Here is a 57671-nt window from a genome sequence, read left to right as displayed (position 1 = left end):
GCTCGGTCGCGATCTCCTCGAACTCCACGACGTTGCTGATGTCGTTCGTCTTGCTCATGGCGATGTTGGTGACGCGCTCCAGGATGGCCTCGACGACGACCGGCACCTGGTGCTCGGCGGCGAGCTTCTTGGCCTGCTCGAAGGCCGCGCCCAGCTCGCTGGGGTCGGTGACCCGGATCGCCTTGCAGCCGAGGCCCTCGACAACCTTGACGTGGTCGACACCGTAGACGCCCAGCTCGGGGGAGTTGATGTTCTCGAACTCCAGGTTGACCTGGAAGTTGATGTCCAGGCCGATCTGCGCCTGCCGGATCAGGCCCAGGTAGGCGTTGTTCACCAGGACATGGACGTACGGGATCTTGTGCTGGGCGCCGACGGCCAGTTCCTCGATCATGAACTGGAAGTCGTAGTCGCCGGAGAGCGCGACGACCTGCGCCTCCGGGTCCGCCTTGGCGACGCCGAGCGCGGCCGGGATGGTCCAGCCGAGCGGGCCCGCCTGGCCGCAGTTGATCCAGTGACGCGGCCGGTAGACGTGCAGCATCTGGGCGCCGGCGATCTGCGAGAGCCCGATGGTGGTGACGTACCGGGTCTCCGGGCCGAAGGCCTTGTTCATCTCCTCGTAGACGCGCTGCGGCTTGATCGGGATGTTGTCGAAGTGCGTACGGCGCTGGAGCGTCGCCTTCTTCTCCTGAGCGGACGCGGCCCAGTCGCTGCGGTCGGGCAGCTTGCCCGCGGCCTTCAGCTCACGGGCGACCTCGACGAACAGTTCCAGCGCGGCCTTGGCGTCGGAGGCGATGCCGTAGTCCGGGGCGAAGATCTTGCCGATCTGGGTGGGCTCGATGTCCACGTGCACGAACTTGCGTCCGGCGGTGTAGACGTCCAGCTTGCCGGTGTGGCGGTTGGCCCAGCGGTTGCCGATGCCGAGGACGAAGTCGGACTCCAGGAAGGTCGCGTTGCCGTAGCGGTGCGAGGTCTGCAGGCCGACCATGCCGGCGTTCAGCTCGTGGTCGTCGGGCAGGATGCCCCAGCCCATCAGGGTCGGGACGACCGGAGTGCCCGTCAGCTCGGCGAACTCGACGAGGAGTTCGCAGGCGTCGGCGTTGATGATGCCGCCGCCGGCCACGATCAGCGGGCGCTCGGACTCGTTGAGGAGCGCGATCGCCTTCTCGACCTGGGCACGGGTCGCGGCGGGCTTGTAGGCCTGGAGCGGCTCGTACGTCTCCGGGTCGAACTCGATCTCGGCGAGCTGGACGTCGATGGGCAGGTCGATGAGGACCGGGCCCGGACGGCCGGAGCGCATCAGGTGGAAGGCCTGCTGGAAGACGCCGGGGACCTGGGCGGGCTCCAGCACGGTGACGGCCATTTTGGTGACCGGCTTGGCGATCGAGGCGATGTCGACGGCCTGGAAGTCCTCTTTGTGGATCACGGAGGTCGGGGCCTGGCCGGTGATGCACAGGATCGGGATCGAGTCACCTGTCGCGGAGTAGAGCCCGGTGATCATGTCGGTGCCGGCCGGTCCCGAGGTACCGATGCAGACGCCGATGTTGCCCGGGTGGGTCCGGGTGTAGCCCTCCGCCATGTGCGAGGCGCCCTCGACGTGCCGGGCGAGGGTGTGGTTGATCCCGCCGGACGCCTTGAGAGCCGCGTAGAAGGGGTTGATCGCCGCGCCCGGGACGCCGAACGCGTTGCTGACGCCCTCGCGCTTGAGGATCTCGACTGCCGCGCGGGCAGCGGTCATACGAGCCATGGAGTACTCCTGCTTCGGCTGTCGGATTCGGGCTCCCGTCGCGCCCCGCGGAGAGCTGGTGATTCCGTTGCGGTCCGCACCGGCTTCCCTGGACCCGAGGGGCCGTGAGATTCCGTATTGCGGAAACTAACTTCTACTATCTGGAAGCAATGTAGGCGCCGGGCCGAAAGCAGTCAAGAGCGGTCAACGCAGTCGATCCGGCGGTGACAGTCGAACCGTTTCCCTGCCGGAGGCCCCCTCACTGGAGGACGATGGACGCGCTGTCCCGACGTGACGTCCTGGAGTGGGCCATGGCCGAGAGCGTGCCGGTGCGGTGTCCGGCCTGCCGCCGCGAGCATCTCTACGCGGCGCCGTCGTATCCCTGCGTGTGCGGAACGCCCGTGACGCCCCCGCTGGACCGCCTCGCGGACCCGCAGCCCGTCACGCATCGCGTCTGGGACGACGACTGGGTCTCGGTGCGCTGCGAGGCCTGCGGGCGCGACAACCAGTGGCCGCGCCCCGAGCTGGGGTGCTCGTGCGGCACGACGCTGCGGATTCCGGTACGCGAGGTGCGTGGGGTACGAGGAGCATGGCGGCCGCGGCGCGTGGAGCTCGCGCCGGGAACGGCCGCCGACGCGCATCCCGACGGAGGCGGGGAGTCCCCCGCACGGACGGCTTCGGACGCCGAGAGGCGTGAGGCCGAGAGGCGTGAGGCCGCGAGGCGTGAGGCCGAGAGCTCGCCCGATGACGGGAGCGGGCCACCGCACCCCACCGAGCGCCGGCGTGCCCCCTCGGACGCACCCCGCCGGGCGTTCCAGCCCGTCACCATCCGTACCGCCCGGGACGCCGTCACGGCGGCGGCGCTGTATCTGCGCTGGCTCGGCTACCGGGACATCCGGCGGGCGGACCAGCGGCCGCCGGCCGGGATCGGGCTCGCCGCGCGCGGCATCCTGGCCCAGGTGGACCCCACCGTGCGCCCGGCCTCACTGCGCGACGTGGAGTGCCTGTGGCTGACGGCCATGACGGAGTCGGCAGGGTGTGTGTACTTCTCCCTCGCGGGCTACGCCGACGACGCCCGGGCCCGGGCCGACACCCTCGGCGTCCCCCTCTTCGTCCTCGACCTCACGGGCACACCCCAGCCGGTGAACAGTCCGGCCGACGAACTCGTCGCCGCCGCGGACTGACCACCGGCACACCTCCCCCGCCGTCGCTCAGTCGGCGTACGTCTCCCGCAGCTCGATCTTCCGTACCTTCCCCGACACCGTCATCGGGAAGGCGTCCAGGATCCGCAGCCGACTGGGGATCTTGTAGTGCGCGAGCTGTCCCTCGCAGAAGGCCCGCAGCTCCTCCAGCGTGAGCGGGTCGGCCGGGTCCCGCGGGATCACGCAGGCGAGCACCTCCTCGCCGTACCGCTCGTGCGGGATCCCGACCACCTGGACGTCGGCGATCTTCGGGTGGGCGTACAGGAACTCCTCGATCTCACGCGGGTAGATGTTCTCGCCGCCCCGGATGATCATGTCCTTGATGCGGCCCACGATCTCGACGTAGCCGTCCTCGCGCATCACGGCCAGATCCCCGGTGTGCATCCAGCGGCCGGGGTCGATCGCCTCGGCGGTCTTCTCGGGCTCGTTCCAGTAGCCGAGCATCACGCTGTAGCCGCGGGTGCACAGCTCACCGGCGGTGCCGCGCGGCCGGGTCACGCCGTCCACCGGGTCGACGACCTTCACCTCGATGTGCGGGAGCACCCGGCCGACGGTGCCCGTGCGGTGTTCGAGGTCGTCGTCCATCCGGGTCTGCAGGGACACCGGCGAGGTCTCGGTCATGCCGTAGCAGATGGACACCTCCCCCATGTTCATCTCGGCGACGACCCGCTTCATCACCTCGACCGGGCAGGGCGAGCCCGCCATGATGCCGGTGCGCAGCGAGGACAGGTCGTACGTCGCGAAGTCGGCGAGGTTCAGCTCCGCGATGAACATGGTCGGGACGCCGTACAGCGAGGTGCAGCGCTCGTCCTGGACCGCGCGCAGGGTCGCCGCGGGTTCGAAGGACGGCGCGGGGATGACCATGCAGGCGCCGTGCGAGGTCGCGGCGAGGTTGCCCATGACCATGCCGAAGCAGTGGTAGTACGGGACCGGGATGCAGACCCGGTCCTGCTCGGTGTAGCCGACCGAACGGCCCACCCAGTAGCCGTTGTTGAGGATGTTGTGGTGGGAGAGCGTGGCCCCCTTCGGGAAGCCCGTGGTGCCGGAGGTGTACTGGATGTTGACCGGGTCGTCGCAGCTCAACTGAGCGGCGGCCGCAGCCAGTTGCCCGGCGCCGACCGACGCCGCGGCGGCCGTCAGGGCGTCCCAGGACGGATCGCCGATGTACACCGTCTCCCGCAGATCCGGGCACTTCGCCCGGACCTGGTCGACCAGAGCCCGGTAGTCACTGCCCTTGTGCTCCTGCGAGGCGATCAGGACCGAGATGCCGGCCTGCCTCAGCACGTACTCCACCTCATGGGCGCGATAGGCGGGGTTGATGTTCACCAAGATCGCGCCGATCCGGGCGGTCGCGTACTGGACAAGCACCCACTCGGGGCAGTTGATCGCCCAGATGCCGACGCGGTCCCCCTTCAGCACACCCTTGGCGAGCAGCCCGCGCGCCACCTCGTCCACCGCGGCGCCGAACTCGGCGTACGTCCACCGGCGTCCGGAGGGCACGTCCACCAGCGCGTCCCGCTCGGGGTACGCGGCGATCGCCCGGTCCAGGTCGGCCCCGATCGTGTCGCCGAGCAGCGACGTGGTGCTCGTCCCATGGGTGTACGACAGGTTCGTCACCGGAAGTCCTCCTCGCGGTACTCCGCGTCCGAGCCGGCGGCCGTGGCCTCGCGCAGTTCGATCCGGCGGATCTTGCCGGACACGGTCTTGGGGAGGGCGCCGAACTCCAGGCGGCGGACGCGCTTGTAGGGCGCGAGGACCGTGCGGGAGTGCTCGAAGAGCACCTTGGCGGTGTCGGGGCCGGGCTCGTATCCCGCGGCGAGAACGATGTACGCCTTCGGCACGGCGAGCCGCAGCTCGTCGGGGGCCGGGACCACGGCCGCCTCAGCGACCGCCTCGTGCTCCAGCAGCGCGCTCTCCAGCTCGAAGGGCGAGATCTTGTAGTCGCTGGCCTTGAACACGTCGTCGGCGCGGCCCACGTAGGTGATGTAGCCGTCGGCGTCGCGCGAGCCGATGTCGCCGGTGCGGTAGTAGCCGCCGGCCATCGCCTCCGCCGTGCGGTCGGCGTCGCCGTGGTAGCCGGTCATCAGGCCCACCGGCTTCTCCGACAGATCGAGGGCGATCTCGCCCTCCGTCGCCCCGGGCGCCCCGGACACCGGGTCCAGCAGTTCCACGCGGAAGCCGGGGCTGGGCCGTCCCATGGAGCCCGTCTTGAGGGTTTGTCCGGGACTGTTGGAGACCTGGACGGCCGTCTCGGTCTGCCCGAAGCCGTCCCGGATGGTGACGCCCCAGGCGCGCCGCACCTGTTCGATCACCTCGGGGTTGAGCGGCTCCCCGGCGGCGACGGCCTCGCGCGGCGGCGTCCGCAGCTGCGTCAGATCGGCCTGGATGAGCATGCGCCACACGGTGGGCGGGGCGCAGAAGGTGGTGACTCCCGCCCGGTCCATCTCCGCCAGCAGCCGGCCCGCGTCGAAGCGCGTGTAGTTGTGCAGGAAGACGGTCGCCTCCGCGTTCCAGGGCGCGAAGAGGTTGGACCAGGCGTGCTTGGCCCAGCCGGGCGAGGAGATGTTCAGATGCACGTCACCGGGCTTGAGGCCGACCCAGTACATGGTCGCCAGGTGGCCGATCGGGTACGAGACGTGCGTGTGCTCGACGAGTTTGGGGTGGGCGGTCGTGCCCGAGGTGAAGTACAGCATCAGGGGGTCGTCCGACTGGGTGGGCCCGTCGGGCGCGAAGGTCGCGTCGGCGGCGTACGTCTCCTTGTACGAGAGCCGGCCGGGCCGCAGTTCGCCGACCACGATCCGGGTGTAGTCGCCCGGCACCTCGTCGAACTTCTCGTCGTCCTCGGAGCGGACGACGACGTGCCGGACGCGGCCGCGCTCGACGCGGTCGCGCAGGTCGGCGGCGCCGAGCAGCGGGGTGGCCGGGATGACGACGGCGCGCAGCTTCATCGCGGCGAGGGCCGTCTCCCACAGTTCGACCTGGTTGCCGAGCATGACGAGGATGCGGTCCTCGGGGCGCACGCCCTGCGCGCGCAGCCAGTTGGCGACCTGGTTCGAGCGCCTGGACATCTCGGCGAAGGAGACCTCGGTGCGTTCGCCGTCCTCCTCGACGATGTGCAGGGCGGTGCGGTCGTTGCCCCGTGCGATGACGTCGAACCAGTCGAGCGCCCAGTTGAAGTACTGGGGGCGGGGCCAGCTGAACCCCGTGTAGGCCGTCGCGTAGTCCTCGCGGTGCGCCAGCAGGAAGTCCCGCGCGGCGCGGAACTCGTCCGTCGCGCCCGTCGTCGCCGTCATGTGTCCTCCTCGTTGCCGGACCGCTGCATAACATCGTGTAGTCCGTGATGCAGGTCTCACCACCCCCGAACGGGGGTGCGCCGCGACGAAGGGGCGATCAGGTGGCAGCAGACGCAGCCGATGCGGTGGAGATGCGTGGCGCGCTGGTACGGCTGCGACGCACGACGGGGCTGCCGGTCGCCTTCGGCGGCCTGGTGGAATCCGGGCGCCAGCAGGTACGCATCAGTGAGCTCAGCGGTACGGCGACGGCCGCCCTCAGCGCCCTCGCGGTGTCCTCCGGCAACGGCCTCGGCGGCAAGGCGGTGGCCCTGGCCCGCCCGTGCGCCGTGACCGACTACTCGGCTTCGCGTCAGATCAGCCACGAGTACGACGTGGCGGTCGCGACGGAGGGGCTGTGCTCCGTCCTCGCCGTGCCGGTGGTCGTACGACGTCGGGTGCGCGGTGTGTTGTACGGCGCCCTGCGGACGGCCCGGCCCCTGGGTGACCGCACGCTCGGCGCGGCCGTCGCGGCGGCCCGGGACGTGGAGCAGGCGCTGGTCGTACGGGACGAGGCACGGGACCTGATGGCCGTCACCGCCCGGCAGCCCGACCCGGCGGCGGGGGGCGCCGCGTGGGAGGAGGTGCGGGCGGCGCACGGAGCCCTGCGGGCGCTGGCGCCGCGGATCCTCGACCCGGCGTTGCGGGCCGAGCTCCTCTCGGTGTGCGGACGGTTGGCGGAAGCGGGCCCCGGGCCCGGGGCGCCGCACGTTCGTCTCGCGCCGCGCGAGGTGGACGTGCTCGCCTGTGTCGCTGCGGGGGCGACCAACGCGGGTGCCGCGGAGCGGCTGGGGCTCCGGGCGGAGACGGTGAAGGGGTACCTGCGGTCGGCCATGCGGAAGCTGGGCGCGCATACCCGGTGGGAGGCGGTGGTCGCCGCGCGCCGGGCCGGATTGTTGCCGTAGGGACGGTCGGCCCTGGCCGACAGCGCGTCTGGCCGACGCGTCACCGCCGTAGGGACCGCCGGCTCGGGCTGACGGCGCGGAGGGCCGGTTGTCACCGCCGTAGGGACGGCCGGCTCGGGCTGACGGCACGTGTTGTGACCGCCGTAGGGACGGCCGGCCTGGGCCGTCCCGCGCGCCGGGCCGGTGTCACCGCCGTAGGGACGGCCGGCTGGGCCGTCGGCGCGCAGGGCCGGTTGTCACCGCCGGAGGGACCGCCGGCTCGGGCCGTCGGCGCGCCGCGCCCCTGCCGTGTGACCCGGCCGCTGCGCCACCACTCTGGCGTTTTTCCATTCAATCTGGCGCGCGTTGAAATACCTTATGCGCACACCCTGTTATTTCCCTCACCACGCCGACAGTCCGAAATTCAAGAGACATTGCCTAACATGGCCCGGACACGACACACGAGGGGAGCGGTGACCGTGCGAGGGGACTTCAAGGAGCCTGCGAGACCCCGCCCCGACCTGGTCATCGGCCGGGAGGAGCTCTTCGCCGGAGCGCGCGAGCAGCTCTCCGGCGGGGGCAGCGTGCTGGTGCACGGCCCGGCGGGAATTGGAAAGTCCACCGTCCTGCGGGCGCTGGCCGCCGAATGCGCCGAAACGGCACAGACCGTGCTGCGCTGCTCCGCCACCGAGTCCGAATCCCATCTCCCCTTCCTCGCGCTGGCCGACCTCCTCGGCCTGGTCGTCGACGAGGTCTCCGACCGGCTGCCCGCCCCCCAGCGCACCGCTCTGGAGTCGGCGCTCACCGGCCGCGGCGAATCCACCCTCCAGCGCGACGGTCTGGCGCTGCGGCTCGCCGTGCTGTCGGTGTTCCGGGCGCTGGCCGCCCAGGGCCCGGTGCTGATCGTCGCCGACGACCTCCAGTGGCTGGACCCGGCCAGCGCCGAACTGCTCGGCTTCGCCGCCCGCCGGCTCGGCGGCGTGCCCGTACGGATGCTGTGCGCCGTACGGACCGACACGGAGCCGCAGGGCCACCAGCACGACCGCTATCTGCGTACGTCCCCACCGGAGACGCTGGCCGTGCGGATCAACCCGCTCTCCCGCGCCCATGTCGCCGAACTCCTCGGCCAACGCGGCTACACCAACCTGCCGCGCTCCACCGTGCGGGACATCCATCGCACCAGCGGCGGCAACCCGCTGTTCGCGCTGGAGTTGGGCCGTGCCCTCGCCGAGTCGGCGACCCCGCCGAGTCCGGGCGAGCCGCTGCCCGTGCCGACCTCGCTGCGCGCGCTCGTCCTGAACCGGCTGGAGATGCTGTCCGCCGAGGCCCGCCGCACCCTGCTCGTGGCGAGCGCGGGGGCCCGCCCCACGCTGGCGCTGCTGCGCGCCGCGGGGCGTGAGAACGCCGAGGCGGAGACGGCCTCGGCCGCCTCGCTCGGGCTGCTCGCGACGGAGCGCGAGACCCCCGGCATCCGGTTCGCGCACCCCCTGGTCTCGGCCGCCCTCTACGCGGAGGCGAGCGCCCAGGAGCGGCGCGCCGCGCACGCCGCGCTGTCCACGGCGGCCTCCGACCCCATCGAGCGGGCCCGGCACCTCGCCCTGTCCAGCACCGGTACCGACCCGCGGGTCGCCGCCCGGCTCGGCGAGGCCGCGGCCGCCGCCCGGGACCGCGGCGCGCCCTCGGTCGCCGCAGGGCTCGGGCTGCTCGCGGCCCGGCACACCCCGGCCGACGCGGTGCCCGGCGCGGACGAGCGGCGGTTGCAGGCCGCCGAGGACGCGCTGACGGCCGGCGAGACGGACCTCGCCCGGGACATCGCGCGGCAGGTGCTGGCCCAGGCCACCGCGCCGGTCGACCGGGTACGGGCCTGGATCGTCGTCATCGACGCCGCCGGGCAGGCCATGGCCGAGATCGACGCGGTCTTCCCACACGCGCTCGCGGACGCGGGCGACGACCCCGGCCTGCTCGCTCTCGTCCGCTACCAACTCGCCTGGCGGGCCCTGCTCATGGACGGCGAGATGACCAAGGCCCGCGAGGAGGCCGCCGCTGCCGCGGGGCTCGCGGCCCGTGCCGGGGACCGGCCCACCGAACTCCTCGCGCTGGGCTTCCAGGCGCAGATGGAGACCCTGATGGGGCACCCGGACGCCCCGGCGACCATCCAGCGGGCGATGCGCGAACCGCAGGACCCCCGGGTGGCGTGCGACCACAACGGCGCCGGCGCGGCACGCTTCCGGTGGCTGATCATGGGCGACCGGCTCGCCGAGGCCCGTACGACCATCACCGCGCTGCTGCACGAGGTACAGCGGCGCGGGATGGTCGAGAGCGAGGTGCACTTCCTGCGCGGGCTCGCCGAGACCGAGTTGCGCTCCGGGCACTGCGGCCGAGCTCTCGACCTGGCCCGGGAGAGCCTGCGGCTCGCCCGCGACACCGGGATCGGCGAGGCGGCCACCGCCATGTTCACCTCGCTCGCCGAGGCGGCGGGCGGCGATGTGGACCGCGCGCTCGCCCTCGCCCGGGAGGCCGTGGACCGCGCCGAGGAGGACGGCGACCTGATCTACCTCTCGCGCGCCCTGGGCGCCCTCGGGCACGCCCAGCTGGTCGCCGGGGACGCGGCGGCCGCGGTGCGGTCCCTGCGGCGCGTACGGGAGTTGGAGGGCGGACTCGGCGTCGTCGACCCGGCCCGCGGGCGCTGGCACGGCGACCTCGCCGAGGCGCTGGTACGGATCGGGGAGCCCGTCGAGGCGCAGGACGTCATCGACGTCACCCGGCAGCAGGCGCTGCGGCTCGAACGCGAGAGCGTCCTCGCCGTACTCGACCGCGCCGAGGCCCTGGTACGCGCCGCCCGCGGCGAACAGGGCCCCGCCGAGCGCCAGTTGACCTCCGCGCAGGACCGTCTCGGCAAGCTGGGCTACGGCCTGGAGGAGGCCCGTGCCGCGTACGCCCTGGCCGGGCTGCGCACCCTCCCCCACGCTCTCGGCTCCGCTCGAGCAGGGGGGACCCCCATGCCCGGCCCCGCCTCGTTCGACGAGGCGGCGCGTCTCTTCCGCCGCTGCCGTGCCCTGCCCTGGCTGCGCCAGGTCGAGTCCGCCTCCGCGGGCCATCAGACGTCTCCTCCCCTCGCCTCCGCCGCCCTCGACACCCTCGCCGCCACCGAACGCCAGGTCGCCGCCCTCGTCATGGAGGGCGCCACCAACCGCGAGATCGCCGCGCGCCTGTTCATCAGCGTCAAGACCGTGGAGGCGACGCTCACTCGGGTGTACCGGAAGCTGGGCATTCGCTCGCGGGTGGACATAGTCAGGCTGGCGGCGGGGCGCAGGACGGGCTGATCCGTCGTGAAGCCCCGGGGGCAGCGCCCAACAAGTCCGCGGCCCCCAGGACGGACGGGACCAACCGGACGCCACCGTACGCCAAACCTCGCCCCGCGCGGCCGAGGGTTTTCCCTCCCTCAACTCCCTTAGGGGGTTCCCTCATTGGGAGGAGTGGCCCTCCGCTCCTAGCTTGGGAGCCGTGCCGCTCGCTCGGGCACACGGCGCCCCACCACAGGCACCGTGGCAGAACCCCCCACACCCGCGCGTCCCCCCACCGGCAAACTCTGAGGAGACCCATGTTCGGGCTCAACCGCGCCAAGAAGACCGCCGCAGTGTGTGCGGCGACCGCTGCCGCCGCCGCGACCGCGCTGCTCGGCGCCCCCTCCGCCGTAGCCGCGCCCCAGCCCATCGTGGGCGGCACGACGACCACGACGACCGCGTACCCGTTCATGATGCAGATCACGGACGCCTCCCAGAACCAGTTCTGCGGGGGCACCCTGGTCGCCGCCAACAAGGTCGTCACGGCCGCCCACTGTATGGTCGGCGAGACCACCAGCAGCGTCCGCGTCGTCGGCGGCAGAACGTACCTGAACGGCACGAACGGCACCGTCAGCAAGGTCAGCAAGATCTGGATCAACCCCGGCTACACGGACGCCACCAACGGCGACGACGTGGCCGTACTGACCCTGTCGACGTCGATGTCGTACACCACGGCGAAGTACGTGTCCTCCTCGGACACCGGCGTGTACGCGACCGGCACCACCGCCCGCATCCTCGGCTGGGGCACCACCTCGGAGAGCGGCAGCTCGTCCAACCAGCTGCGCACCGCGACCGTCCCGATCGTCTCCAACTCCAGCTGCGCGAGCTCGTACGGCACCGACTTCGTGGCCTCCGACATGGTCTGCGCCGGATACACCTCCGGCGGCGTCGACACCTGCCAGGGCGACAGCGGCGGCCCGCTGCTCATCGGCGGCGTCCTGGCAGGCCTCACCTCCTGGGGCGAGGGCTGCGCGGAGGCCGGCTACCCGGGCGTCTACACCCGCCTGACGACCTTCTCCAGCCTGGTGACCGCGCAGGTCAACTCGTAGTCGTCGATGAACTCCTGAGTACCCCTCAGGTGAAATGCCAGGGGGCGTTGCGGGCCACCCCCCCCCCCGCCCCCACCCCCCCCCCCCACACCAACACCAACACCCACCACCCCCCACCACGAGCGGCCCGCAACGCCCCCTATCCACTCCCCAAGCTCCCCCGCTCCCCCTCCACTTGTCGGCGGTCAGCTTCCCCGCGGTGCCCCAACTGGCCGCCGGCACCTCATGGATCCACCCGCGCACCGCCTCGGCACGAATCCGGTACGCGTCGACGCGAACGCCGTGACGCGCTTGACGAGGTCCCAGGCCTGGCGGTCTACCGGGAGACGGCTCCGAAGCGGATGTCGTACGAGGACGAGGACGGGCCCGCCATCACCTGGAGCATCCGCTCCGCCTCTTCGGTGACCTCGTCCCGCTGGGTCTTCGTGAGCCCGCCGAACGGCTCGATGGTGAGGATCTCGCCCTCCTGCCGCCACACGCCCGCCAGGAAACCGTCGACGAGGAGGGTGCAGTACGCCTGGTTGCCCTGCCAGGTGCGCCCCTTCAGGCCTGCGGGCACCACACGGGAGCGGTCGGCGTGCGACAGGAGGAGGTTGTCGAATTCCGGCAGGAAGCGCGGCGGGGCCGGGGTGTCGGCGTCCGGGCGGGGCGCGTCGGGGAGGTCGAAGAGCTCGACTCCGCGCTCGTCACGGAAGGTGACCAGCTGGGGGCGGAGCCGCTCGAAGACCTCGCGCAGCCGGGTCAGGCCCGCCCAGGTCTGCATGTCCTTGACGGAGGCGGGCCCGAAGGCGGCGAGGTAGCGCAGGACGGTCCCGTCCGGGGCGGGCGCCGGCTCGGCGGGGCGGCCCAGCCAGTGCTCGGCGGTGGTCAGCGCGACCTGGCCGCTGCGCCCCCACAGCCCGCGCGGGGTGACCTGGACGAGCGGGAGCCGGCAGCGGGCGGCGACCGAGAGGGCGAACGGGTCGGCGTCCGGCCACTTTGCGAGCAGCGCCTCGCGCAGCTGCTTCATGGTGCGCGGCTCGGCCTCCACCAGCTCCCGGCTGACCGCGGCGAGCCGCTCCAGATCGACGCCGGCCAGCCCCTTTCGGAAAGCTCCCAGCTCCCGGTCGCGGGCGGCCTGGACGAGCGGGCGCAGGGTGAGGGCGTCGGCGGCGGTGTGCGTGTGGATGGTGGAACGCATGGTGACGATGCGTACGACGTCGCGTGCCTCCATGGCCGCCGAGAGCGCCTCGGGCCGGAAACCTTCCAGGCGGGCGGCGAGGGCGTAGTAGGGCGGCTTCACGTTCTGTGCCTGAAGACCGAGGAGATGCTCGACGGCGGCCTGCGCGGACAGCGTGGAGCGGCGCAGCAGAAGCTGACGGTCGAGGGTGGCGCGGTTGAGGGCGCGGGTGTCGAGGACGGGGGCGGTGGTTCCAGCCGTAGCCGTGGCCGTCCGGACGGTTTTGGCCCTCGTGGTCGTCGCGGCCGTCGCGGCCGTCTTGACGGTTTTGGCCCTCGCGGCCGTCGGGGCCGTCGCGGTCCTCGCGGGCGCGTCGGCGGTCCCTGTCGTACCGGCGGTCCCCGTGGGGCCGGCCGTCCCAGCCGTGCCGGCTGCCCCTGTCGTGTCGGCGGCGGTCCCGGTCTTCTTCGTCATGCTGCGCACGTTAGCGACCGTTGCGGACAGGGACTGTCCGCTACTCTCACCGAATCCCGGCGCGAACGGGCACGCCCATGTCGTTTGCCCCGTATATCCTGCTCCGTGATCACGCAGACGTACGTTCGACACGGGAGGCAGCCGCGATGTCCGAACGACGCGCCCGCTCAGCCTCGAAGAACAACAGGAACACCAGGATCACAAAGAACACGGGGAACGCGGGAAACACGGGGAGCACAGGGAACACGGGAAACTCAGCGGAGGCGGAGAACGGGAAGGACGCGAGGAAGCCCGTCTGGCGGCGTGCCCTGAACCCGCCGGCCGCTCCGCCCGCGCAGCCTCCCTCCCCCCGCCCCGACGCTCCGGCACCGGAATCCGCCGACGTCGGCAGCGTCGTACAGGCGGCCCTGTACCGCGACGGCGTACGCGTCTCGACCCCGACATCCCTCGCCGACACCTTCCGGCAGCTGCGCGAGCAGCCGGACGGCATGGCCTGGATCGGCCTGGCTCGTCCCACCGAGCGTGAACTCCTCTCCCTGGCAGCCGAGTTCGACCTGCACCCGCTCGCCGTCGAGGACGCGATGGAGGCGCACCAGCGCCCGAAACTGGAGCGGTACGGCGAGACGCTCTTCGTCGTCCTGAGCGCCGCGCGCTATCTGGACGCGGCCGAGGAGGTCGACTTCGGGGAGCTGCACGTGTTCGTGGGCCCCGACTTCGTGATCACGGTCCGCCATGGCGCGGCGCCGGACCTCTCGGCGGTGCGCCGCCGCATGGAGGAGACTCCCGAACTGCTGAAGCTCGGCCCGGAGGCCGTGCTCTACGCGATCCTCGACTCGGTCGTCGACGGCTACGTCCCGGTCGTCACGGGCGTCCAGAACGACATCGACGAGATCGAGACCGAGGTCTTCCGGGGCGACCCCGAGGTGTCCCGCCGTATCTACGAACTCTCCCGCGAAATGGTCGAGTTCCAGCGCGCCACCCGCCCTCTGGTCGGCATGCTGCACGCCCTGATGGCCGGTTTCGCCAAGTACGGCACCGACGAGGAACTCCAGCGCTACCTCCGTGACGTCGCCGACCACGTCACCCACACCAGCGAACGCGTCGACGGCTTCCGCCAGGCCCTGACGGACATCCTCACCGTCAACGCGACCCTGGTGACCCAGCAACAGAACGCCGAAATGCGCGCGTTGGCCGAGGCCGGCTTCGAACAGAACGAGGAGATCAAGAAGATCTCGTCGTGGGCGGCGATCCTGTTCGCTCCGACGCTGGTCGGGACGATCTACGGCATGAACTTTGAGCGCATGCCCGAGTTGAGCTGGGAATTCGGGTACCCCTTCGCGATCGGCTTGATGGGCGTGGTCTGCGTCAGCCTGTACGTGATTTTCAAGCGGCGGGACTGGCTCTAGGGTCGGGTGGCCGCTCCTCGAACTGCTCGCGCTGTTTGCTCTCGCACCCCCGAAAGTGGAGCCGTGACAGGCTCTGGGGCGCCGCCGGCGCACCGAGGACCTCGTCGGGTCCGAAGTCGCCCTGGTCGACGGGGAGTTGACCCACAAGCACACTGCAGCGCATATCGAGCGTCGCCCCAGCCGCACCATTGCCCCGGCTGAGTCCTGTCGCGTGTCCGATGCCGTGATGCGAGGGGCCCGCCGCGACACCTGCGGACGGTGGCGGCAGCGGGCGGACGTCACCAACTGGGCCAAACGCCCAAGACGGCCTGGGTATACGGCACTTCCGCGGCGCCTCGACTCGCCGCCCCCCCACTGTGGAAGCCGACCGGCCGCTCGTCGGGACACGCCGTCCAATCGGGGCTGAATCCCGTCGACACCTGGGCAAACATTGCGCGGGCGCGATCATCGCATCGAGTTAATGTCGCCCACTTTCCTTGGTCCACGGGGCGAAGCGGCCATTAGTGTTCACCTGGATCTGGACTGATTCCCCTTCATATACCCGTTTCGCTCCTGTTGTCCGACGACGCCCACATACGTGGCATCACCGCCCTGAACAAGGAGAGCTCGCCCGATGACTGTTGACTCGAGCCCGGAGGCGCGACTGGAGCCACCCCGGCAATCCAGTCTCGGCACGGCGGCCGCCCGCAACCTGGCCACCACCACCAAGTCCGCCCCGCAGATGCAGGAGATCACCTCTCGCTGGCTGCTGCGGATGCTCCCCTGGGTGGAGACCAAGGGCGGGGTCTACCGGGTGAACCATCGCCTGACCTACACCATCGGCGACGGGCGCGTGGAGTTCGTCCAGGACGGCGCCGACGTCCGGGTGATCCCCCGTGAGCTCGGTGAACTGGCCCTGCTGCGCGGCTTCGACGACGTGGAGGTACTTACCGCCCTCGCCGATCGGTGCGTCCAATGCGACTTCCGGGCCGGCCAGACGCTGGTGGAACGCGGTGCGCCCGCTGATCAGCTCCACCTGATCGCCCACGGCCGCATCAGCCGAACGTCCGTCGGGGAGTACGACGACGAGGTCGCCCTGGACGTACTTGCCGATGGCGACCGGTTCGGGGACAACGCCCTACTCGACGGGGACGCCCGGTGGGAGCACACTGCCACCGCCGAGACCTCGGGCACCCTGCTCACCCTGTCTCGCGCCGACTTCGAGGCCGTGCTGTCCACGGCGCCGGGCCTGCGGAACCACATCGAAGAGTTCACGTCGCTTCCCCGCCAACGGCAGAACCACCGCGGCGAGGCGGAGATCGCGATGTCGGCCGGCCACACCGGCGAGCATGAGCTGCCCGGCGCGTTCGTCGACTACGAACTGAATCCGCGCGAGTACGAACTCTCGGTCGCGCAGACCATTCTGCGGGTCCACACGAGGGTCGCCGACCTCTACAACGAGCCGATGAACCAGACCAAGGAGCAACTCAGGCTGACCATCGAGGCGTTGCGCGAGCGCCAGGAGCACGAGCTGGTCAACAACACGGAGTTCGGTCTGCTCCACAACGCCGACTTCAAGCAGCGCTTCCAGACGCACTCCGGCCCACCGACCCCGGACGACATGGACGAACTGCTCTGCCGCCGTCGCGGGTCCAAGTTCTTCCTCGCGCACCCGAAGACCATCGCGGCGATCGGGCGCGAGTTCAACGCCCGCGGGCTCTATCCGGACCACGTCGACCTGGGCGGTCAGCAGGTCCCGGCCTGGCGCGGGGTTCCGATCCTTCCGTGCAACAAGATCCCCATCACGAAGGAGAAGACCAGCTCGATCCTCTGCATGCGTACCGGCGAGGACAACCAGGGTGTCATCGGTCTTCATCAGACAGGTCTGCCGGACGAGTACGAACCGGGCCTGTCGGTCCGCTTCATGGGCGTCAACGAGCAGGCCATCACCTCTTACCTCGTCAGCACCTATTTCTCCGCCGCCATCCTCGTACCGGACGCGGTCGGCGTGCTGGAGAACGTGCAGATCGCCCGCTGGCCCAGGTAGCGGGCCCACCCGCCAGGCCCGGGGACAGCCGCCCACTCCACGAAGGAGCCATCGATGCCCACGCCAGAGCCGGCACCTCCGCAGTCGAGCCTGCCGGCGGCCGCTGCCCACTTCGGGGCGCACGTCCTCGCTGAAGCCGCGGCCCGTGCCTGCGATATCAAGGCTGTCACCGGCGGCCCGCCCTGTGCGCCGTCCGTGCCCTCACCGCCTGCGATTTCCGTGCCGACACCGCCGCTCCCCGATGCCCCGACAGCCGTTGGGCCGACACCGATCCCCGACCTGGAACGGATCCTGCACGGCCCCAGCGGCCTGGGCACGGCGGCCCTGCGCCTGATCCCGCGGGAGCAGCTGCCCACGCCTTCGGAGCCGTCGGCAGCTACGGCGCAAGGCAGGACGATCCCGGGCCTCTACTACCACCAGGTGGCTGAGCCCGACCCGGTGCGGGTCGAAGAGGTCAGCCGAAGGATCAAGTCCTGGGCGCTGGACGAGGTCTCCCTGTACCCGGCGGACTGGGAGGAGCAGTTCGACGGCTTCTCCGTGGGCCGCTACATGGTCGGTTGCCATCCGGACGCACCCACCATCGACCACTTGATGATCGCCACACGTCTGATGGTGGCCGAGAACGCGGTGGACGACTGCTACTGCGAGGACCACGGGGGCTCGCCCGTCGGCCTCGGCGAACGCCTTCTGCTGGCGCACACCGCACTCGACCCCGTTTACACGACGGAGGAGTACCAGGCGCAATGGGCGAAGTCGCTCCATGCGGACGCGCCCCGGCGCGCCTACCGCTCCGCCATGGACTACTTCGGCCAAGCAGCCACCTCCTCCCAGACCGACCGATTCCGGCACGACATGGCCCGGCTTCACCTGGGGTATCTCGCCGAAGCCGCCTGGGCCCAGATGGACCACGTACCCGAGGTGTGGGAGTACCTGGCGATGCGCCAGTTCAACAACTTCCGCCCCTGCCCGACCATCACCGACACCGTCGGTGGCTATGAACTGCCGGCGGACCTGCACGCCCAGGCCGCCATGCAGAAAGTCATCGCACTCGCGGGGAACGCGACGACCATCGTCAACGACCTGTACTCGTACACCAAGGAACTCGACGCTCCCGGGCGGCACCTGAACCTGCCCGTCGTGATCGCCGAACGTGAGGGCCTCTCCGACCGGGACGCCTATCTGAAGTCGATCGAGGTCCACAACGACCTCATGCACGACTTCGAGAGCAACGCCGCGGCCCTGGCCGCCGATTGCCCCGTCCCCACCGTGCGGCGCTTCCTGCAAGGCGTGGCCGCCTGGGTCGACGGAAACCACCACTGGCACCAGACCAACACCTATCGCTACAGCCTGCCCGACTTCTGGTAGGAAGAATGGACTCATCTGTGACCAGCACGACCAGTACCGAACTCACCGCCACCGACGCCCCTCTGCTCATCCCCGGCCCGGCGACTCCCTACCAGGGAGACATCGCCCGCTACTGGGACGGGGAGGCCAGGCCCGTGAACCTGCGTCTCGGCGATGTCGACGGTCTCTACCACCACCACTACGGCATCGGGGAAGTCGACCACTCCTCACTCGGCGACGCCGAGGACAGCGAGAGCGAGAAGAAGCTGATCGCCGAGCTCCACCGACTGGAGTCGGCGCAGGCCGATTTCCTCCTGGGGCACCTCGGTGACGTCGGGCGTGACGACACCCTGGTGGACGCCGGCTGCGGGCGCGGCGGGTCGATGGTGATGGCGCACCAACGCTTCGGAAGCAAGGTCGAAGGTGTCACGCTGTCGGCCAAGCAGGCCGAGTTCGCCAACCAGCGTGCCCACGAACTCCGCATCCAGGACCACGTACGCGCCCGCGTCTGCAACATGCTCTCCACGCCCTTCGAGACCGGCCGGATCGCGGCCTCGTGGAACAACGAGTCGAGCATGTACGTCGACCTGCAGGACCTCTTCGCGGAACACTCCCGCATCCTCGAGGTCGGCGGTCGCTACGTGACCATCACCGGCTGCTGGAACCCGCGGTACGGCCAGCCTTCGAAGTGGGTCTCCCAGATCAACGCGCACTTCGAGTGCAACATCCACTCGCGCCGGGAGTACCTGCGTGCCATGGCCGACAATCGCCTCGTGCCGCAGGCCGTCGTCGACCTCACCCCCGCCACTCTGCCCTACTGGGAGCTGCGGGCAACGTCTTCGCTGGTCACGGGAATTGAGGACGCGTTCATCAACTCCTACAAGGACGGGTCCTTCCAGTACCTCCTCATCGCCGCCGACCGAGTCTGACCTTCTGCTGCCGGGGGCCCGTCCCTGGCGGGACGGGCCCCCGGTCAGTAACCACACAGACCGTGCACCACCAGCAGACGAAGAACATCCCCATCCCCTGTCGCGTGGTCTGCGTCAGCCTGTACGTGATTTTCAAGCGGCGGGACTGGCTCCAGGGTCGGGTGGCCTCTCCTCGAGCCGCCCGCACCCTTGCCCACCCCGCCGCCCCCGCCGACCTCGCGGCGCGGACATCGGCCTCGTCGCCGGTCGGCTCCCGCCCTCGTCGCGACCCGGCGGCCGGGCAGGACGGCGAGCACGACCACGGTGTCCGGTACGAAATCAGCCGTCGAAGGATTCGGCTCTCATCTCCGATGCCACGCCCTCGACGATCGAGGTCGCCGCCTGATCCGACACGCCTGCCGCGACCAGCGTGGCGACCGCGGTGCGCGTCCCGTCGTCCTCCCACGTCCCCGTGTTGACGCTCTCCAGCAGGGAGAGGGTCAGGGCTTCCAGGGCGGCGCTCAGCACGGCTGCGGGCAGTTGGTCGTGGAACACGCCCGTACGCTGCCCTCGGTCGAGGATCGCGGTGACCTCGTCGCGGGCCGGGGTGAGAATCTCGGACACCCGGTCCATGCCCAGGTCCTGGCGGGCGAGCGCGAGAAGCAGCCGGTAACGGTCACCGACGGGCCAGATCGACAGGATGAACCGCGCGAACGCACGCTCAGGTGCCTCCTCCGCGTCCGGCATCCGGTCCACAGCCCCGCGCAGCGCCTCGGACGCCTCCTCGGCAAGAGCCTCCAGCAAGGCGGCTCGCCCCGGAAAATGCCCGAAGAGCGTCCGGCGGACCACACCGGCGGCCCGCGCGATCTCCTCGAGGGTCACGTCGGGGTTCCGGCCGAGCTCCTGCCGGGCGGTGGCGAGAATGCGGGCCCGGTTGGAGCGCGAGTTGCGCCGCAGCGGTTCGCGGACGACAGGCTTGGACACGGTGCTCCGCCCCTCGTCGGTCAAGGTCGGACCGGGCGCCGGACGATGTCGCGGGCGTCCTCCGGTGGGACGCCCGGCATGCGCAGCAGCGTCTCGGCCAGGTTCGACGCGGCGTCGTCGCCGTCGAGATCCGGGCGGGCGAACCGCGGCTCCACGAGTGCCGGCAGGGAGCCGCCCAGGGCGGTCAGCGCGGTCGGGGCAGTCAGCGCGGTCAGCGCGACGCTGGGGTCGGCGGTGTCCGCGCGCTCGGCGATGGCATGGATGCTCGTGCCTGTGTCCCCGGTCCAGGCGAGAATCCGCCGGTCCGCGCGAACGAGCGCCTGACGGGTCTCGGCGCGGCGCCGTTCAGAACGGTTGCGGGGCGGGGCTGACGTCGGCATACGGCGGGGCGGGGCTGACGTCGGCATACGCCCGAGTCTAGCAATGGGCCCCGCGACGCCCCAGCTCTGATGAATCGACCAGCTCAACATCAGCTGTGGATACGGATGACGGCGGAGGGTGTGCGGCGGCCTGTCTCCGTTGCCGGACCCGTTCAAGTCTTCGTTCAGAAGCCAGGCTTCCCGGTCCAAGCCCAGGCGCCGGTACGCGTCGGCTGGGAGTGGCGGTCAGGGGCGGAGCGCGTAGCAGCGGATGGTGTCCTGGTCGTCGCTGCGGACTGTCGACCAGCCCGCGGTGAGCAGGGCTTCGTCTTCTTCGGTGATGCCGATGGATCTGCGTTCGGCGGGCAGGCGACCGGCCATCGGGGTGGCGATCCAGGCGACGCCTCCGGGAGCGAGCAGGTGGCGGACGCGGTCGAGGAAGGCTCCCTTGTCCTTGATGAAGGCATAGACGAGCCGGCAGGTGATCAGTACGTATGCCGGATCGGGCAGGGCGCCGAGGTCGTCGGCTTCGAAGTCCAGCCGCTGGAAACGCGGGCCGGCGATGGCGTCTTGAGCGGTCTCCGCCGACGCCAGGGCCGCCGGAGAGCAGTCGATTCCGGTGGTGCGGAAGCCGAGTTCGTGGTGCAGACGGCGGGCGAGTGATCCGTCGCCGCAGCCGATGTCGAGGGCCGGACGGTTTCGTCCCGCGCCGAGCAACTCGCTGATCCGGCCTGTCTCTTCGGGGACGAGGGACCGGTAGCGGCGGCCGGATTCCCAGAGCGGATTCCAGTAGGAGAGCGGGTCTTCGATGGTCATGGGGCCGAGGGCCTTTCCGCGCGGCGGGCGTGCTGTCGATGATGCTCCGCATACCGAGGGGCTGGTACGGCCATCGGGGTGCGGCTACGCACAGTGACGCTTCAGCGGGCGGTGGCTCCGGAGCGCATTTACGTTGGGCGGGCAAGCACCCCCCACCTCAAGGAGGAGCCATGGCCGGCAAAGGCGGCACGGACAAGATGAAGGGCAAGGCCAAGGAGATGACCGGCAAGATCACGGGCGACCGCGAGACCGAGATGCAGGGCAAGGCCGACGAGGCGCGCGGCGAGGCCAAGAAGATACGGGCCAAGGCCGGCGAGCGTGCCAAGGAGACCGGGCGTTCCATCAAGCCCGAACACCGCGCCTGAGCTTGTGTGGCGAGGGGCCCGCGCGAGAGCGAAGGTGCCCCTCGCCACACCCTCGTCCGGACCCGATCTGCGTCCCCGTCCGGACCCGATCTGCGTCCCCGCCCGGACCCGATCTGCGTCCCCGCCCGGACCGGGTCTGCGTCCCCGCCCGGACCGGATCTGTGTTCCGCCCGGGGAGATCCGCCCGTCGCCCGAGCCGGGACTGCGACCACGCGGCCCCTCGTCCCGCAGGGTCCCGCAGGGTCCCGCACACCTGTCACCTGGCATGGGTACGCGCTGCCAGGTGTCGCGGCGCACGTGAGAGATCGTGGATCACGGGTACTCCGTGCGCATGGAACGCTCGGAGAGAGAACCGCAGCTGCCGCCCGCCCGGGGCAGAATTTCGGCTGCGATAGCCGATTTTCTGCGCGGTTCGGGACCGCCCCCCGATGACGGAACGATCGCCGGGGGTTCTCCCTTGGAGGAGGACTGGCAGCTCGGCCTGTATCTCTGTTACGAGTTGCATTACCGAGGTTTCGCGGGCGTCGACGCGGCTCGCGAATGGGACCCCGTCCTGTTGGCGGTCCGCGCATCACTGGAGCAGCCGTTCCTGGAGGCCCTGCGCGAGGGAGCGACAGGGCACGAGCACGCCGACGAGGCGTTGGACGAGCTGCTCGTGGAGCCCGTCGACGGCACCGGCGTCAGCCACTACCTCCAGGACGAGGGCGAGCTCTGGCACCTGCGCGAGTACGCCGCCCAGCGATCGCTGTACCACCTCAAGGAGGCCGACCCGCACGCCTGGGTACTGCCCCGGCTGTGGGGCCGCGCGAAGGCCGGCATGGCGGCCGTGGAGTTCGACGAGTTCGGCGGCGGTCGCGCCGAGCGCGTGCACGCGCGACTGTTCGCCGACCTGATGGCCGACCTCGACCTGGACACCACGTACGGGCACTATGTCGACGTGGCGAGCGCCGAGGCCCTCGCCACCGTGAACCTGATGTCCCTGTTCGGCCTGCACCGCGCGCTGCGCGGAGCCCTGGTCGGCCACTTCGCCACCGTCGAGATCACCTCCTCCCCCGGTTCACGCCGGCTGGCCCGGGCCATGCGCCGCACCGGAGCGGGACCGGCCGCCGAGCACTTCTACGACGAGCACGTCGAGGCCGACGCCGTGCACGAGCAGGTCGTCCGGCGTGAGGTCGTCGCAGGCCTCCTGGAAGAGGAACCCCATCTGAACCGTGACGTCGCCTTCGGGGTGAACGCCACCGGCTATCTCGAAGACCGCCTGGCCGCGCAGCTCCTCGGCGCATGGCGGACCGGCGGGTCATCACTGCGGACGCCCGTCTGACCGGCCCGCCGTCCCCGCCGCCACCGAACAGTTTCTCCGCAGGACAGGTCCCTCCGACCTCCGCGGGAACCGGATACGGATACGGAAACCCCCTGATGACCTCTGTGACTCTTCCCGGCGTCTACGCACCACAGGACGACACCGACCTCCTCCTCCACGCCCTCCTTCAGGAACCCCTACCCCACCGGGCCGCGGTCCTCGACGTCGGTACGGGCACGGGCGCCGTCGCACTGGCCGCGGGGCGGCTCGGCGCGCTCGTGACGGCCGTCGACGTCTCCTGGCGAGCCGTCCTGAACGCGAAGGTCAACGCGGTGTTGGCGCGTATCCCGTTGCGCGTGGTGCACGGCGATCTGCTGGCTCCGGTGGGCGGCCAGTCCTTCGACCTGATCCTCTCGAACCCGCCGTATGTGCCGGCCCCCGCAGCCGCCTGCCCGCGGCGGAGCGCGGCCCGGGCCTGGGACGCCGGGTACGACGGCCGTCTCATCCTGGACCGCATGTGCCGGGAGGCGCCCGCACTGCTCCGCCCGGGCGGCGTACTGCTCCTGGTCCAGTCCGCACTCAGCGGAGCCGAGGAGAGCCTGCGTCAGCTGCGGGCAGCGGGCCTGCGGGCCGACATCGTGGACCGTCGCCACATCGCTTTCGGGCCTGTCCTGCGCTCCCGGTCCGGCTGGCTGCGCAGCCGCGGCCTGACGGCAGGCGACGACGAGAAGGAAGAGCTGGTGATCATCCGTGCCGAACGCCTCAGCTGACCGGCCCCGCCGGATGCCGAACGCCTCAGCGGAACGGCCTCGCCGGATCACGGCGCGGCGCGAAGGCCCGTTGCTCGTCGAGGGCCCGGTCGAAGTCCTCCTGGAGGACGGCACGACCGTGTCGTCGGACCGGTTCTGCGTGGCTCTGTGCACCTGCCGACGCAGCAAGATGTATCCGTGGTGCGACACCAGCCACCGCAAGCACACGACGGCCGCCGGTGTCGACGACCCCGGACCGGGGGCGTCCGGCTCCGGCTGATGGCCGTTTCACCACGACCGGAGCCGGTGACCCCCTCCACCGCGACGCACCACCACCCCCCTCTAGCCGGCCCAGTAAATCCGGGGACGGGGCCAGAGCGGTCGAGCTGACGGACAGCAGCGGCAGTCGAGCTGACGGGACGGCAGCGGCAGTCGAGCTGACGGGACGGCAGCGGCAGTCGAGCTGACGGGACGGCAGCGGCAGCAGCGGGGTCGAGCCGTCGAGCCGGCCGCGGGCATCGAGGCGGTGCCGCCCGCACTGCGCGAACGAGCGGCACCGTCGGCCTGGCCGTCCCGCCGGACCTAGTCCAGCGGAAACGGACCTCACCAGTAGTGGCGACGGCCACCCACGGCGTGACCGACCCCGCCGAGAATCCAGAGGATGAGTCCGATGACCAGCAGGACGATTCCTATCGTCCACAGAATGCCGATTCCCGTGAGGAATCCGACGACCAGGAGAATGATCCCCAGGATGATCATGGTGGCCTCCAGAGCACTAGAACCCCCTCAGCGCCGAGTACCCCCTCGCGAAGGTGTGACACGCGGACGAAATCCTGTGCACGCAGAAGAAAAATCGGTGCCCGCCGGGTGGGGAACAGGGACCCCGGAAGGGGGACAGGGACCCCCCGGGAGGGGAACAGGGACCCCCCTGGGTGGGGAAAAGCCAGAGACCCCGGCGGATTCTCATGCCGGGCCATCCGGCTACTCCGAGGCGCGCGGCCGCGGGATTCTGAGCGTGAAGGCCGTCGAGCCCGGGCGGCTGGTCAGTTCGACGGTGCCGCCGTGGGCGCGGACCAGTGAGCGGGCGACGGCGAGACCGAGCCCGCTGCCGCCGCGGTCGCGGCTGCGGGCCTTGTCGACGCGGTAGAAGCGGTCGAAGACGCGCTCCTGGTCGGCGGCCGGGATGCCGGGCCCCGAGTCGGCGACCCTGACGACCGCCGAGTCGGCCGTGACGGACAGCTCCACGCGCACCCGTGTACCGGCCGGGGTGTGCACGGCGGCGTTGGTGAGCAGGTTGTCGAGGACCTGCCGGATGCGCAGGGGATCCAACCGCAGTCGCACCGGGTCGGAGCCGATCGTCGCCGTCAGTTCGCGGTCCGGGTGCCCCGCGCGGAAGGCGTCCGCCGCCTCGCGCGTCAGCTCCGCGAGGTCCGCGTCCTCCAGCCGCACCGGCGTCTCCACCTCGGCGGCGTCCAGGCGGGCGAGCAGCAGCAGGTCGTCGAGGAGGACGCCCATCCTGGCCGCCTCGGCGCGCAGCCTGGCCAGGTGCTTCTCGCGTTCCTCGGGCGCGTTGGCGGCGGCGTACTGGAAGAGGTCCGCGTAGCCGCGTACCGACATCAGAGGTGTACGCAGCTCGTGCGAGGCGTCGGCGACGAAGCGGCGCAGCCGCTGTTCGGCCTCGGTGCGCACGGCGAGGGAGTCGTCGATGTGTTCCAGCATGGTGTTGAAAGCGGTGCGCAGCTCCTCGACCTCCGGTCCGCCGCTGCCGCCGTCGGCGCGTACCGGCAGCCGCGCGGAGTCGGTGAAGTCGTGCGAGGTGATCCCGCGGGCCGTGTGCGCCATGTCGCTGATCGGCTTCAGGCCGCGCCGCAGCACCGCCCGGCCGAGCACGACGAGCGTCAGCAGGGCGGCCGCGAAGGCGATGACCTGGACCGTGATCAGCTGTCGCATGGTGGCCTGGAGGTTGTTCATGGGGGCGGCGGTGACCAGGACGACGCCGGGCTCGACCTCGCAGGCGCGCAGCTTGTACATGCCCTTGCCAGCGATGTCCGCGGTGCGCAGGATCTCGTCGGAGCCCGCGGGCGGCAGCGCCTCGGCGGTGGCGGCGAGGACGGCGGAGTCGGCCGGCACGTCGGCGGGCTTGCGGAGCACGGCGGTGCCGCCCTTGACGTCGTACACGGCGGTGTACCAGCCGTAGTACGGCTGCCGTTGCACGGTGCTGTGTGCCTGGGCGTCCTTGGACTGGGCGACCTGGACGAGCTTCATCTGCTCGCCCAGCTGCCGCTCCAGGTAGTCCCGCATGTACATCGTGAGGGCCGAGCCGACGAACGCGAACACGACGAGGGACAGCACGCCCATCCCCAGGGCCAGCCGGGTGCCCAGGCGCAGTCTGCGGTGGGTCCCCCACAGGCGGCGGATCACCCGGCGACCTGCCGCACCACGTATCCGACGCCCCGCACGGTGTGGATGAGCGGCGCACCGCCGGCGTCGACGCCGTCGAGCTTGCGGCGCAGTCGGCTGACGACCAGTTCCACCACATTGGAGCGGCCGCCGAAGCCGTACTCCCAGACGTGGTCGAGGATCTGGGCCTTGGTCAGCACGGTGGGCGACTTGCGCATGAGGTAGCGCAGCACCTCGTACTCGGTGGGGGTGAGCGTGAGCGGCCGGTCGCCGCGCCGCACCTCGTGGGTGTCCTCGTCCATCGTCAGGTCCGCCACCCGGAGCACGGACCGCTGGAAGCCGGGTCCGGCGCTGCGGCGCAGCACGGTGCGCAGCCGGGCCATGAGCTCCTCCACCGCGAACGGTTTGACCAGGTAGTCGTCGCCGCCCCGGGTCAGCCCGGCGACCCGGTCGGCGACGCCGTCCCGCGCGGTGAGGAACACCACCGGCACCATCGTCCCGGACTGCCGCAGCCGGTCCAGTACGGCGAACCCGTCGAGCCCCGGCAGCATCAGGTCGAGCACCACGATGTCGGGGTGGAACTCCGCGGCCCGGCGCAGCGCATCCTCGCCGGAGTACGCGGTGACGGCCTCCCAGCCCTCGTAGCGGGCGACCGTCGCCACCAGGTCGGCGATGGGAGGGTCGTCGTCCACGACCAGCAGGCGCACTTTTTCCACCTGCCCATAGTGCGTTACCTGTCTCCCGAGGCCATACCTGCGGTCCTCCGTGATCCACATCGATAAAGACTTGAAAGTTGTCCGACAGGAAAACGACAGCTCCCACCGGGCAGGCTCGGTGTCCCCACCACCGAACGAGGAGTTGCCCTCCGTGACCACGGTCGAACGTGTCCAGCCGCCTCCCACGGTGGTGCGCCCGAAGGTGGTGGCCCGCACCGGTCTCTACGCCCTGCTGGCGACGAACGCGGTCGTGGTGACCGTGTTCTTCGTCCAGGCGGGGTTCGCCTCGAACGCCCTGATCGTGGTGGGCCGGCTGGCCGGGCTGTACGGCGCGCTGCTGATGGCGTTCCAACTGCTGCTGATCGCCCGGCTGCCCTGGCTCGACCGCCGGATCGGCATGGACCGGCTGACCTCCTGGCACCGCTGGGTCGGCTTCGGTCTGCTGTGGACGCTGCTGGGCCACGCGGTCTTCATCATCTTCGGCTACGCGCAGCCGTCCTCGGCGGGGCCGGTGGACGAGCTGGTCGAGCTGGCCACGACGGTCGAGGGCGTGCTGCGGGCGATCGCCGCGCTGACCCTGATCCTCGTGATCGGTGCGGTGTCGGCGCGCTTCGCCCGGCGCCGACTGGCGTACGAGACCTGGCACTTCATCCACCTCTACGCGTACGTGGCGGTGGTGCTGGCGTTCACGCACCAGGTCGCGGCCGGTACGACCTTCACGTCGTCGTCCGCGGCCACCGCCTACTGGTGGGGGCTGTGGGGGATGGCACTCGGCTCGGTGTTCCTGGGGCGCGTGGTGCTTCCGGTGTGGCGGAACCTGCGGCACCAGCTGCGGGTCTCGGCCGTCGTGCCGGAATCCGACCACGTCGTGTCGGTCTACATCACGGGCCGGGATCTGGACCGGCTGCCCGCGCGGGCCGGCCAGTTCTTCCTGTGGCGGTTCCTCACCAAGGACCGCTGGTGGCAGGCCAATCCGTTCTCCCTGTCGGCGGCGCCGGACGGCCGCGGGCTGCGGCTGACCGCCAAGACGGCCGGGGACGGCACCGCGGCGCTGCGCCATCTCCGGGTCGGGACACGGGTGTTCGCCGAGGGCCCGTACGGCGCGTTCACCACGCTCCACCGGACCCGGCCGGACACCCTGCTGATCGCCGGCGGTGTGGGCATCACCCCGATCCGGGCGCTGCTGGAGGAGTTGTACGGCCATGTGGTCCTCATCTACCGGGTGGCCACGGACCGGGACGCCGTACTCCTCGAGGAGCTGCGGGAACTCGCGGACGTCAGGGGCGCCGAGCTGCATCTGGTCACCGGCCCCGCCACGCCCGACAAGCTGGCGCCCCGCGAACTCGCCCGGCTCGTGCCGGACGTGGCCGAGCGGGACGTCTTCGTCTGCGGGCCGCCCGGCATGACCGGAGCCGTCCTGCGCACCCTGCGCGACCTGGGCGTGCCCAAGCAGCAGATACACGCCGAGCGCTTCAGCCTGGCCGGATGAGGCGAGTGAGAGAAACCCCGATGAGGGAAGCGAGAAAACCCCAGTGAAGCGTGCACTGCCCGTCCTGGCCCTGACCGTCGCGGGTCTGATCCCGCTGTGGCGCTACGCGCCGTCGGCCGACACGACGTCGACCACCACGGAGGCCGCCGAGCCCACCCCGGCTCCCTCGTCGTCGGCCGCGTCTCCTTCCGCCGCGTCGTCCTCGGCCTCCCAGGTCGTCCAGGGCAGCACCGTCAGCACCTCGAAGGGCCCCGTGCAGGTGGAGGTGACCTTCGAGGGCGACAGGATCAGCTCCGTCCGCATGCTCCAGCAGCCGAACCACCCGCAGACCGCGGCCGCCGTACCGAAGCTGATCAAGGAGACGCTCCAGGCGCAGAGTGCCGACATCGACACGGTGTCCGGCGCCACGATCACCAGCGAGGGATACGCCACCTCGCTCCAGGCCGCCCTCGACGCGAAGGGCGCGTGAGGTGCGCCGCGTCGAACACGTCATGGGGTTCCCGGTCTCGCTGCGGATCGACGACGAGGATGCCGTCGCGGCGGCCGCGGACCCGGTGTTCGCGTGGCTGCGCGAGGTCGACGCCCGGTTCAGTCCCTTCCGCGCGGACAGCGAGGTGTCCCGCCTGGACCGGGGCGAGCTGAGGGCCGATGAGCTCAGCCCCGAGCTGGTCGAAGTCCTGGATCTGTGCGAGGAGTACCGGGTCGCGAGCCGCGGCGCCTTCGACGTACGGCTGCCCGGCCGCGGTCTCGACCCCTGCGCGATGGTGAAGGGCTGGGCGGTGCAGCGGGCGGCGGAGCTGCTGGCGGCGCGGGGGGCGAGGAGGTTCTGCCTTAACGCCGGTGGCGATGTGGTGACGTACGGCGGCCCCTGGCGGGTGGGAGTGCGGCATCCCGAACGGGCCGACCGGCTGTGCACGGTGGTGGAGGTCACCGACGGCGCGGTGGCGACCTCCGCGCGGTACGAGCGGGGCGATCACATCCTCGACGGGCGCACCGGCCGTCCGGCGACCGGGCTGCTCAGCGTCACGGTCGTGGCGCCGTCGCTGACCGAGGCGGACGCGACGGCGACGGCGGCGTTCGCCCTGGGCGCGGAAGGCGTCGACTGGGCCGCCGCGCGGGAGGGCTGTGAGGTGTTCGCCGTCGACGCCGAGCGCGAGGTGCTGCGTACCGCCGGTTTCCCCGTCGCCTGCTGAGCACCGCGGTTCGGGCGGCCCGCGACCGCCGTACGCGTCCCGGCTCCGCCTCCGACTCCGCCTCCGCCTCCGCCTCCGCCTCCGCCTCCGCCTCCGCCTCCGCCTCCGCCGGGCGGAACCGCCTTTCGTACAAGGAGTTACGAGGAGTTACGAGGATGACGTGGCCCTACGAGGTGGTGGGTGCCGCTCACCCCATGTGCACCGCCCACTGCATCCACAGCGGGAGCAGGAAAAGGGCCGCGACCGAGCTCTTGATCACGAGGGACGCCGACATGTCGACGCCGACGTCGTAGCGCTGGGCGAAGATGAACAGGTTCTGCGGGGCCGGCATCGCGGCGATGAGCACGAGGTACTTCAGCCAGTCGCCGTCGACGCCGAAGACGCCGGCGCAGACCGCCCAGGTCATCAGAGGAAAGACCACGCACTTGAAGGCTATGAGCCCGATCTCCTCCCGGGTGGTGCCCCGCACGGTGAGTCCGCTGCCGCCCAGGTGCAGCCCGAGGGCGAACAGCGCGACAGGGGACGCGCTGTCACCGACGAACGAGAAGCCGTCCAACACCGCCTTCGGCACATGCAGCGACAGCAGATTGAGCAGGATGCCCGCGTTGCAGGCGAGGACGAGCGGCGTGCCGAGGGAGGCCCCGACGGCGCGCAGCAGCAGCCGGGGGCCCGTCCCCGGGCCGGCGTCGCGTTCGGGCCGGCCCAGCTCCATGATCGAGATGATGACCAGGGTCAGCACGCAGACCTGGAACAGCAGCACCGGGAAGATCGGGGCGGCGTTCCCGAAGAGCGTGATGAACACCGGTACGGCGAAGTAGGCCGTGTTCACCTGGACCCCGGCCATGATGCGCAGCGCCACGCCCCGGGGATCGCGTACGCCGCCCAGGCCCGCGAGGACTCCGATCGTGAGCACCGCGAGCGCGGCCGTGGTCGCGTACGCCAGGATGGCGCGCCAGTCGAAGAGGGCGCCCAGGTCGCTGCTGTAGATGTTGCCGAAGAGGTAACAGGGGACCGCGAAGAGGAACGCGTAGTCGGCGAAGGCCCGCGAGCTGTCCGCGGGCACGACCTTGCGGCGCGCGAGCAGGACTCCGCAGCCGAAGGCCATGACGACCGGTACGAGTTTCTCCAGTGCGGTCAGTGCCCCCATGGACGTACAGCCTCCCCGGCGTCAGTGAGGGCACGGTATCCGGTGATCAGCTTCCGGATCACGGAGTTTCCGCCCCCGGCCGGTGGCCCCGGCCTGCCACGACACCCCAGCCGTGATCCGTGCCCGTTTCGGTGCGTCCAGCGGGCGGCCCGAGAAGGGACAGAAGAGATGCGGGGGTGCAGGGCTTGACGTGAGAGCAGGCGAACCGGGAACCAGCGGGGTGCATACATGACGTCAACTTCCAACGTCGTCCACCAGTACGCGCTGCTGCGCGAGCAGATCACCGGGCGCCTCGCGCCGGAAACGGACGGCGTCCCCACTTCCCGCACGCCGTCCGGCGGCACCGCATGCTGGAGCAGATCCGGGACGCGGCACGGACCGGCCGGAAGGTCACGCTCTGATAGCAGGACCTGTAAGAGCCCACCGTCGCGCTCACCGGTCACCTGCGGAGCCGGAGGTGGGGCCGGGGCGATTCCCGCAGCACGAGGGGCTATAAACTCAGCGTATACACCGCATGTATAGTCGCCGCATGCCTTCTCTGACCACGAAGACGAAAAGACCGGGTGCCAGGTTCCGTACGGTGACGACCGCGTTGTCCGCCGTCGTCGCGCTGGCCCTGGCGCTGACGGGGTGCACGACCGTCCCCACCACCGCGCCGAGCGCCGTCCGCGCGCAGCCCGCGGCCGATGGGCAGGGCCGCTTCGGGACGGTGGACTGCCGGAAGGCCAAGTGCATCGCGTTGACCTTCGACGCCGGCCCGAGCGAGCACTCGGCCCGGTTGCTCGACATCCTCAAGGAGAAGCAGGTCCCGGCGACGTTCTTCCTGCTCGGCAAGCGGCACATCGCGAAGTACCCCGAGCTGGTCAAGCGGATGGCCGACGAGGGACACGAGGTGGCGAGCCACACGTGGGACCACAAGATCCTGACCCGGATCAAGCCGGAGCAGATACGCGAGGAGCTGCGGAAGACCAACGACGCGATAGACAAGCTCACCGGGCACAGGCCGACCCTGATGCGGCCGCCGCAGGGGCGGACGAACGACACGGTGCACAGGATCAGCCGCGAAATGGGACTCTCCGAGGTCCTGTGGAGCGTGACCGCCAAGGACTACAGGACGAGCGACCCGAAGCTGATCCACAAGCGCGTGCTGCAGCAGTCGTCCCGGGACGGGATCATCCTGCTGCACGACATCTACCCGGGCACCGTGCCCGCCGTGCCCGGGATCATCGACGCCCTCAAGGAACGGGGGTACGTGTTCGTGACGGTGCCGCAGCTACTGGCGCCGGGGAAGGCCGAGCCGGGGACCGTGTACCGGCCTTGACGGGTCCCTCGCCCTCGCCCTCACGGCGGGGTGTCAAGCGAGCCGTACCCCTCTCATCTTCGGGCCGACTGCCTACGATCACCCCGTGGTCCTTTTCCTGCTGGAGCGCGTGACTCCCCATCCCGTCGACCAGAGCTGGCGGCGCCTCACCGACTGGCCCCGGCACGCGGACGTCGTACCGCTGACCCGCGTCACCGTGCGCACGCCCCCGCCGACGCGGCAGGGCACGGTGTTCGTGGCGCGCTCGGGGGTGGGGCCCGTCGCGTTCGACGACCCGATGGAGGTGGCGGCCTGGCAGCCGCCGGAGGTCGGGGGCCCGGGGAAGTGCCGGCTGGTCAAACACGGCAGGTCCGTGACGGGTTGGACCGAGATCGAGGTGCACCCGGCGGCCGGCGGGGGCTCGCGGGTGGTCTGGCGGGAGGACCTGAGCGTGCGGTGGCTGCCCGGGATCGCCGATCGACCGCTGGGGTGGGCCGCGCGGTGGATGTTCGGGAGGGCGATGGACGGGCTGCTGCGGCGGGGGTGAGGGCGTGCGGCGGTCTGCGTCGCGACTCCCGGCGCCTCTGTCGCCCCTCGACCCTCCAGCCTTCCATTCCTCCAGCGCTCCAGCCCTCCAGCCCTCCAGCCCTCCAGCCCTCCAGCCCTCCAGCCCTCCAGCCCTCCAGCCCTCCAGCTTCAGCCTCCGGCCGCCATCCCGCGTACCCCAGCTCTCAGCCCTCAGCCCCCATCCCGCGTACCCCAGCCTTCAGCCCTCCGCCCCCGGCGCCCGGCGCCCGGCCCCCAACCCGCATACCCCAGCCCCAGCCCCAGCCCCCGCCCCAGCACTCGCCCCCGCCCTCGCCCCCGGCCGCAGCCGCCGATCGCCGGCCGCTACGGGCGTCAGGCCCCTCCGAAGATCGGTGGCTGGGCGAACCGCACGAGCTCCAGGGCCTGTTCGGGGAACCAGTCCCCGGCTGCCGGGTCGATCATGCCGCGCTCGGGATCCTCGGGTCCCGGCGTACCGCGCAGGCACAGCCCGTCCGACTCGCCGGGTGTCTTGATCCACAGTCGGGCGTCCTGCAGGGGGTCGCCGGTGCGCAGCGTGGGGCGGGCGCCGAGGCCCCGGTTCGGTGGGTTGCACCAGTCCTGCGGATCCGGATAGGTGGCGGCGGGTGGCGTCCACGGGCCCTGGCCGTTGCGGCTGGAGTCGGTGACGAAGTGCTTCATCCGGGACGGGGGCGTGTGCACATGCGCGTCGAGCCAGGCCTGCGCATCGGCCCGCGGCCACCACTGGTGGGGGCACTCGGCGACGTCGCCGCCCCCGTCGACGTACGCCAGACACGACGAAATCAGCTTCCCGTACCAGGAGTTGGCGTCGTCGGTGTTGTAGTTCGAGGCGTTGGTGTAGAAGCCGGAGGCGTGCGCGACGCCGCCCTTGATCAGGCGCGGCACGATGGAGTTGACGGTGTGCCAGCCCGGGTGCCCGGTGTCGAGATAGACCCGCGTCCCGGCCAGGGGCTCCAGCTTGTCCACCGCGTAGTTGACCTCCAGGTACCGCGCGGCGGTCTTGGTGCCCTGCGCGTCGTCCTGGCCGCAGTCGGAGGGCAGTAGCGCGAGGGCATCGGGTTCGAGGGTGACGATCGCGGCGCGGCCCCCTATCCCCCGCGCCACCGCGTCGATCCACTGCTTGTACTCCGCCGTGTCGGCCGCGCCGCCCGCGGAGTAGTTGGAGCAGTCGCGGCCGGGGATGTTGTAGAGCGCGAGCACCGGGATCGCGTCAGCGCGGTCCGCGTCGCGGACCACACCCCGGATCAGCCGCTCCACCTGGGCCGGGGACTGGTCGCCGAACCAGACGGCCTGCGGGGTGTTCACCATGGCCAGGACGCCCGCCGCGTCGAGGAATCGGCCGGCGTGGGCGAGGTCGATCGCCTGCTGGTACGCCTTCGGGTTGGCGTCGGGCACGTAGAGGGCGGGGCCGTGATCGATGGTGTCGGCGGCCCGTGCGGGTGGGATGCCGAAGAGGGCCGTCAGCCCGACGCAGAGAGCGGCAAGCCATGTCGAAGCACGTCTCATCTGGGTTCACTCCTGGGTCGCAACGGTCACCGGGGACTTGCGGGAGCGCTCCCACAGGAGACTCGCCGAGGGTCATGCCCGCGTCAATACATCCGGCACGGGGTTCGTGCGACACCCGCGCCACAAGGTTCGTCACAGCACGCGGCACAAGGTCCGTGCGACACCCGCGCCACGCGGTCCGACACAGCACGCGGCACAAGGTCCGTGCGACACCCGCGCCACGCGGTCCGACACAGCACGCAGCCCACGCCCTGCTCGCTACCTGCGGCACAAGATCCGACCCAGCACACGACCCACGCTCCGTGCGACCCCCGCGGCACGGGGTTCCTTCACGCCCGCGACACACGGCGACGGCGACGGCGACGGCGACGGCGGCATGCGAAAGGGCGCCCGCCACGGTCAGTGGCAGGCGCCCTCTCGCATGAACCGGTCAGGCCACCGACCCGATCCGCCCCGCCGGCACCGACTCCCCGTCGTGGTGGATCGGGGTGTGCGCGCCCGTGAGCGAAACGCCGCTGCCGCCGCGCCGGTGGGCGACGATCTCCGAGGCGATGGACAGGGCCGTCTCCTCCGGTGTACGGGCACCGAGGTCGAGTCCGATCGGGGACCTGAGCCGCGCCAACTCCATCTCGGTCACGCCGACTTCGCGCAGCCGCTCGTTCCGGTCGAGGTGCGTGCGGCGGGAGCCCATCGCGCCGACGTACGCGACCGGCAGTCGCAGTGCGAGCTGAAGCAGGGGGACGTCGAATTTGGCGTCGTGGGTGAGGACGCACAGCACTGTTCGGGAGTCGACCTCGGTGCGGTCCAGGTACGTGTGGGGCCACTCGACGACGATCTCGTCGGCCTCGGGGAAGCGGGTGGCGGTCGCGAAGACCGGGCGGGCGTCGCAGACCGTGACGCGGTAGCCGAGGAACTTGCCGATACGGACCAGCGCCGACGCGAAGTCGATCGCGCCGAAGACGATCATGCGGGGCGGCGGGACCGAGGACTCCACCAGCACCGTGAGCGGTGCTCCGCAACGAGAGCCCTGCACTCCTATCTCCAGGGTGCCGGTGCGCCCCGCGTCCAGGAAGGCCGCCGCTTCGCCGACCACCGTGCGGTCCAGTTCCGGGTGGGCGCCGAACCCGCCCTCGTACGAGCCGTCGGGGCGTACGACGAGAGCGCGGCCCATCAGCTCGGCCGGTCCCGACACGATCCGCGCGACCGCCGCCGCCTCCCCTGTCGCGGCGGCGGCCAGCGCGGTCGTGAGCACCGGCCGGGCCGGGTCGCCTGAGCGGACCGGGGTGACCAGGATGTCGATGATGCCGCCGCAGGTGAGGCCGACGGCGAAGGCGTCCTCGTCGCTGTAGCCGAAGCGTTCGAGGACCGTTTCGCCGTCCTCCAGAGCCTGTTGGCACAGTTCGTAGACGGCGCCCTCCACGCAACCGCCGGAGACCGAGCCGATCGCCGTGCCGTGGGAGTCGACGGCGAGGGCCGCGCCCGGCTGGCGGGGTGCGCTGCCGCCGACGGCCACCACGGTGGCGACGGCGAAGTCGCGTCCCTGCTCGACCCACCGGTGCAGCTCTTCGGCGATGTCCAGCATGTCTGGGTCTCCTTAACAGCGGTTGCGTGGCGGGCGGGCCCGGTGCGACCACCGGGCCCGGGGCGTCAGTGGACGCCCATCCAGCTCTCTATCGGGTTCAGGGCGAAGTAGACGAGGAAGATCGTCGTCAGGCCCCACATGAACGCCCCGATCTCCCGGGCCTTGCCCTGGGCGATCTTGATGGCGACGTAACTGATGACTCCGGCCGCGACGCCCGCGGTGATGGAGTACGTGAACGGCATGATCACCACGGTCAGGAAGACCGGGATCGCGGTGGCGCGGTCGGCCCAGTCCACATGGCGGGCGTTCATCATCATCATGGCGCCGATGACGACCAGCGCCGCTGCCGCGACCTCGCCGGGGACGATCGCCGTCAGCGGGGTGAAGAAGAGGCACGCCGCGAAGAACAGGCCGGTGACGACCGAGGAGAGGCCCGTACGGGCACCCTCGCCGACGCCGGTCGCCGACTCGACGAAGACGGTCTGGCCGGACGCGCCGGCGACACCGCCGACCGCACCGCCCGCGCCGTCGATGAACAGCGCCTTCGACAGGCCCGGCATCCGGCCCTGCGCGTCGGCCAGTTTGGCCTCCGTGCCGACGCCGATGATGGTGGCCATCGCGTCGAAGAACCCGGCGAGCACGAGGGTGAAGACGATCATGCCGACCGTCATCGCGCCGACCTTGCCCCAGCCGCCGAACTCGACGTTGCCGAAGAGTGAGAAGTCCGGCATCGAGACCGCGCTGCCGTGCAGCTCGGGGGCGCCGCTGGCCCACTGCTTGGGGTCGATGACGCCGAGCCCGTTGAGGACGACGGCCACCACCGTGCCGGAGAGGATGCCGATGAGGATGGCACCGGGGATGCCACGCGCCTGGAGCATGAAGATCAGGAGCAGGGTCGCCGCGAAGAGCAGCACCGGCCAGCCGGCGAGTTCACCGGTCGGACCGAGGGTGACCGGGGTCGACTTGCCCTGGTGGACGAAGCCGGCCTTCACCAGGCCGATCAGCGCGACGAACAGGCCGATGCCCATGGTGATCGCGTGCTTGAGCGCCAGCGGAATCGCGTTCATGATCATCTCGCGCAGCCCGGTGACGACCAGGAGCATGATCACGACGCCGTACATCACACACATGCCCATGGCCTGCGGCCAGGTCATCTGCGGAGCTACTTGGGAGGAGAGCACACCGGAGACGGAGAGTCCGGCGGCGAGAGCGAGCGGCACCTTGCCGACGAAGCCCATGAGAAGCGTGGTGAAGGCCGCCGCGAACGCGGTCGCGGTGATCAGGGCCTTCTGGCCGAGCGTGTCCCCCGCCGCGTCCTTGCCGGACAGGATGAGGGGGTTGAGCAGCAGGATGTACGCCATCGCCATGAAGGTCGTGACGCCGCCGCGCACCTCAGTCGCGATCGTGCTTCCCCGCTGGGATATGTGAAAGTACCGGTCGAGCCAAGACCGTCCGGCCGGGACACGGCTACCCGTGCCCGCGTCCTCCGCGGCGGTCTTCGGCTCCAGTGACTGCTGGGTCATGTGGGCCTACTCCCAAGGTTCAAAGGGACACCCGCGTCAGCCGCCCTGACGGCTGGTCGACCACGAGTGTGGCTGCGGGATTTGGGAAGGTGCTTCGGCCGCACGACCCGGGGGACGGCCCGAGACGAACGATGGGTACTGCTGCTGGTATTGCTGGGTTCTGCCTGGTCCTGCTTGGCCCTGCTGTCCTGCTGATGTGTTCAAGTTCCGCGAGCGGTGCGGTGCTTGAGTACTCCGGGCGGCGCGGCGAAGTGTGACGTTCCCTGCGCCGCCCGGAGAGCCTTGCCCGGTAGGCCTTACGCGGTGCCCGTGAGGTGCTCCGGGCGTACCGGTGTGCGGTTGAGCTCCAGACCCGTCGCGTTCCGGATCGCCGCGAGGACGGCCGGGGTGGACGACAGGGTCGGGGCCTCGCCGATGCCACGGAGCCCGTACGGGGCGTGGTCGTCGGCGAGTTCGAGCACGTCGACGGGGATGGTCGGCGTGTCGAGGATGGTGGGGATCAGGTAGTCCGTGAAGGAGGGGTTCCTGACCTTGGCCGTCTTGGGGTCGACGATGATCTCCTCCATGACCGCCACGCCCAGGCCCTGGGTGGTGCCGCCCTGGATCTGGCCGATGACGGACAGCGGGTTGAGCGCCTTGCCGACGTCCTGGGCGCAGGCCAGTTCGATGACCTTGACCAGGCCGAGCTCGGTGTCCACCTCGACCACCGCGCGGTGCGCGGCGAAGGTGTACTGGACGTGGCCGAAGCCCTGGCCGGTACGCAGGTCGAAGGGCTCGGTCGGACGGTGCCGCCACTCGGCCTCGATCTCGACGACCTCGCCGTCGAGTACGTCCACCAGGTCGGCGAGGACCTCGCCGCCGTCGGTGACGACCTTGCCGCCCTCCAGGAGCAGTTCGGCGGTGGCCCAAGCCGGGTGGTACGTACCGAACTTGCGCCGGCCGATCTCCAGGACCTTCTCGCGCACCAGCTCGCAGGAGTTCTTGACGGCGCCACCGGTGACGTACGTCTGACGCGACGCGGACGTCGAACCGGCGCTGCCCACCTGCGTGTCCGCCGGGTGGATCGTCACCTGGGTGACGCCCAGCTCGGTGCGGGCGATCTGCGCGTGGACGGTGACACCGCCCTGGCCGACCTCCGCCATCGCGGTGTGCACGGTGGCGACGGGCTCGTCGCCCACGACCTCCATGCGGACCTTGGCGGTCGAGTAGTCGTCGAAGCCCTCGGAGAAGCCGACGTTCTTGATGCCGACCGCGTAGCCCACACCACGTACGACGCTTTCACCGTGCGTGGTGTTGGACAGGCCGCCCGGCAGCTGCCGTACGTCGGCCTGCTCGCCGGCCGCGAGCCACTGCTGCTCCGGCGGCAGCGGCATCGCCTTGACGCGGCGCAGGAGTTCGGCGACCGGGGCGGGCGAGTCGACGGGCTGGCCCGTCGGCATGATGGTCCCCTGTTCCATCGCGTTGAGCTGACGGAACGCGACCCGGTCCATGCCCACCTTGTCGGCGAGCTTGTCCATCTGCGCCTCGTACGCGAAGCACGCCTGGACCGCGCCGAAGCCGCGCATGGCGCCGCAGGGCGGGTTGTTGGTGTAGAGGGCGACGGCCTCGATGTCGACGTTGTCGATGACGTACGGGCCGGCGCCCAGCGAGGAGGCGTTGCCGACGACCGCCGGGGAGGCCGACGCGTAGGCGCCGCCGTCCAGGACGATGCGCGCCTTCAGGTGCGTGAGCTTGCCCTCCTTGGTCGCCCCGTGCTCGTAGTAGAGCTTCGCGGGGTGGCGGTGGACGTGCCCGAAGAAGGACTCGAAGCGGTTGTAGACGATCTTCACCGGCTTGCCGGTGCGCAGCGCCAGCAGGCAGGCGTGGATCTGCATCGACAGGTCCTCGCGGCCGCCGAACGCGCCGCCGACGCCGGAGAGCGTCATCCGGACCTTGTCCTCGGGCAGACCGAGCACCGGGGCGATCTGCTTGAGGTCGGAGTGCAGCCACTGGGTGGCGATGTAGAGCTCGACGCCGCCGTCCTCGGACGGCACGGCGAGGCCGGACTCCGGGCCGAGGAAGGCCTGGTCCTGCATGCCGAAGGTGTACTCGCCCTTGACGATGAAGTCGGCCTTCTTGGCGGCTTCCTCGACGTTGCCGCGGATGATCGGCTGGCGGTGCACGATGTTCGGGTGCGGGACATGGCCGATGTGGTGGTCGTCGCGACCCTCGTGGATCAGGATCGCGTCGGGCGCGGTCGCGGACGCCTCGTCCGTGATGACCGGCAGCTCCTTGTACTCCACCTTGATCTTGGCGGCGGCGCGGCGCGCGGTCTCCGGGTGGTCGGCGGCGACGATCGCGACCGGCTCACCGTGGTGGCGGACCTTGCCGTTCGCGAGGACCGGGGTGTCCTGGATCTCCAGGCCGTAGTTCTTCACGTCGGTGGGCAGGTCGTCGTACGTCATGACGGCGTAGACGCCCGGCGTCTTGAGGGCCTCACTCGTGTCGATGGACACGATCTCGGCGTGCGCGACGGTGGAGCGCAGGATCTGGCCCCACAGCATGTCCTCGTGCCACATGTCGGACGAGTACGCGAACTCGCCGGTGACCTTGAGGGTGCCGTCCGGGCGCAGCGTGGACTCGCCGATGCCGCCCTTGGACTTGGTGCCCTGCGTGATTTTGGTGGGCGTACCCGTGGTTCCCATGGTCAGACCGCCTCAGACTGCCGCGCGGCCGCCAGACGGACCGCGTCCATGATCTTCTCGTAGCCGGTGCAACGGCACAGGTTGCCCGAGAGCGCCTCGCGGATGTCCGCGTCGGTCGGGTTCGGGGTGCGCTCCAGCATCTCGTCCGCCGCGACCAGCAGACCGGGGGTGCAGAAGCCGCACTGCACGGCGCCGGCGTCGATGAACGCCTGCTGGACGGGCGAGAGTTCGCCGCCCTCGCCGGTCTGCGAGTCCTGGCCCTTGGCGGCCCACTGCTTGGCCTCGTCGAGCGTCGTGCCGGGCTTCGCTGAGGTGCCGCAGGCGCCGGTGGCGCAACCGCCGCGCTCGGCGCGCTGCTTGGCGAAGTCCGCGAGCCCCTCGACCGTGACGACCTCGCGGCCCTCGACCTGACCGGCGGCGACCAGACACGAACAGACCGGCACGCCGTCGAGGCGGACCGTGCAGGAACCGCACTCGCCCTGCTCACAGGCGTTCTTGGAACCCGGCAGGCCCAGGCGCTCGCGCAGCACGTACAGAAGGGACTCGCCCTCCCAGACGTCGTCGGCTTCCTGCTGACGGCCGTTGACCGTGAAATTGACGCGCATTACGCGACTCCCTCCGTGCGGGCGGCGGTGCCGCGGTAGGACTCCCAGGTCCAGGTCAGGGTGCGGCGGGCCATGATGCCGACCGCGTGGCGGCGGTAGCTCGCCGTGCCCCGGACGTCGTCGATCGGGTTGCAGGCGGCGGAGCACAGGTCCGCGAACTGCTTGGCGACCGACGGGGTGATGATCTTGCCGTTGTCCCAGAAGCCGCCCTCGTCGAGCGCCGCGTTCAAGAACTCCTCGGCGGCCTTGGCGCGGACCGGGGTCGGCGCGGCCGAGCCGATGCCGGTGCGGACCGTGCGGGTCTCGGGGTGCAGAGCCAGACCGAAGGCGCACACCGCGATCACCATCGCGTTGCGGGTGCCGACCTTCGAGTACTGCTGCGGGCCGTCGGCCTTCTTGATGTGGACGGCCCTGATCAGTTCGTCGGGGGCGAGCGCGTTGCGCTTCACGCCGGTGTAGAACTCGTCGATCGGGATCAGGCGCGAGCCGCGGACGGACTCGACCTCGACCTCGGCGCCCGCCGCGAGGAGGGCGGGGTGGGCGTCACCGGCCGGGGAGGCGGTGCCGAGGTTGCCGCCGACGCCGCCGCGGTTGCGGATCTGCGGGGAGGCCACGGTGTGCGAGGCCAGGGCCAGGCCGGGGAGCTCGCCGCGCAGGCTCTCCATGATCTTGGTGTACGGAACGGAGGCGCCCAGGCGCACGCTCCCCTCGCCGACCTCCCACTCGCTCAGCTCGCCGATGCGGTTCAGGTCAAGGAGGTACTCGGGCCGGCGGTGGTCGAAGTTGATCTCGACCATCACATCGGTGCCACCCGCAATCGGCACAGCGGTGGGGTGCTCTGCCTTGGCGGCGAGCGCCTCCTCCCAGCTGGCGGGGCGAAGGAAGTCCATGAGTGGCTCTCTTCATTCGTTTCGTGGGTCGTTCTGTTTGAGCCAAAGATCGTGTGCGGCGTGCTCGGCTCGTTCATGAGTTGTTAACGCGGAGTGAGGTCAGTACACCGCGCCGTCGAACACCGGGGTCAGTCACCGAAACCATGAAGGAGTTGGCTGGCCAGGCCGTGCATCTTGTAGATTCGTATGAACGGAGGTCATCAGTAACCTCTCTGTTTTTCCCTGGAAACAGTGAGCACAACTCTCGAAACCCCAGGACACAGGCCTACACAGGCCCAGGGGCCGGGACCACCGACCCTCGGCACCCGCGGGTCCGCTCCCCGGAGCCCGAGGACCCTCTCGCGGGGGACCTCACCACTGATCCATCGTAGATTTCGAGACAAAGAACGGCGGCGACGAGAATGCGGCTGCGCGCACTGCTGGACACCGACGCGCTGGGCCTGCGGCTGCTCGGCGGCGAGGACGAGCTGGACCGCACCGTGCGCGGTGTGATGACCACCGACCTCAAGGACCCCAGCCGCTATCTCGCGGGCGGCGAACTGGTCCTCACCGGCCTCGCCTGGCGGCACGACGCCGCCGACTCCGAGCCCTTCGTGCGCATCCTCGCGGGCGCCGGGGTCGCGGCCCTCGCCGCCGGTGAGGCGGAACTGGGCGACATCCCGGACGACCTGGTGCTGGCCTGCGCGCGGCACCGGCTGCCGCTGTTCGCCGTGAACGAGTCGGTGGCCTTCGCGACGATCACCGAGCACGTCGTACGGCAGGTCTCGGGCGAGCGCGCCGGGGATCTGGCGGCCGTGGTGGACCGGCACCGGCGGATGATGACCTCGGGGCCGGCGGGCGGCGGTCCCGACGTGGTGCTGGACCTGCTCGGCAGCGACCTGGACCTGCGGGCCTGGGTCCTGTCCCCCACCGGCCGGCCCATCGCCGGTTCGAAGCTCGCCGGGGCCGCGCTGCCGCCGGACGTGTGCGCCAAGCTGGCCGCCGAGCACCTGGCGGCGGCACGCACCGGGCGCCGGGGGCCGCACCGGATGACGGTCGGCACGACGACGTACTCGCTCTTCCCCGTCCGCTCCTCCGGACGCTCCACGGGCGCCTCCCGGGACGTCCGCGAGACGGTGCTCTCCGACTGGCTGCTCGCCGTCGAGGCGGACGCCGGGGACTGGCCGGAGGAGCGGCTCGACCTGCTCCAGGGCGTCACCCAGCTGATCGCGGTGGAGCGGGACCGCCGGGACGCGGCGCGCACGGTGCGGCGGCGGCTCGCACAGGAGGTCCTGGAGCTGGTGCAGACGGGCGCCGCGCCCGCCGAGATCGCGGCGCGGCTGCGGGTCGCCGCGCCGGTGCTGCTGCCGGGCCTCGGCGCCGCGCCGCACTGGCAGGTGGTCGTGGCCCGCGTCGAGTGGGAGGGCGGCCAGATCGAGGGCGGCCCGGTCGCCCAGTCACTCCTGGAGGAGATCCTCGTCGATCCGCTGTCGGCGGGCCCCGAGCACTCCGACCGGATCGCCGTCGCCCACACGGGTGACGAGGCGATCGCGCTCGTCCCCCTTCCGGCGGTATCCACGGAGCACGACGGCTCAGAGGCCGGGCTGCTCGCCGACACGCTCCTGGAGTCCGTACGGGACCCGCTGTCGGCCGGCCTGAACGACGACGGGCGGCTCACGCTCGGCGTCAGCGCCGCCGTGCACTCCGCGGAGGGGCTGCGCGGCGCCCTGGAGGAGGCCCGGCACGCCCGCCGGGTCGCCGCGGCGCGCCCCGGGCGGGTCTGCGCGGCCGGGCACCAGGAGCTGGCCTCGCACGTCCTGCTGCTCCCCTTCGTGCCGGACGACGTACGGCGCGCCTTCACCGCACGGCTCCTGGACCCGCTGCGGGATTACGACCGCCGCCACCGGGCGGAACTCATTCCCACGCTCGAGGCGTTCCTGGACTGCGACGGGTCGTGGACGCGCTGTGCGACGCGTCTTCATCTGCACGTCAACACGCTGCGCTACCGGGTGGGCCGTATCGAGCAGTTGACGAGTCGGGACCTGTCACGCCTGGAGGACAAGCTCGATTTCTTCCTGGCATTGCGCATGAGCTGAGGTCGTGGGCGCTCCGGCCGCACGTCCCCAAGTGCCGCCGGTGTCCCACGACTTTGTGAAATCCTTCACCCACCCCCTTGGCCGGGCCCCGCGATCCGTGCTGAGATGCCACCACTCAACAGCTCAATGGCGTGCTCGGGGAGGGCAACGTGGCGCATACCGCCATGTCTGGTTCCGGAACGAACGCAGGGGACGATCCACTCCAGACCGCGGTATGGCGGCTGCGCTCGCGCGCCTGCTGGGCCGACGCGGCGGCGCTGCTCGAACCGGACACGGCGGGGGCGTCGCTCCAGAGAGCCTCGCTCCTCGTCGAGCGCTGTCTCTACACCGAGCACGGCTGGGCCGAGGCCGAGGACGCGCTGCGTACGGCGGAGGCGGTGGCCCGGAGCGACGACGAGCGGGGCGCGGCGGCCTGTGAGCGCGGGCAACTCGCGTACGCGGCGACGCTGCTCGGGGTGCGCGACCGGGCGGACGAGGCGCGGGCCGCGCTCGGCCGGGCCGCCGCGCTGCTCACGCCCGGGGGACCCGGGCGGGCCCTCCTCGACTTCCGGCGCGGGCTGCTCGCCGAGAACCTCGCGCGGTCGCCGCAGGCCGCGCGGGCCGCGTACCGGCGGGCCCACGCGGGGGCGGTCGCCCACGGCGACGCGCTTCTGCTCTCCTTCACCTGGCGGCACCTTGCCGGACTCGCCCTGCGGGACGGGGAGCTGGCGGAGGCGCGGCACGGGTTCTCCGAATCGCTGCGGATTCGGGAGGAGTTGGGTTACCTGGTGGGTACGGCTCCCGCGCTGGCTTCGCTGGCTGACGCCGAGGTCGAGCCGGAGGCGTCCCGGCTGCGCGCCGAGGCGGGACGGTTGTTCCGGCTGCTCGGGGGAGTGCCCACCTGGCTGGCGCAGCAGTTGACTCCGCCCGCGGCGACGGCCTGAGGGCTCGGGTGGCGGTGTTGTGCCGACACCGCGGGCGGTCGGTGGCCGGTCGCGCCCACGCGACGGAGCCACATGTGTCACAGCCCCCCGCCCCTGGAGGGGCGCTAGTCGCTCTGGACGTGTGCCAACACGTTCCGGGCGAATGTCGTGACCGTGGTGCGGAGTTCGGGGTCGTGGGCCACATAGACGATCACGGCTACCAGGATCAGGAACGTCAGGAAGCCGCCGGCGCCGGAGCCTCCACGGGCGCGGCGACGGCGTTGCGCGTCCATCTGTTGGTTCATGTCACGGAATCGCCGTGACTCGTCGAACCGCTGCTGGGCCTGCCGGCCGGGATCGGGAAACATCGTGGTCGCCCCCGAGGAGAGAAGTGGTCGTGCCTGCACGGGAGAGCACGCCCTCGGTCGGGTACGGGTTGCCCGGGTAAGGGAGTTGTTGCGTGGAGTCGACGCGTCCGTGACGCGGGTGCCGTGACAGGGACGTACCGGCGACGAGCGCGGCCCTGCGCGGCGGCTACGCGCCGGTGAAGTGCTCCCGCACCAGGGACTGTACGACCGTCAGGTCCTCGGCGATCAACGCGTCCAGGAGGGTGGTGTGTTCGGCGGCGTCGGCCACCAGGTCCGCCCGGCCGCGGGAGGCGGGGCCCCCGACGAGCGGCCACTGGGCGCGGCGGTGCAGGTCGTCCGCGATCCGCACCAGCTGGGCGTTTCCGGCGAGGGCGAGCACCGCGCGGTGGAAGGCGCGGTCGGACTCGGCGTAGGTCGCGCGGCAGCCCGAGGACGCGGCGCGTACCGTCGCCTCGGCGAGCGGGCGAAGCTCCGCCCAACGCGTGGCGGCGACGGTACGCGCGAGGCGCAGCATCACCGGGACTTCGATCAGGGAGCGGATCTCCGCGAGTTCGGCCAGCTCCCGCGTGCCGCGCTCCACGACGCGAAAGCCCCGGTTGGGCACCACCTCGACGGCGCCCTCCAGCGCGAGCTGCTGCATCGCCTCCCGTACGGGTGTCGCGGACACCCCGAAGCGTTCGCCGAGCGCGGGCGCCGAGTACACCTCTCCGGGGGCGAGTTCGCCCTCGACGAGCGCGGTGCGCAGGGCGTCCAGGATCTGGCCGCGTACGGAGGCACGCTGCACGACGGGACGGGCGCCCTCGGCAGGGGGGCGCGGGATGGGCGTCTCACTGTGCGTGTGCTCACCGCGCGCCGCGGCACCGGCGGCCGTACCCGTGCCCGTACCGACAGGGCCGCCGGATCCGGCGGAAGCGGCGGAAGCGGCGGGACGGGATGCGGCAGCGGCGCCGGCCGCCCGGCCTGTGACACCCCGCTCGCGGTCCACGTCCGCGGCCCGCGGTTGTGCGGGCACCCGGACGGCCCCCGTGCGGATGTCGGGGACCCCCGCCCCGGCGGAGCCGTGCGCGCTGCGCGGACCGGCCTGCTCCACAGGATCCTCCTCCGGGGTCGGTGGTACTTAGGGGTCATAGCGGCGGTTGTCGCCCGTCCGTCAGCACCATAGGCGCAGATGGCCTCAGTTCAAACATCCCGGATTTCGAGTAAGGTAAGCCTTACCTACAAACGATCGTGAAGCGGTGGTCCCCGTATGTCCGCTCCCGCCCTGTCCCCCACCGCCTCGGCCGTCGCCGGCGCGTACGCCCGGCTGACCGAGGCCTTCCCCGGGCTGGGCGTCACCGAGCTGGGCCCCGGGGAAGCGGCCCCACGGGGCGGGGGGTGGGTCGCCGCCGCCCGGCTCGCGGAGGGCGGGGCCGATCTCGACGCGTTTCTCGCCTGGGACGAGGCGCAGGTGATCCGGGACCACGGGCAGCGGGCGCGCCCCGACGTCGTGGCCGGCTTCGGGCTGCACCGGTACGCCTGGCCCGCCTGCCTGCTGATCACCGTGCCGTGGTTCCTGGAGCGGCGCGTACCCCGCCTTCCTGTGGAGCACGTCACATACCAGCGCACCCTCGGCCGCATGGCCGTGCGCGTCACCTCCTTCACCTGCCTGCCCGACGACCCCGCGGCCGGTCTGCCCGGCGCCCGGGTCGTCCCGCACGAGGAGGCTCTGCGGGAGGAGGTGCGGGCGGCCGTGGCCGAGCACCTGGAGCCGGTCCTGGGCGGCTTCGGCCCGCGCATGCGGCGGCGCGGCCGGACGCTGTGGGGCATGGCGACCGACGAGGTCGTCGAGGGCCTCTGGTACGTCGCCCACCTGATGGGCGAGGAGCGGCGCGCGACGCGCGAGCTGGAGCTGCTGCTGCCGGGGGCGACCCGGCCGTACGTCGGGTCGGCGGCGTTCCGCGAACTGACCGGACCGGGCGGGGAGTCCCTGCCCACCCGCGACCGGGCGAGCTGCTGCCTCTTCTACACGCTGCGCCCCGAGGACACCTGCGCCACCTGCCCGCGCACCTGCGACGCGGACCGGGTGACCAAGTTGACGACCGCCGCCGCCAGTTGAGGTGACCCCGCCGGTCGGACGGGTTTCGGGTGCCCTAAGATCCACTTCGACTGAGACACCCCTCGGATCACGGTCGATTCACAACTTCCTCACGTGTCGCGGGAACTTTCCCTGGAACCATCCGTACGGGTAATCTTATTCGCACTCAACTCCCGTCCCTCGCGCGGCAGTTCGAGCAGAATGTCGCCCTGCGCATCCCCTTGCACTCTCTTGGCGGCCTCTTGCCCCGAAACCCCCTGAGGGCTGACGGGATTGGGCCACTATGGCGGGCGTTACGCCCTATCCCAATGCAAGGGACCCCAGATGAGACTGACCGACATATCGCTGAACTGGCTGCTTCCGGGCGCCGTTCTGCTCCTGGGCCTGCTGGCGGCGGTGGCGGTGCTCGCGCGCGGCAAGCGGTCCGGGGAGAGCACGAACAGCGACGACTCCTGGGAGCGCAGCGAGGAGCGGCGCAGGCGTAAGGAGGCCGTCTACGGCACGGCTTCCTACGTGCTGTTGTTCTGCTGTGCCGCGGTCGCCGCGGCGCTCTCCTTCCACGGCCTGGTCGGCTTCGGCCAGCAGAACCTCGGCCTCTCCGACGGCTGGGAGTACCTCGTCCCGTTCGGCCTGGACGGCGCGGCCATGTTCTGCTCCGTCCTCGCGGTGCGCGAGGCCAGCCACGGTGACGCGGCGCTCGGTTCCCGGATACTCGTATGGACGTTCGCCGGTGCCGCGGCCTGGTTCAACTGGGTGCACGCGCCCCGGGGCATCGACCACGCGGGCGCTCCCCAGTTCTTCGCGGGCATGTCGCTGTCGGCCGCGGTGCTGTTCGACCGCGCGCTGAAGCAGACCCGCCGGGCCGCGCTGCGCGAGCAGGGCCTGGTGCCGCGTCCGCTGCCGCAGATCCGCATCGTCCGCTGGCTGCGCGCGCCCCGTGAGACGTACAGCGCCTGGTCGCTGATGCTCCTGGAGAACGTCCGCACCCTCGACGAGGCCGTCGACGAGGTCCGCGAGGACCGGCGCCAGAAGGAGCAGAACCGACTGCGCCGCCGGAACGAGGAGCGGGTCGAGCGGGCGCACCTCAAGGCGCTCAGCCGCGGTCACCGTGGCCTGCCCGGCCGCGGCGGCGCCCGGCAGCAGCTGGAGACCACTGTGGAGCGCGCTCCCGCCCAGGCCTCCGCGGAGCCTGCCATATCGACCCCGGAGCAGCTGCCCGTGCGCTCGCGGCCGTCCCTCACCCCCGTCCGGAAGAGCACTGAGCCGATCACCGTCGACCTCACCGCGGAGGACGACACGATGGCCCTGCCACGACTCGACTCGCTGGAGCGCAAGCTCAAGGACCTGGAGCAGCAGTTCGGCTGAGTCCGACGCCCAGGGCCGATACCGAGCCCGAGCCCGGACGGTCCGGCTATGTGACGGCCGGACCCGGGACAGGACGAGCGAGCAGGACAACGGCGGCGCGGTGTTCCTACACCGCGCCGCCGTCCAGTTCGAACCACACCGCCTTGCCCACGCCGTGCGCCCGTACGCCCCACGCGTCCGCGAGGGACTGGACGAGGACGAGACCTCTGCCGTGCGTACCGTCGTCGGCGATCGGTACCCGCGGCCGGGGCCTGCGCCCCACGAAGTCCCTTACTTCCACGCGGAGTCCGTGGGGCCCGACGGTGGCCGTCAGGATCGCGTCGTGGTCGGTGTGGATGAGTGCGTTGGTGACGAGCTCGCTGGTCAACAGCTCGGCTATCTCGGACCTTCCCGGTTTCCCCCAGTGCCGTAACAGCTCCCTCAGTGCCCTCCGGGCCTCGGGCACCGCGCGTAGATCCGCCCTGCCCAGTCTGCGCCTGAGCTGCGTGCCGTCCGGCTGGTCGGGCACCTCGTCCGCCGTTTCCTCCACTGCCTCGGTGGAGGAGGCCCCCCTGGTCATGGGACCACCTCCTCGTGCCTGCCTCTTCATGACCCCCGCCTGCGTGCCGATGTCGGTTCCCCTCCTACTCGAACACGTTCACGGGGATCCATGCCCCATCGGGAACGCGGCAGTCATGTCGAATGGTCAACCACCTGCCGTACGGTCACGGATGCGCGCCGCGCCCGCGGGGAAGTGACACTGTGGACAGAGCCGTCCGAGCGCGAGGAGCCGCCGTGCACGACGACCGTTCGCTGGTGGAGGGGCGCCTGGAGCGCGCGCTGCGCCAGTTCCTGCGCCCCGCGCAGTACGCGGACCGGATGCCGCTGGTGCTGTCCGTGTGGCACGTGCCCGGCGAGCCGGTGCCCGTGGACCAGGCGCTGCAGGCCACGTACGAGACCTTCACGACCGGCACGCTCTGGGGAAAGCCCTGGTCGACGAGTTGGTTCCGCATCGAGGGCCGGGTGCCCGAGGAGTGGGCGGGCCGCCGGGTGGAGGTGGTGGTCGACCCCGGGTTCACGGGTGACGGACCCGGTTTCCAGGCGGAGGGGCTGCTGTACGACGCTGCCGGTGTCCCCCTCAAGGGCATTCACCCGCGCAACCGGCACCTGACCGTGGGGGCACCGGCGAGGGGAGGCGAGGCCGTCCATCTGCTGCTGGAGGCGGCGGCCAACCCGGCCGTCCTGCACGGCTTCGAGCCGACGTCCCTCGGGGACGTGCTGACCGCCGGCGATGGGCCCGTCTACCGATTCGCGGCTGCCGATCTCGCCGTACTCGACGAGGACGTGTGGCAGCTGGTGCTGGACGTCGAGGTGCTCTCGGAGCTGATGCACGAGCTGCCCGCGGACCGGTCGCGGCGGCACGAGATCCTGCGGGCGCTGGAGAACATGCTGGACGCTCTCGACCTGCACGACGTGTCCGGCACGGCGGTGGCCGCCCGCGCGGAGCTGGCGGACGCGCTGTCCCGGCCCGCGTCGGCGAGCGCGCACCGGATCTCGGCGGCCGGGCACGCCCACATCGACTCGGCGTGGCTGTGGCCGCTGCGCGAGACGGTCCGCAAGGCCTCGCGCACCTTCGCCAACGTCACGGCACTGGCCCGTGACTACCCGGAGCTGGTCTTCGCCTGTTCGCAGGCCCAGCAGTACGCCTGGGTCAAGGAGCACCAGCCGCACATCTGGGAGCGCATCAAGAAGGCCGTGGAGGAGGGGAACTGGGCCCCGGTGGGCTCGATGTGGGTCGAGTCGGACGCCAACATGCCGGGGGGTGAGGCGCTGGCCCGGCAGATCGTGCACGGCAAGCGGTTCTTCCAGGACGAGCTGGGTGTCGAGACCGAGGAGATCTGGCTGCCGGACTCCTTCGGGTACACGGCAGCCTTCCCGCAGCTCGCGAAGCTCGCGGGCGTCCGCTGGTTCCTCACCCAGAAGCTGAGCTGGAACCAGACCGACAAGATGCCCCATCACACCTTCTGGTGGGAGGGCATCGACGGCACCCGTGTCTTCACCCACTTCCCGCCCGTGGACACCTACAACTCCCAGTTCCACGCCCGCGAACTCGCCCACGCGGAGCGCAACTTCGCCGACAAGGGACGCGCCACCCGTTCCCTCGTCCCCTTCGGCTGGGGCGACGGCGGTGGCGGCCCGACCCGCGAAATGCTGGAGAAGGCGCGCCGGTTGCGGTCCCTGGAGGGCTCGCCGCGCGTCGAGATCGAGAAGCCGTCGGCGTTCTTCGCCGCCGCCGAGGAGGAGTACGGGGCGCACGCGCCGGTATGGTCCGGCGAGCTGTATCTGGAGCTGCACCGGGCCACGTACACCACCCAGGCCAAGACGAAGCAGGGCAACCGCAGGTCCGAACACGCCCTGCGCGAGGCCGAGTTGTGGTGCACGACGGCGGCCGTGCGCGATCCCGCGTACGCCTACCCCTACGACGCCCTCGACCGGCTGTGGAAGACGGTGCTGCTGCACCAGTTCCACGACATCCTGCCGGGGTCGTCGATCGCGTGGGTGCACCGGGAGGCCCGGGAGACGTACACGCGGGTGCTGTCGGAACTGGAGGAGATCACCGCGGAGGCGGTACGGGCACTGGGGCCGGGCCCGCGCGCGGTGCTGAACGCCTCCCCGTACGAGCGCACGGAGGTGGTCGGGGACGGACTGGTGACGGTGCCGGGCCTCGGCAGCGCGCCGGTGACGGCCGCCGCCGGTGAGGACGTCCGGGCCGAACGGGCCGGGGAAGTCTTCCTGTTGGAGAACTCCTGGCTGCGGGTGACGGTCGACCGCGATGGACTGCTCACCTCCGTCCGGGACCGCGCGGCGGACCGCGAAGTGCTCGGCGGCCCGGGCAACCTCCTCCAGCTCCACCCGGACCATCCCAACGCCTGGGACGCCTGGGACATCGACCGCCACTACCGGCGGACCCACACGGATCTGACGGCCGCGGAGTCGGTGGATCTCGTGGAGTGCGGGCCGCTGCGGGCGGTGGTGCGCGTCACCCGGGTCTTCGGCAAGTCCCGCGTCACCCAGGAGATCCGGCTGACGGCCGCGAGCCGCCGCCTGGACATCGTGACCGAGATCGACTGGCAGGAGTCGGAGAAGGTCCTGAAGGCCGCCTTCCCGCTCGACGTGCACGCAGAGCGCTCCGCCGCCGAGATCCAGTTCGGACACGTGCACCGGCCCACCCACACCAACACCAGTTGGGACGCGGCCCGTTTCGAGATCTGCGCGCACCGCTGGCTGCGGGTCGCGGAGGACGGATACGGCGTGGCGGTCCTCAACGACTCGACGTACGGCCACGATGTGACACGGGCGCCCGGACCCGAGGGCCTCGGCACCACCGTACGGCTGACGCTGCTGCGCGCACCGCACAGCCCGGACCCGGAGACGGACCTCGGCACGCACCGCTTCACCTACGCGCTGCTGCCGGGGGCCGGGGTGGGGGACGCGGTCGCGGAGGGGCTCGCGCTCAATCTGCCGCTTCGGGTGACCGAGGCGCCGGCGCTCGCACCCCTGGTGAGCGTCGACAACCCGGCCGTCACCGTCGAGTCGGTCAAGCTCGCGGAGGACCGCAGCGGCGATGTGGTGGTACGGCTGTACGAGTCCCGGGGCGGCCGGGCGCGGGCCACCCTCACCACAGGGTTCCCGGTGGCGCGGGCCGAGGTGACCGACCTGCTGGAACGGCCGCAGCGCGAAGCCCCGGCGGACTTCGAGCTGCGGCCGTTCCAGATCCTCACGCTGCGACTGCGGCCGGCCTAGGGCTGTCCGGCGGATCGTGCCGGAGACGCGGGGCTCGGCACGCCTGTCCGCGGCGTTGCCGTCGGTTACCTGCGGATCAGGTCGCGGGACAGACCCTGGGCGCGGCGGCGCGCTACTTGCCGCCGATGCCCTTGTCGCCGATGTGGATGATCTTGTGGTTCCGGTTCATGTCGACGACGAGCTTGGTGGTCGTGCCGCCGCCCCAGGTCAGGGTGATCCCGGCCTCCGTGTGGTCGGCCGTGCCGTTGTCGGTGACCTTCCACTTCAGCGGGACGTTCTGGGCGTGCAGGATGCCGTCCGCGTGGTTCTTGGCCTCCCACGCCTCCACCTTCTTGAGGTAGGCGGACTGCACGTAGTACTTCCGCAGTTCGGTGGCCAGCTTGCCGCCGTGGCGGTCCGGGTCGCTCTGGGCGTCGATGTAGGCGCCGTAGAAGTCGGCGATCCGGGTGATGTTGTCCGCCGGCTTGCCGCTGATCGTCCGCTGCGCGGCGGCCGCCCCCGGGGTCGCCTGCGCCGAGGCGCTGAGCCCGAGCGGGAGAGCGAGGGCGGCGGCGAGGCCAACGGCCAGGAGAGCGGCGCGACGAGCGGGCTTGCGTGCGGTGGTGTTGCTGTTCATCAGTGGATGTCCCCGTTTTCGGCTGGTGCGAACGAATGGTGTCGAAGCCGCGAGCCGCCCTCTCGACCCCCGTGGCGCGAGGGCGGCTCCCGCTGCCGCCGGACGGTCGTTCGGGCGGCGGTCGGTGCGACACCAAGAGCATCAACGGCCCCTCGGGGCATCCGCAACAGCCGCCGCCCTGTCCGCAACGGTGGAACCATCCCAGGCCTGCTGACGTGCACCTCTATGGAGTGCCTGGGATGCCGTCCCGGGACGGAAAACGCCCCTCCCGACCAGACGGGCGGCGACCAGTACGGGGGAACGGTGTCCACACGGGACGACGTCGAGGAGTTCGCGGCGCTGCTGAGGCGTCTGAAGGCACGCACGGACCGCAGCTACGGTGCGCTCGCACGCCGGCTGAACATGAACACCTCGACGCTGCACCGCTACTGCGCGGGTGACGCGGTGCCGCTGGACTTCGCGCCGGTGGAACGGTTCGCCACGATGTGCGGGGCGACACCGGCCGAGCGGATCGAGCTGCACCGGCTGTGGATCCTGGCGGTGGCGGCGCGACAGCGGGGGCGGACGTCCGGGGCGCCGGGGACATCCGCGACGCGGACACCCGAAACGGAGACTTCCGCACCAGAGGCATCCGCACCGGAAGCACCGGAACCCGTCGAGGACGACGCACCCGCGGCGACGGCGACCGCGACGACCCTTCCCGGCCCGAGCCCGGCGAACCGCGCCCCCTGGTACCGGCGGCGCGTCGCACTCACCGCGGCCGTGGTGACCGCGCTGCTCGCGACGCTGGGCAGCCTGTCGGCACTGTCGGCGGACCGTTCCTCCGCCGGCCGCGACCGGGTGTCCGGCGGGTCCTCGGCGACGGCACCCGGCGCGTCCTCCCCGAAGGCCTCCGGTGGACGGCACGGCTCACCGACCCCGTCGGCGAGTTCCTCCGCCTCCGCCGGCGGTGGCCGGAGCTCCGGCACGACCTCGCCGAAGGCACCCGGCGCGGGTCGCGGCTCGGCGTCACCGTCCGCGCGCTCCTCCGCCGGCTCCCCCACGGCCGCGCCCCTCACCTGGACCGCCGACTCGCAGCTCTGGCAGCTCGGATGCAGCCACGACTACGTCATCGACAAGTCACCCGAGCAGGTCCCGCCGCCCCCGGCCCCGCAGGACGCCGAGACCTGGGCCAAGACGCAGAGCGCGGTGCACGGGCACGAGACGCTGGTGGAGATCTCGGTGCAGGGGCGGACGGACACGGCCGTCGTCCTGGAGGCGCTCCGCGTCCGGGTCGTCGGGCGAGCCGCCCCCGCGCAGGGCACGGTCTACGCGATGGACCAGGGCTGCGGCGGAGACATCACACCCCGTTCCTTCGCCGTCGATCTGGACGTCGACCGGCCCATCGCCCACCCGGTCCCGGGCAGCGACACCGGCAGGACGGTCCCCGCGAGGAGCCTGCCCTACCGGGTGTCCGCGAAGGACCCGGAAGTGCTGCTGGTCGACGCCCGGACCGAGAAGTGCGACTGCCGCTGGTACCTCGAACTCGACTGGTCCTCCCAGGGACACAGCGGCACCCTCCGCATCGACGACCACGGCCGCCCGTTCCGCACCAGCGGCATCAAGGGCCTGCCGCACTACTGGTACTCCGGCCGCCGCTGGACCCCGCTCACCGGCTAGGAGGGCCAGTCCGGCGGACGCCGCGTCTCCGGCACGATCCGCCGGACAGACCGCAAACCTGTCCGGCTCAGGGCCGGGGCACGTTCCGCAGGTTGGAGCGGGCCATCTGCACCATCCGGCCGACCCCGCCGTCCAGGACGATCTTCGACGCGGAGAGGGCGAAGCCCGTCACCATCTCCGCGCTGATCTTCGGCGGGATGGACAGGGCGTTGGGGTCGGTCACGATGTCGACGAGGGCCGGGCCCTTGTGCTTGAAGGCGTTCTTCAGGGCACCGGCGAGATCCTTGGGCTTCTCGACGCGCACGCCGTAGGCGCCGCAGGCCTGGGCGACGGCGGCGAAGTCGGGGTTCTTGTTCGTGGTGCCGTACGAGGGCAGCCCGGCGACGAGCATCTCCAACTCGACCATGCTCAAAGAGGAGTTGTTGAACAGGACGACCTTCACCGGCAGGTCGTACTGGACGAGGGTGAGGAAGTCGCCCATCAGCATGGAGAATCCGCCGTCGCCGGACATCGACACGACCTGCCGCTTCCGGTCAGTGAACTGGGCACCGATCGCCATCGGCAGCGCGTTCGCCATCGAGCCGTGCGAGAACGAACCGATCACGCGACGACGCCCGTTGGGCGAGATGTAACGGGCCGCCCAGACGTTGCACATCCCGGTGTCGACCGTGAACACGGCGTCCTCGGCGGCGAGTTCGTCGAGCACCGAGGCGACGTACTCCGGGTGGATCGGGACGTGCTTCTCGACCTTGCGCGTGTACGCCTTGATGACGCCTTCGAGCGCGTCGGCGTGCTTCTTCAGCATCTTGTCGAGGAAGCGCCGGTTCTCCTTGGGGCGGACGCGCGGGATGAGACAGCGCAGGGTCTCCTTCACATCGCCCCAGACCGCGAGGTCCAGCTTGGAGCGGCGGCCGAGGTTCTCCGGGCGGACGTCGACCTGGGCGATCTTGACGTCGTCGGGGAGGAACGCGTTGTACGGGAAGTCGGTGCCGAGCAGGATGAGGAGGTCGCACTCGTGGGTGGCCTCGTAGGCGGCGCCGTAGCCGAGCAGTCCGCTCATGCCGACGTCGAAGGGATTGTCGTACTGGATCCACTCCTTGCCCCGCAGCGCGTGCCCGACCGGGGACTTGATCTTCTCGGCGAACTCCATGACCTCGGCGTGCGCGCCCGCCGTGCCGCTGCCGCAGAAGAGGGTGACCTTGTCGGCCTCGTCGATCATCGCGACGAGCTTGTCGATCTCGGTGTCGCCGGGGCGGACCGTGGGCCGGGAGGTGACGAGGGCGGTCTCCAGGGGCTTGTCCGGAGCGGGCTGGGAGGCGATGTCGCCGGGCAGGGAGACCACGCTGACGCCGGACTGGCCCACCGCGTGCTGGATCGCGGTCTGGAGCAGCCTCGGCATCTGCTTCGGGTTGGAGATCAGCTCGCTGTAGTGGCTGCACTCGCGGAAGAGCTGGTCCGGATGGGTTTCCTGGAAGTACCCGAGGCCGATCTCGCTGGACGGGATCTGCGAGGCGAGGGCGAGGACCGGGGCCATGGAGCGGTGGGCGTCGTACAGGCCGTTGATGAGGTGCAGGTTGCCGGGGCCGCAGGAGCCGGCGCAGGCGGTGAGCTTGCCGGTGATCTGCGCCTCGGCGCCCGCGGCGAACGCGGCGGTCTCCTCGTGCCGGACGTGGATCCAGTCGATGGCGGAGTTCCGCCGGATGGCGTCCACGACCGGGTTGAGGCTGTCGCCGACCACGCCGTACAGGCGCTTGACGCCGGCGCGGACGAGGATGTCGACGAACTGTTCGGCGACGTTCTGCTTGGCCATGCTTCACGCACCTCTTCGCAATCCATGGATCCCTTGGATCCATGAATTCACAGGGCGCGCGGTTACGCCTCCCAAACGGCAGCGGCTGTCCGATCGTCGGCGTACCCCTTCACCCGCACCACGGTGTCGGCGAGGAACGCGGCCAGACCGGGCGGTTCCCCGGTCGACCACCGCGTCGTCAGGTGCTCGACCAGCTCGGGCTCCCCGCGCAGCGGCTCCGCCAGGCCTCCCGTGCACAGCAGCAGCGTGTCACCCGGGCGGGCGACGGAGGCGCGGAAACGGAAGGGGTCGCGGGGCGGCTCGGGCGCCGGTTCGTACGGGCTCGGGGGCGTCGTGATGCCCAGGTCCATGGTGAGCCGGTCGCCCTCGGGGGTCTCGTGCGGCAGCGAGCCGAAGCCGACCACTGCCTCGCCGGTGGCCTCCGCGACCCGTGGCTCTATGTCCTGCCACTCGCCGTCCCGCAGCCGGAACAGGCCCCCGGCCCCGACGCCGAAGAAGACCCGCGTACGGCACTGCGGGTCGGCCGGCAGCAGCAGGCAGCGCAGGCTGGCGGTGTACTCCTCGGGTTCGACGCCCTGCTCGGCCGCGCTCGCCCGCAGCTTGCCGAGGCTGCGGTCGGTGAGCCGGTGCAGTCCCGACTTCAGGTCCCCGCGCCGGGCGGCCCGGATGTCCTCGGCCAGCCGGGCGTGACTGCGCCCGACGGCCCGCCCGATCCACTGGCACGCCTCCGCGGCGGCCCGGTGCGCGCCCGGGGTGGCCCGCGCGCCGGTCGCCATCGCGACGAGCACCAGTGCCTGCTCCCCCGCCCCGAACCGGGCGGTGAGCAGCGAGTCCCGGCGCGGCTCGCCCCGGTAGCGCGCGGAGTCCCCGCGCACGGACACCGCCCGCAGGGTGCTCGTCCCGTAGCGCGCCCCGTCCAGCACCGTGTCGGCGACCAGATCGTCGAGGTCGTCCGGGTCTGCGGGCGGAAGCGCGGTCGGTTCGGCGTCGTAGGTGGGCGGCCCCGAGCCGACGTGGTCGACGACCGGGGGCTGTCGGGGGACGGAAAGACCGGATTCGGGTTCGGGTTCGGGCGCGCGGGGCGGGGTGTCCCGCGGGGCGAAGGCGGGCTGCGGGGGCGGGCCGTCGGACGGAGCGAACGGCACGGTGTCGCCAGGGGGCACCGCGGGGGGCGACGCGGGGGGCGGTGGCACGGCCGCCCGCGCCGGCGGCGAGGCCGGTGGTACGTCCACGGGTGCCCTGGACGCCGGCACGGCCGTGCCCGGTGACTCCGCGGACGTACCGCTCAGCGGCTCTTGGCGCATACCGCCGCCCGGTTCCTGCGAGCGGAACCCCGGCGGTGTCGGCCCGGGCGGAAAGCTCGCGGGAGGCGGCGGCTCGACGGGCGGCGGCTCCCACGGCGCGGGCTGCCCAGCAAGCCCCCCACGCTGGAACGAACCCGAACCCGCCCCGGAGAGGTCCCCACGCTGAACCGGACCCGAACCAGCACCCGCCCCAGAGACGTCCCCACGCTCAACCGGACCTGAACCGGCGCCCGCCCCGGAAGAGTCCCCACGCCCGAGCGAGTCCGCATCCACACGTGCCCCAGAGAACCCACCACGCTCAACCGGACCCGAACCGGCACCCACCCCAGAAGAGTCCCCACGCCCAAACGAGTCCGCATCCACACGTGCCCCAGAGAACCCACCACGCTCAACCGGACCCGAACCGGCACCCGCCCCGGAAGAGTCCCCACTCCCAGGCGAGTCCGCGTCCGGACGTGCCTCAGCGAAGTCACCGCGCTCCCACAGGCCGGAGCGCGGTGTCGCGCCGGGCCAGCTCCCGGAAACGGGGGCGGGGACGGAATCGAAGGCGCCACCGCGCTGCTCCGGCACGACAGGCGGCTGTTCCGGCTCGGCGGGAGACGAGCCCGGCACGCCGGGAGGCCGCCCCGGCCGCGGTGGGACGTCGCGCGGCGGCGCGCCCGGCCGCCGGGCGGCGGGCCCCCGCCCCGCGG

Annotated in this window: 46 protein-coding genes (1 of these 46 running past the window's edge); 23 read left to right on the top strand and 23 right to left on the bottom strand. The window is 71.3% G+C overall.

Annotated features, from left to right (window positions below):
- Positions 1-1744 carry the 5' portion of a glyoxylate carboligase gene (gcl, locus tag ACFVXA_RS33095; RefSeq protein ID WP_390028116.1) on the bottom strand. It extends 41 nt beyond the left edge of the window, so only the first 1744 of its 1785 coding nucleotides appear in the window; it begins with the start codon at positions 1742-1744; its stop codon lies beyond the left edge, outside the window.
- A 251-nt stretch (positions 1745-1995) separates the two neighbouring features.
- Here gcl and ACFVXA_RS33090 point away from each other — a divergent pair, with 251 nt between their 5' ends.
- Positions 1996-2907 (top strand): hypothetical protein, encoded by a 912-nt coding sequence (locus tag ACFVXA_RS33090; RefSeq protein ID WP_390028115.1) that lies wholly within the window; start codon positions 1996-1998, stop codon positions 2905-2907.
- Positions 2908-2934: 27 nt separating this feature from the next.
- Here ACFVXA_RS33090 and ACFVXA_RS33085 read toward each other — a convergent pair whose 3' ends face one another.
- Both ACFVXA_RS33085 and ACFVXA_RS33080 read right to left on the bottom strand, forming a co-directional pair.
- The gene (locus tag ACFVXA_RS33085) at positions 2935-4542 is read right to left on the bottom strand and encodes an AMP-binding protein (protein ID WP_383741424.1); all 1608 of its coding nucleotides are present in this window, start codon (positions 4540-4542) and stop codon (positions 2935-2937) included.
- Entirely contained in the window at positions 4539-6218 is a 1680-nt protein-coding gene (locus ACFVXA_RS33080; protein WP_390028113.1) for an AMP-binding protein, read from the bottom strand. Before ACFVXA_RS33080 ends, ACFVXA_RS33085 begins: the two co-directional genes overlap by 4 nt.
- A 101-nt stretch (positions 6219-6319) precedes the next feature.
- Here ACFVXA_RS33080 and ACFVXA_RS33075 point away from each other — a divergent pair, with 101 nt between their 5' ends.
- The 3 genes from ACFVXA_RS33075 to ACFVXA_RS33065 all read left to right on the top strand — a co-directional run bounded on the left by ACFVXA_RS33075 (position 6320) and on the right by ACFVXA_RS33065 (position 11531).
- On the top strand, positions 6320-7159 hold the full coding sequence (locus ACFVXA_RS33075; RefSeq protein ID WP_390028112.1) for a response regulator transcription factor: 840 nt from the start codon (positions 6320-6322) through the stop codon (positions 7157-7159).
- A 422-nt stretch (positions 7160-7581) separates the two neighbouring features.
- Positions 7582-10461 (top strand): ATP-binding protein, encoded by a 2880-nt coding sequence (locus tag ACFVXA_RS33070; protein ID WP_390028110.1) that lies wholly within the window; start codon positions 7582-7584, stop codon positions 10459-10461.
- 278 nt (positions 10462-10739) lie between these two features.
- On the top strand, positions 10740-11531 hold the full coding sequence (locus ACFVXA_RS33065; RefSeq protein WP_362034446.1) for a serine protease: 792 nt from the start codon (positions 10740-10742) through the stop codon (positions 11529-11531).
- Positions 11532-11847: 316 nt separating this feature from the next.
- On the opposite strand, the gene ACFVXA_RS33060 is transcribed toward ACFVXA_RS33065, so the two are convergent.
- A complete protein-coding gene (locus ACFVXA_RS33060) occupies positions 11848-13164 on the bottom strand; it encodes a winged helix DNA-binding domain-containing protein (protein WP_390028108.1) in 1317 nt (438 codons plus the stop codon).
- A 146-nt stretch (positions 13165-13310) separates the two neighbouring features.
- On the opposite strand from ACFVXA_RS33060, the gene ACFVXA_RS33055 reads away from it, so the two are divergent.
- The 4 genes from ACFVXA_RS33055 to ACFVXA_RS33040 all read left to right on the top strand — a co-directional run bounded on the left by ACFVXA_RS33055 (position 13311) and on the right by ACFVXA_RS33040 (position 18869).
- Positions 13311-14570 carry a magnesium and cobalt transport protein CorA gene (locus ACFVXA_RS33055; protein WP_362017597.1) on the top strand — a complete coding sequence of 420 codons (1260 nt, stop codon included), beginning with the start codon at positions 13311-13313 and terminating at the stop codon, positions 14568-14570.
- Between the two features lie 613 nt (positions 14571-15183).
- On the top strand, positions 15184-16596 hold the full coding sequence (locus tag ACFVXA_RS33050; protein WP_362017596.1) for a family 2B encapsulin nanocompartment shell protein: 1413 nt from the start codon (positions 15184-15186) through the stop codon (positions 16594-16596).
- Positions 16597-16650: 54 nt separating this feature from the next.
- Positions 16651-17961, top strand: coding sequence for a family 2 encapsulin nanocompartment cargo protein terpene cyclase (locus ACFVXA_RS33045; protein WP_362017595.1), 1311 nt, complete (start codon positions 16651-16653; stop codon positions 17959-17961).
- A gap of 5 nt (positions 17962-17966) precedes the next feature.
- Positions 17967-18869, top strand: coding sequence for a geranyl diphosphate 2-C-methyltransferase (locus ACFVXA_RS33040; RefSeq protein WP_383741402.1), 903 nt, complete (start codon positions 17967-17969; stop codon positions 18867-18869).
- A 318-nt stretch (positions 18870-19187) separates the two neighbouring features.
- Here the strand turns inward: ACFVXA_RS33040 and ACFVXA_RS33035 are convergent, their stop codons facing one another.
- The 3 genes from ACFVXA_RS33035 to ACFVXA_RS33025 form a co-directional block, all read right to left on the bottom strand.
- Positions 19188-19832: a helix-turn-helix domain-containing protein gene (locus ACFVXA_RS33035; RefSeq protein WP_362017593.1), complete on the bottom strand. Its 645-nt coding sequence runs from the start codon at positions 19830-19832 to the stop codon at positions 19188-19190.
- A gap of 20 nt (positions 19833-19852) precedes the next feature.
- On the bottom strand, positions 19853-20239 hold the full coding sequence (locus ACFVXA_RS33030; RefSeq protein ID WP_384025711.1) for a hypothetical protein: 387 nt from the start codon (positions 20237-20239) through the stop codon (positions 19853-19855).
- Between the two features lie 198 nt (positions 20240-20437).
- Positions 20438-21007, bottom strand: coding sequence for a class I SAM-dependent methyltransferase (locus ACFVXA_RS33025; protein ID WP_362017592.1), 570 nt, complete (start codon positions 21005-21007; stop codon positions 20438-20440).
- A gap of 170 nt (positions 21008-21177) precedes the next feature.
- Here ACFVXA_RS33025 and ACFVXA_RS33020 point away from each other — a divergent pair, with 170 nt between their 5' ends.
- The 4 genes from ACFVXA_RS33020 (at position 21178) to ACFVXA_RS33005 (ending at position 23701) form a co-directional block, all read left to right on the top strand.
- A complete protein-coding gene (locus ACFVXA_RS33020; protein ID WP_362017591.1) occupies positions 21178-21372 on the top strand; it encodes a CsbD family protein in 195 nt (64 codons plus the stop codon).
- Between the two features lie 331 nt (positions 21373-21703).
- Complete coding sequence (locus tag ACFVXA_RS33015) at positions 21704-22693, top strand: iron-containing redox enzyme family protein (RefSeq protein ID WP_383901224.1); 990 nt, start codon at positions 21704-21706, stop codon at positions 22691-22693.
- A gap of 95 nt (positions 22694-22788) precedes the next feature.
- Complete coding sequence (locus ACFVXA_RS33010; protein ID WP_390028105.1) at positions 22789-23442, top strand: HemK2/MTQ2 family protein methyltransferase; 654 nt, start codon at positions 22789-22791, stop codon at positions 23440-23442.
- A 13-nt stretch (positions 23443-23455) separates the two neighbouring features.
- On the top strand, positions 23456-23701 hold the full coding sequence (locus ACFVXA_RS33005) for a CDGSH iron-sulfur domain-containing protein (protein WP_362017588.1): 246 nt from the start codon (positions 23456-23458) through the stop codon (positions 23699-23701).
- A gap of 323 nt (positions 23702-24024) precedes the next feature.
- Here ACFVXA_RS33005 and ACFVXA_RS33000 read toward each other — a convergent pair whose 3' ends face one another.
- From ACFVXA_RS33000 to ACFVXA_RS32990, 3 genes are all read right to left on the bottom strand, one after another.
- The gene (locus tag ACFVXA_RS33000) at positions 24025-24180 is read right to left on the bottom strand and encodes a DUF6131 family protein (RefSeq protein WP_362017587.1); all 156 of its coding nucleotides are present in this window, start codon (positions 24178-24180) and stop codon (positions 24025-24027) included.
- A gap of 222 nt (positions 24181-24402) precedes the next feature.
- Positions 24403-25842, bottom strand: coding sequence for an ATP-binding protein (locus ACFVXA_RS32995; RefSeq protein WP_383741389.1), 1440 nt, complete (start codon positions 25840-25842; stop codon positions 24403-24405).
- Entirely contained in the window at positions 25839-26597 is a 759-nt protein-coding gene (locus tag ACFVXA_RS32990) for a response regulator transcription factor (RefSeq protein WP_383741386.1), read from the bottom strand. The genes ACFVXA_RS32995 and ACFVXA_RS32990 overlap by 4 nt, the downstream gene beginning before the upstream one ends.
- A 91-nt stretch (positions 26598-26688) precedes the next feature.
- Between ACFVXA_RS32990 and ACFVXA_RS32985 the strand changes: the two genes are divergently transcribed.
- The 3 genes from ACFVXA_RS32985 to ACFVXA_RS32975 are packed head-to-tail and all read left to right on the top strand — an operon-like array spanning position 26689 to position 29219.
- Complete coding sequence (locus ACFVXA_RS32985; RefSeq protein WP_390028104.1) at positions 26689-28026, top strand: ferric reductase-like transmembrane domain-containing protein; 1338 nt, start codon at positions 26689-26691, stop codon at positions 28024-28026.
- Positions 28027-28069: 43 nt separating this feature from the next.
- Positions 28070-28495 carry an FMN-binding protein gene (locus ACFVXA_RS32980; RefSeq protein ID WP_383901219.1) on the top strand — a complete coding sequence of 142 codons (426 nt, stop codon included), beginning with the start codon at positions 28070-28072 and terminating at the stop codon, positions 28493-28495.
- A gap of 1 nt (position 28496) precedes the next feature.
- Positions 28497-29219: an FAD:protein FMN transferase gene (locus tag ACFVXA_RS32975; RefSeq protein WP_362017582.1), complete on the top strand. Its 723-nt coding sequence runs from the start codon at positions 28497-28499 to the stop codon at positions 29217-29219.
- A 187-nt stretch (positions 29220-29406) separates the two neighbouring features.
- Here the strand turns inward: ACFVXA_RS32975 and ACFVXA_RS32970 are convergent, their stop codons facing one another.
- Positions 29407-30366 (bottom strand): AEC family transporter, encoded by a 960-nt coding sequence (locus ACFVXA_RS32970; protein ID WP_383741376.1) that lies wholly within the window; start codon positions 30364-30366, stop codon positions 29407-29409.
- A gap of 529 nt (positions 30367-30895) precedes the next feature.
- On the opposite strand from ACFVXA_RS32970, the gene ACFVXA_RS32965 reads away from it, so the two are divergent.
- The gene (locus ACFVXA_RS32965) at positions 30896-31687 is read left to right on the top strand and encodes a polysaccharide deacetylase family protein (RefSeq protein WP_390028103.1); all 792 of its coding nucleotides are present in this window, start codon (positions 30896-30898) and stop codon (positions 31685-31687) included.
- An 85-nt stretch (positions 31688-31772) separates the two neighbouring features.
- Positions 31773-32213: an SRPBCC family protein gene (locus ACFVXA_RS32960; protein WP_390028102.1), complete on the top strand. Its 441-nt coding sequence runs from the start codon at positions 31773-31775 to the stop codon at positions 32211-32213.
- Between the two features lie 353 nt (positions 32214-32566).
- On the opposite strand, the gene ACFVXA_RS32955 is transcribed toward ACFVXA_RS32960, so the two are convergent.
- From ACFVXA_RS32955 to ACFVXA_RS32930, 6 genes are all read right to left on the bottom strand, one after another.
- Positions 32567-33739, bottom strand: a complete 1173-nt coding sequence (locus ACFVXA_RS32955; protein WP_384025695.1) for a glycoside hydrolase family 6 protein — start codon at positions 33737-33739, stop codon at positions 32567-32569.
- Positions 33740-34169: 430 nt separating this feature from the next.
- Positions 34170-35321: an XdhC family protein gene (locus tag ACFVXA_RS32950; protein WP_389757387.1), complete on the bottom strand. Its 1152-nt coding sequence runs from the start codon at positions 35319-35321 to the stop codon at positions 34170-34172.
- A gap of 65 nt (positions 35322-35386) precedes the next feature.
- Entirely contained in the window at positions 35387-36844 is a 1458-nt protein-coding gene (locus ACFVXA_RS32945; protein WP_362017576.1) for an NCS2 family permease, read from the bottom strand.
- Positions 36845-37140: 296 nt separating this feature from the next.
- Positions 37141-39528, bottom strand: coding sequence for a molybdopterin cofactor-binding domain-containing protein (locus ACFVXA_RS32940; RefSeq protein ID WP_362017575.1), 2388 nt, complete (start codon positions 39526-39528; stop codon positions 37141-37143).
- Positions 39529-39530: 2 nt separating this feature from the next.
- Positions 39531-40133, bottom strand: coding sequence for a (2Fe-2S)-binding protein (locus tag ACFVXA_RS32935; RefSeq protein WP_390028101.1), 603 nt, complete (start codon positions 40131-40133; stop codon positions 39531-39533).
- Positions 40133-41023 carry an FAD binding domain-containing protein gene (locus tag ACFVXA_RS32930; protein ID WP_383901200.1) on the bottom strand — a complete coding sequence of 297 codons (891 nt, stop codon included), beginning with the start codon at positions 41021-41023 and terminating at the stop codon, positions 40133-40135. The genes ACFVXA_RS32935 and ACFVXA_RS32930 overlap by 1 nt, the downstream gene beginning before the upstream one ends.
- A gap of 401 nt (positions 41024-41424) precedes the next feature.
- Between ACFVXA_RS32930 and ACFVXA_RS32925 the strand changes: the two genes are divergently transcribed.
- Both ACFVXA_RS32925 and ACFVXA_RS32920 read left to right on the top strand, forming a co-directional pair.
- Positions 41425-43098, top strand: a complete 1674-nt coding sequence (locus ACFVXA_RS32925; RefSeq protein WP_390028100.1) for a PucR family transcriptional regulator — start codon at positions 41425-41427, stop codon at positions 43096-43098.
- 149 nt (positions 43099-43247) lie between these two features.
- Positions 43248-44021, top strand: coding sequence for a hypothetical protein (locus ACFVXA_RS32920; protein ID WP_362017571.1), 774 nt, complete (start codon positions 43248-43250; stop codon positions 44019-44021).
- Positions 44022-44125: 104 nt separating this feature from the next.
- Here the strand turns inward: ACFVXA_RS32920 and ACFVXA_RS32915 are convergent, their stop codons facing one another.
- A complete protein-coding gene (locus ACFVXA_RS32915) occupies positions 44126-44305 on the bottom strand; it encodes a hypothetical protein (RefSeq protein ID WP_383741364.1) in 180 nt (59 codons plus the stop codon).
- A gap of 229 nt (positions 44306-44534) precedes the next feature.
- On the bottom strand, positions 44535-45458 hold the full coding sequence (locus ACFVXA_RS32910) for a GntR family transcriptional regulator (RefSeq protein WP_390028099.1): 924 nt from the start codon (positions 45456-45458) through the stop codon (positions 44535-44537).
- 156 nt (positions 45459-45614) lie between these two features.
- On the opposite strand from ACFVXA_RS32910, the gene ACFVXA_RS32905 reads away from it, so the two are divergent.
- Together ACFVXA_RS32905 and ACFVXA_RS32900 are read left to right on the top strand one after the other, a co-directional pair.
- Positions 45615-46463, top strand: coding sequence for a (2Fe-2S)-binding protein (locus ACFVXA_RS32905; RefSeq protein ID WP_362017568.1), 849 nt, complete (start codon positions 45615-45617; stop codon positions 46461-46463).
- Between the two features lie 303 nt (positions 46464-46766).
- The gene (locus ACFVXA_RS32900) at positions 46767-47807 is read left to right on the top strand and encodes a DUF2637 domain-containing protein (protein ID WP_362017567.1); all 1041 of its coding nucleotides are present in this window, start codon (positions 46767-46769) and stop codon (positions 47805-47807) included.
- 106 nt (positions 47808-47913) lie between these two features.
- Here the strand turns inward: ACFVXA_RS32900 and ACFVXA_RS32895 are convergent, their stop codons facing one another.
- Positions 47914-48366, bottom strand: a complete 453-nt coding sequence (locus ACFVXA_RS32895) for an ATP-binding protein (RefSeq protein ID WP_362017566.1) — start codon at positions 48364-48366, stop codon at positions 47914-47916.
- A 215-nt stretch (positions 48367-48581) separates the two neighbouring features.
- Here ACFVXA_RS32895 and ACFVXA_RS32890 point away from each other — a divergent pair, with 215 nt between their 5' ends.
- Entirely contained in the window at positions 48582-51590 is a 3009-nt protein-coding gene (locus tag ACFVXA_RS32890) for an alpha-mannosidase (protein WP_390028098.1), read from the top strand.
- Positions 51591-51702: 112 nt separating this feature from the next.
- Here ACFVXA_RS32890 and ACFVXA_RS32885 read toward each other — a convergent pair whose 3' ends face one another.
- Positions 51703-52206 carry a hypothetical protein gene (locus tag ACFVXA_RS32885; RefSeq protein WP_362017564.1) on the bottom strand — a complete coding sequence of 168 codons (504 nt, stop codon included), beginning with the start codon at positions 52204-52206 and terminating at the stop codon, positions 51703-51705.
- A 303-nt stretch (positions 52207-52509) separates the two neighbouring features.
- Here ACFVXA_RS32885 and ACFVXA_RS32880 point away from each other — a divergent pair, with 303 nt between their 5' ends.
- Positions 52510-53865 (top strand): helix-turn-helix domain-containing protein, encoded by a 1356-nt coding sequence (locus tag ACFVXA_RS32880; RefSeq protein ID WP_390028097.1) that lies wholly within the window; start codon positions 52510-52512, stop codon positions 53863-53865.
- A gap of 67 nt (positions 53866-53932) precedes the next feature.
- On the opposite strand, the gene ACFVXA_RS32875 is transcribed toward ACFVXA_RS32880, so the two are convergent.
- Positions 53933-55675, bottom strand: a complete 1743-nt coding sequence (locus ACFVXA_RS32875; RefSeq protein ID WP_362017562.1) for a pyruvate dehydrogenase — start codon at positions 55673-55675, stop codon at positions 53933-53935.
- Between the two features lie 62 nt (positions 55676-55737).
- Entirely contained in the window at positions 55738-57465 is a 1728-nt protein-coding gene (locus tag ACFVXA_RS32870; protein ID WP_390028138.1) for a PP2C family serine/threonine-protein phosphatase, read from the bottom strand.
- Positions 57466-57671 lie beyond the last annotated feature (206 nt).

Origin of the sequence: Streptomyces sp. NPDC058246, assembly GCF_042881985.1 — a bacterium.
In the GTDB taxonomy this organism is placed as follows: domain Bacteria; phylum Actinomycetota; class Actinomycetes; order Streptomycetales; family Streptomycetaceae; genus Streptomyces.
Note: the sequence above shows the minus strand (reverse complement) of the source record. Positions and strands in the feature narration are given on the sequence as shown.

Excerpts from the sequence above, each read along its gene's own strand:
- ACFVXA_RS33090 (WP_390028115.1), top strand. The coding sequence starts at position 1,996 with ATGGACGCGCTGTCCCGACGTGACGTCCTGGAGTGGGCCATGGCCGAG.
- ACFVXA_RS33080 (WP_390028113.1), bottom strand. The coding sequence starts at position 6,218 with ATGACGGCGACGACGGGCGCGACGGACGAGTTCCGCGCCGCGCGGGAC.
- ACFVXA_RS33070 (WP_390028110.1), top strand. The coding sequence starts at position 7,582 with ATGGCCCGGACACGACACACGAGGGGAGCGGTGACCGTGCGAGGGGAC.
- ACFVXA_RS33065 (WP_362034446.1), top strand. The coding sequence starts at position 10,740 with ATGTTCGGGCTCAACCGCGCCAAGAAGACCGCCGCAGTGTGTGCGGCG.
- ACFVXA_RS33060 (WP_390028108.1), bottom strand. The coding sequence starts at position 13,164 with ATGACGAAGAAGACCGGGACCGCCGCCGACACGACAGGGGCAGCCGGC.
- ACFVXA_RS33055 (WP_362017597.1), top strand. The coding sequence starts at position 13,311 with ATGTCCGAACGACGCGCCCGCTCAGCCTCGAAGAACAACAGGAACACC.
- ACFVXA_RS33050 (WP_362017596.1), top strand. The coding sequence starts at position 15,184 with ATGACTGTTGACTCGAGCCCGGAGGCGCGACTGGAGCCACCCCGGCAA.
- ACFVXA_RS33045 (WP_362017595.1), top strand. The coding sequence starts at position 16,651 with ATGCCCACGCCAGAGCCGGCACCTCCGCAGTCGAGCCTGCCGGCGGCC.
- ACFVXA_RS33040 (WP_383741402.1), top strand. The coding sequence starts at position 17,967 with ATGGACTCATCTGTGACCAGCACGACCAGTACCGAACTCACCGCCACC.
- ACFVXA_RS33030 (WP_384025711.1), bottom strand. The coding sequence starts at position 20,239 with ATGCCGACGTCAGCCCCGCCCCGCCGTATGCCGACGTCAGCCCCGCCC.
- ACFVXA_RS33025 (WP_362017592.1), bottom strand. The coding sequence starts at position 21,007 with ATGACCATCGAAGACCCGCTCTCCTACTGGAATCCGCTCTGGGAATCC.
- ACFVXA_RS33020 (WP_362017591.1), top strand. The coding sequence starts at position 21,178 with ATGGCCGGCAAAGGCGGCACGGACAAGATGAAGGGCAAGGCCAAGGAG.
- ACFVXA_RS33015 (WP_383901224.1), top strand. The coding sequence starts at position 21,704 with ATGGAACGCTCGGAGAGAGAACCGCAGCTGCCGCCCGCCCGGGGCAGA.
- ACFVXA_RS33010 (WP_390028105.1), top strand. The coding sequence starts at position 22,789 with ATGACCTCTGTGACTCTTCCCGGCGTCTACGCACCACAGGACGACACC.
- ACFVXA_RS33005 (WP_362017588.1), top strand. The coding sequence starts at position 23,456 with ATGCCGAACGCCTCAGCGGAACGGCCTCGCCGGATCACGGCGCGGCGC.
- ACFVXA_RS33000 (WP_362017587.1), bottom strand. The coding sequence starts at position 24,180 with ATGATCATCCTGGGGATCATTCTCCTGGTCGTCGGATTCCTCACGGGA.
- ACFVXA_RS32990 (WP_383741386.1), bottom strand. The coding sequence starts at position 26,597 with ATGTGGATCACGGAGGACCGCAGGTATGGCCTCGGGAGACAGGTAACG.
- ACFVXA_RS32970 (WP_383741376.1), bottom strand. The coding sequence starts at position 30,366 with ATGGGGGCACTGACCGCACTGGAGAAACTCGTACCGGTCGTCATGGCC.
- ACFVXA_RS32965 (WP_390028103.1), top strand. The coding sequence starts at position 30,896 with ATGCCTTCTCTGACCACGAAGACGAAAAGACCGGGTGCCAGGTTCCGT.
- ACFVXA_RS32955 (WP_384025695.1), bottom strand. The coding sequence starts at position 33,739 with ATGAGACGTGCTTCGACATGGCTTGCCGCTCTCTGCGTCGGGCTGACG.
- ACFVXA_RS32950 (WP_389757387.1), bottom strand. The coding sequence starts at position 35,321 with ATGCTGGACATCGCCGAAGAGCTGCACCGGTGGGTCGAGCAGGGACGC.
- ACFVXA_RS32945 (WP_362017576.1), bottom strand. The coding sequence starts at position 36,844 with ATGACCCAGCAGTCACTGGAGCCGAAGACCGCCGCGGAGGACGCGGGC.
- ACFVXA_RS32940 (WP_362017575.1), bottom strand. The coding sequence starts at position 39,528 with ATGGGAACCACGGGTACGCCCACCAAAATCACGCAGGGCACCAAGTCC.
- ACFVXA_RS32935 (WP_390028101.1), bottom strand. The coding sequence starts at position 40,133 with ATGCGCGTCAATTTCACGGTCAACGGCCGTCAGCAGGAAGCCGACGAC.
- ACFVXA_RS32930 (WP_383901200.1), bottom strand. The coding sequence starts at position 41,023 with ATGGACTTCCTTCGCCCCGCCAGCTGGGAGGAGGCGCTCGCCGCCAAG.
- ACFVXA_RS32925 (WP_390028100.1), top strand. The coding sequence starts at position 41,425 with ATGCGGCTGCGCGCACTGCTGGACACCGACGCGCTGGGCCTGCGGCTG.
- ACFVXA_RS32915 (WP_383741364.1), bottom strand. The coding sequence starts at position 44,305 with ATGAACCAACAGATGGACGCGCAACGCCGTCGCCGCGCCCGTGGAGGC.
- ACFVXA_RS32905 (WP_362017568.1), top strand. The coding sequence starts at position 45,615 with ATGTCCGCTCCCGCCCTGTCCCCCACCGCCTCGGCCGTCGCCGGCGCG.
- ACFVXA_RS32900 (WP_362017567.1), top strand. The coding sequence starts at position 46,767 with ATGAGACTGACCGACATATCGCTGAACTGGCTGCTTCCGGGCGCCGTT.
- ACFVXA_RS32895 (WP_362017566.1), bottom strand. The coding sequence starts at position 48,366 with ATGACCAGGGGGGCCTCCTCCACCGAGGCAGTGGAGGAAACGGCGGAC.
- ACFVXA_RS32885 (WP_362017564.1), bottom strand. The coding sequence starts at position 52,206 with ATGAACAGCAACACCACCGCACGCAAGCCCGCTCGTCGCGCCGCTCTC.
- ACFVXA_RS32875 (WP_362017562.1), bottom strand. The coding sequence starts at position 55,675 with ATGGCCAAGCAGAACGTCGCCGAACAGTTCGTCGACATCCTCGTCCGC.